This is a genomic window from Vibrio aquaticus (assembly GCF_003970385.1).
Lineage (GTDB): Bacteria > Pseudomonadota > Gammaproteobacteria > Enterobacterales > Vibrionaceae > Vibrio > Vibrio aquaticus.
This window is the reverse complement of sequence record NZ_RXZH01000002.1, coordinates 576,713-633,863: the sequence shown is the minus strand read 5'-3', so window position 1 is coordinate 633,863 and position 57,151 is coordinate 576,713. Positions and strand designations below refer to the sequence as shown.

Here is a 57,151-nt window from a genome sequence, read left to right as displayed (position 1 = left end):
GGTTGGCAGTATCTTGATGACAACTATGATGGCTTCCGTAGTTACTGTTATCGTTACTTAGGCTATACCGACACTTTATGTGAAAACTGGGCAACAGCTCAGTATACCAATGGCTACCAAAAAGAGCAGAGTGGTAACTACGCGGGTTCAATCGCTTACCTAGATGGTGTACAGCTTTCATTCAGTGAAAATACTGTCGTAAATGCTATCAATGGAGCTGGTGATCCGGTTGGTAATGCTCGAAATGGTGGTACTAATAGAAACCTTGGCTTCATTGATACAACCAGTGATACACCAAGTGGTGGCGATTTCTTATCTTCGCATTACTCAACGAGCAAGACGCTTGCAGCCGGTGGTACTAATACTATTTTTACTACTGGTAGTATTACTCGCAACAATGTTGATACTAGCAATACTCTTATATACACATCGAAGCCGACAATATGGGTTACAGGTATTTCAACTGAGTTGAACTGGCAAGGTAACAAATCTGCGAGTGGCGATAGCCGAGCTCAGGGAAGCATACAAGACATTATCCTTGATCCTTCAGTCAACACGACCCTGTATGCAGTAGGCTACACCTCAGACTCAGATGTTCGCTTAAAAGCAGCTGTGTTTAAATCTACAGATAGCGGCTCAACTTGGTCCAACGGGAGTCTTGTACAAAGCTTCCCTTATGGTTCTTCTGAATATGCTAACCAAACGTTAAAAGCAGTCAATGATAATAAGATTGCAATCGGTGAGGCAAAGCTAAACGAAGTCCTAAACGGTGCTTATGCCAATACGTTATTCTATGTAAACAATCTTGATTCACCGACATACAAAGCGTTTAGTGGTAGCATCTTCTTTAATGGTGCGAACGGCAAAGCTGGTAACATCAATAACAATAACGATGTTGTTGGAACAATTGACTTCGAAACTCACAAAGAAACAGATGGTAAACCTCGAGCTCAACGCGGCTTTATTGCCAACTTGGGAACTGTAACTGACTCTGCACCAATTGGCGGTTCTGCACGTTATTTAGATGATCTTACATACGGCTCAAATGCTTCTACAAATAACAATCTGTACCGCATTATAGAAGCTGCAGATATTAACGACGCTGGTGTGATTGCTGCAACGGCTTACTATTGTCCTAATGGTTACAACAGTGAAGCTATTGATGCATCATGCAGTGGTTCTTCATCATTGGTTGCCGTTAAGCTTGTACCAATAAATGGGGCTACGGCATCAAATATTGAAACTCGCCCTGTGGAAACCGCTAAAGTTGAACGCCAGGGTGGCACACTAGGTTTCTTTGCTCTGACATTGCTTGGTCTATTAGGGTTCCGTAGAAAGTAGACTAAATTTCGAACAAGGGCACAGGTTCACAATTTTGAATCTGTGCCTTTTTTTTATCTTGAATAAAGCCGCTTTTTGATCGAATCTTAATCTAGAAGCAATGAAAGCTTCATATCTATCGCATACTGCGCTGTTGATAGATAGTGCTGGTGGTAGATAAAGTAGTACGTTAAGAAACATTTTATGTATGAGGACGACACTATGAAGAGACAAAAGCGTGACCGCTTAGAAAGAGCTCAATCTCAAGGTTACAAAGCAGGCCTGAATGGTCGCTCAATGGAGGCATGTCCATACCAGCAGATGGATGCTCGATCTTATTGGCTTGGTGGTTGGCGCGATGCCAGGGAAGATAAACACTCTGGTCTCTACAAATAACTCTCAATCCACATACTTTAAAAGGAACTAGCCCCGAAAGGGGCTTTAAAATGCACATTAAGTGCACTATAACTAGTCAATCAGATAATAAAAAAGCGACTATAGTTAGTCGCTTTTTAAAAATCTTAGAAACTTCTTAGAATGCAGAAGTGTCTTGGAACAGACCTACTTTAAGATCTTTTGCTACGTAGATCTCTTTGCCATCGACAAGAACACGACCGTCTGCAAGACCCATTACCAATTTACGGTTTACAACACGTTTCATGTGGATTTCGTAAGTCACTTTTTTAGCCGTTGGTAAAATCTGACCTGTGAACTTAACTTCACCTACACCTAGCGCGCGGCCTTTACCTTTGCCACCAACCCAACCAAGGTAGAAGCCAACTAGCTGCCACATTGCATCAAGGCCAAGACAGCCTGGCATTACTGGGTCACCAGGGAAGTGGCAGTCAAAGAACCAAAGATCAGGAGTAATATCTAGCTCAGCTAGGATAAGACCTTTACCGTAATCACCTTCAGTTTCTGACATCTTAGTAATGCGATCCATCATCAGCATATTTGGTGCAGGCAGTTGAGGGTAACCCTCGCCAAAAAGCTCACCTTGGCTTGATGCTAGTAGGTCTTCACGGTTATAAGAATCACGTTTGTTTTGCATTATCAATTACTCCAAATTTTGATAGGGCCATGTTAGTGAACACGTGTACGCTAAACAACTCCGATCAGTCTTTTTTTGAGAGGAATCTCACTCAAACGAACCAGTTTCTGATTCGTTCAATAATTCCTGGTGGATGTTCGTGTCGTTCAAAGTTTTCAATACGTTGCGCTATTTTACTGATAACGCTTTCGTCGTCTTCACCTCTAAACGGCTTGCCCATAATGATCGGTACCGCTTCATCAACGGTAGAGACCGACCAAATATGAAATTCATTCTTCTTGATGCTTTCAACAACATCTTTATTCAGTGCTAAGTGCTTGAGATTTGTTTTTGGCAAAATCACACCTTGCTCACCAGTAAAACCCTGATGTTTACAGACGTGATAGAAGCCTTCAATTTTCTCATTAAGACCGCCAACCGCTTGGACTCGGCCAAACTGATCAACCGCACCGGTTACTGCGATTTGCTGATTAATAGGGTATTCAGATAGGGCACTGACGAATGAACAAAGCTCGGCAAGTGTTGCACTGTCTCCGTCAACTTCACTGTAAGACTGCTCGAACACAACCGAAGCCGAGTAAGGTAATGGCTCATCAAGTTGAAGGGCACTACTGACAAAAGCTTGCATGATCATCATACCTTTTGCGTGTAAGTTGCCGCCGAGTTCGGCTTTACGCTCAACATCTGAGATATCGCCGTCACCGAAGTGAATCACACAAGAAATACGTGCGGGTTCGCCGTATGACATTGGATGCCCAGGCACATCAATAACAGTTAACCCATTCACTTGGCCAACGCATTCACCCTGAGTTTCAATGATAACCTGACCATCAGTAATATCCGCTAATGCACGTTCAGGTAAGTAAGCTTCACGGAAATATCGATTCTCAAGCGCTTGGTCAAGATCGATTTCTGATAAGAATTGGCCCGAAGAGGTTAGACGTGCTTCCTCAAATAAGGCAATGTACCAAAGGATCTCGATAGGCATATAATGCTGATCTTCGGTATAACGAGCACCGGCATTCATTAAGCGGTGAATAGCGCCAAATGTTAGTTCCGGAAGGCGATACTTTTCGATAACCCACGCAACAAAGCCAAGGTATTGTTCGATCGTCTGTTTACTTAGAGCAAACTCAGTCTCGATTTCGCTAAATAGGGCAAGTCCACTGTAGAGCTCTGGTTCAAGATACTCGAGATCGGCAATCTGATGTCTGTCACCAACCAATACGACCTTAATATCGAATCGGTGAGTAGGTTCGCTCAAAGCGATTCTTTGGGGATTTGCATTAATTGGACTGACAGATTCTCCAAGTAGCACCGACTTTAATACTTGCCAGCTCGCTGGATTAGCCAACAGCAGCGTGACCGGTATAACAAGGAAGCCGCCATTTGCTTTCTCAAGTAGCCCTGAAGATTGTGTTACAATGTCACCTTTCTCATTGCATGTGTATGAGCCGAGCAGCGTAGAAACGTTGAGAGATTCAGTCGTCAAGCTAGGCTTTGATGAATCCAGCGTTTTAAGCTGATCTGTAATGAGGTTTCGATAAAATGAATTATCGATAGAATTAATCACCAATAAGCGGCTAAACCCAGATAATCGACAGAATGTTTCTAATGATTGCTTCAGGCGAGGCTGAATATCGAAAAAATTGACTACATCCAACTCAGAGAAACGTTGGATTTGAGCGTCATAGCGAGAATATTGCGGGGTAACAGCGTGCCAGCTTTCTTGATTCATTGAATGTGATCATGTACTTAAATCGGACGCAAAGTATATAAAAAAAGTGAGCTAGTATATATAGATAATTTTATCTAATGATCTTGATCGATTTTCGAATACAATAAGGATTGTAACTGACACCTGTTACAGTTACGCTGTCACTACAACGTTATCTTAATGGCCTCGGAATGAAATATCAGCAGCTTGAAAATCTAGAATGTGGTTGGAAATGGACTTACCTAGTAAACAAATGGAAAGCGGGAGAGGTTATCACTCGCCACATCGATACAAGTGAAGCTGACGCTGCGGTTTCAGACTTACGCGCCTTAGAGCATGATCCAACCCAAGTGCTTGATTGGATTGACTCTCACATGGCACCAGAATTAGAGAACAAGCTGAAGCAAGCTATTCGTGCTAAGCGCAAGCGCCATTTTAATGCTGAGCAGATCCATACCAAGAAGAAGTCTATCGACCTTGATTATCGTGTTTGGGAAAAGTTGTCTTATCGTGCTAACGAACTAGGCTGCACGTTGTCTGACGCGATCGAATACTTGCTGTCAGAAGCGTCACGCAGTGAAAAAGCAAGCAAAGCCGTAAACAGCTTGAAAGAAGATTTGAGCAAGTTACTCGATTAAGGAAAGAAACATGCTGTACGTCATTCTAGTTGCAACAGTTGTGGTGTTTTGGCTCGTCGCTATTGACAGACCAATCCTCAAAGTGAAGTTTGTCGATGGTAAAATCGTCAGCGAAAAAGGCCACTTCCCACCAAGCTTTCGTCATAACGTATTGGAAATAGCACATCGAACGCCATTTTCGGGTGAGTTGAAAGTCTATCAGCAACGCAGTGGTACAAAACTTGTGATGTCGAAAGAGATTTCGAAGTCCGTACAACAGCGCATCCGCAATGTTTTTCCGTTCCAAGGTTTTCGATCTAAAGGTCAGAAAAAATCTCGCTGATAACCATATCATTTACATCATTACTTTAAGTCTCTCTATCACTCAATCATTGCTCTAGAGCCCATTTACTCAAGTTTGTTAACCTGCCTGCAGAGGTAGAATAAATGAAACATAACTTATTTTTATGGGCTATGCTGATCAGTATGCCCACTTATGCCGATGATTCTGAACACAACCCTTTAGCACGCAAATTGAAGTCATCGATTCAAAAACAGATATCCGACAAAAAATTAGAAGGGTACTGTGATCTTTTCATTGAGCTCGATTACTCAAACACGAAGGCGGTTGTAAAACGCGTGTCTGGCATTGGTGATCATAAAGTATGCAAAGCCAGTAAGAAGCTCGTACATAAAGGGCGAGCCCATAAATACACCGTCACTGAGAAGTACATTCGACTGCATATTGAAAATTAGAGTACGTCATACTATAGTGCCGGCACGTTAACTATCGATTGGATTGTGCCAAGTTTGCTGACTACCAATAAAAACTACAATCAAGAAGCGATTACGCTTGCTAAAAAGATCTCCGTATTGACTAGGGAAAGGCACGCTAAGTGGCTCGTAAGCCTTAAGTATGTATTAGACCAGTCTAATGTTGACGGTGTCTTAAGCCGGCAGAGCGAGTTTTGTGAGTCAGTCATTCTCGAAGAGAAAGAGCGGATTACCGACAATCAACGTCTGCTACTTGCATGCGAAACCTCTCGAGTCAAAGAGCGTAGACAGGCGTTAGAAGAAAGACAGAAGATACATAAGTTTGTCGTGAATGACGTCTCTAAGCACGCCGAAAAGCTCATTGCAGACAAGCTGTTAACAAGTCCTATCAAAAAGATCTTCAATCGTTTTCCCGATTTTAGCTACTTTATTAGTGTCGCTTATTCTCCATCGCTTAATTTCTCAAAGCTCGCGGTGCTCACGACCAATGATTCACAGCTCAAGGCTGAAGTTCTTGGTTTAACGAGCAACCCGAAATTCTGCGCTAGGATAGGGAAGTCGACCCGCACATTGCAAGACCCTAAGGTTGCAATAGGAACACTCGGCGTAGATAACTCGTGCGTGCTGTTTCCGATCCTAATGGCGCGTCCATTGTTAAAATGGCAAGACAAACCCACTAAAAATATCGCCCCTAAACTGTGGCAACATCTCATTCTTACCGCGAATGTTACCCGTATTAGAATGGAACAAGCTGGACTTAGAAACCCTGAACAAGGCATGATCCTAGGCGTACTTCGAACGCTTAGCCACTTTGCGGTCGTCAACCATTTCACTCAATGCTATGAAGATGCGTTGGTTGAGAAAATGCGTATGTATCGGGAAGACAACATGCGAGATGAGTATTACGCCTGTGCAGATATCACACCTAATTTAAGTATTATTCCAAAGCTGATTACTAAACTCGAAAAACCATTATTACAGAACTTAATCAATGAGTTGGAATGGTCACCAAATACCATTCATTTAAAGAACGCGTTACAAGAAGATGTCGATGATATTCCAATCCTAGAACGTAGCCAAGCCGGTGTTGCATTGGCACAAGCTCAAGCTTACGCAATCTACGAGAGCCTAGAACGCAGCGATGTGTTTGTTGAGAAACACAAACCGTTTTGGTTTGCGAATGTTCAAATGCCAGGTGAAGTGATCAATGAACTGCGTAAAGGAACACCTGGGAAGATTGAGTTGAGTCAGTAGAAATACAAACCGAAAGAAAAGTCTTAGGTAAAGAGTTAAGAAGTCATAATTAGAATTACCACGGCAGCAATTTTACGTTGTAGCTTTTCGTTGATGTAAGTAAGAACCTTAAATCGATAAATATCTTTTTCACTCATCGTAATCAACGCCGTTTAAATCCTCAAAAGCAAACAATATTGTTAATCTTAGGAGGACATTTTAAAGTGGCTAAGACCGGACATTACTAAACTGCTTCAACATCATAAGTGCGCATTATGTATATGTGGGTAAGTCACTGATTATTCGATACTAATTTCGGATAAAACCTTGATAACTCGTTCATTTTTCTGCTTATTTGGCAGGAGACCTAGCACAACATTTTGATCGCTTTCTCCGAGCATATCCGCGATACGAAACGCGATATCCCAGTCCATCCCACATATACCTTTTCGCCACTTCCTCAGCCGGCTTTCATTAATTTCCAACTTCTTCGCTAGTTGATACTCAGAGGTCAGCCGATACTTTGCTTTCACTCTGTTCAAAAGTGCATTTGTATAGTTGAAAACAGGCATAAACTGACTCCTCTGAATCCATTCTAGCCATCGAGATTTCAATAAGGCAATCCCGGCAACGCATTGGCGGTATGAATTACTTTTCAATAAAGTGATACGCATTCAGTTCATGATCGTGTAGGAGCGGGAATGGCCAGCAAACAGCAAATTGTGTCTGTGTTGGATGAAGCGGATAAAGAAGCCAAGCGGTCTGCAAAAGAGCAAAACACTTTGTTCAGAGACGGGGCCAGTCAACTGGATGGGTACTCACGTATCAGCCGTCACCAAACTGGCCACGCGATTGATTATGTGGTGTATGACGAGAGCGGCAAAGTGACTTGGGGGTTCAGTTACTACGAGCAAGTGAGTTGGGCATTTAAACAAGCCGCGAGGGAACTCGGCGTACCGATAAAATGGGGCGGTGATTGGACGTCCTTTAAAGACGGGCCCCATATCGAACTTGATCGTCAGGTGTACTCATGATTGGCGCACTCTTTAGCTTGTTCAATGGCGGACTTGAGACCTATAGGCAGTATAACCGCAACAAAGCAGAAGCCTTGAAGCGAAAAGATGAACTCGACAAGGAGAAACATCAGGCGAGGGTACGCAGGCTACAAAAGGGCGAAGAGCAGGCCAGTAGCCTCGATGAAGTCAGTATCAGAGAACGCGGCTTAAAAGACGAGTTCCTCATGCTCGTCGTCTTTGTCCCGCTCATTCTATCCTTTATCCCTGGCTATGCACCCTATATTGAACAAGGCTTCGAGGCACTGCAGAACATTCCCGAACCCTATTGGTATGTGGTGAGCGCTATCGTAATCGATACCCTGGGCATGCGCGCGATGCTTCGTAATCTGCTTGACATATTCTCCAATAATGTTCGATCACGCCGTTAACAAGCTTTATCTAGATAGGTAGCCAAGCACTGCCGGAAACGACGCCTAATACAACCATGGCTCTAAAGAATGCTATTGCGTTACAAATGACTTTAGGAGAAATATAAACAATCATTATTTTTACCTCGATTTTTTAAAAATATTAAACAATAACAATGTCTTCAAAAGGAATTATCTCACCAAAGAGGCAGTGATAAGTATTGTTCTAGATCAATTTCAGAAATTAATTAGGGTGGACGAATATGGTGTTTGGAGAAGCGATGCTGATTTACTCAATCACCGGCTTGGTCTCAAGTGCTGGCACCACCGCAGCAATCACAACAGACATTAACTGGATCAAGAAAGTAATACGAAAATTGGAGGACAATCATGGCTAAACGATGCTGTAAGTGCAAAGGCCGAAAGCAAAATGGCCAACTTAAGAAAGGGTACACGCTAAGAGGTGGCCGAGTCGTTAAGGCCAGAATAAACCGAAAACGGCGCAAAAAAAGGCGCAGCCGATAAATAAAACCACCCCAAGCGGGTGGGTTTTTATACACACCCGAACACTATAAAACTAAATGCATTAAAAGTCTGATGTGAATCAAAGAACTCCAAATCATTCAGTAGCTTGATATGGTCAGAATAGTGGTTATCGATTAGCATTTGAAGAAATTGGAAGGCCTGATACCGGTCTAGTTGTTTTTAAAGCTCTCAGTGATTCATCATTGAAATTTTGGAGTGTATATATGCCCTATGAATTGGGTAAAAGGTTAGTAATTGGCGTTGCTTCAAGTGCAATGTTCGATTTAACTGAATCCGATAAAGTTTTTCGTACTAAAGGTGAAGAGGAATATCGTAAGTACCAATCAGAGAATATCGATAATCCTTTAGATAAAGGGGTATCATTTTCGTTTGTGAAGCGACTACTTTCTCTAAATGATTTGAGTGATAAGCCGGAATCAGACCCACTAGTAGAAGTTGTCTTGTTGTCACGAAATGACCCAGATACTGGACTTCGTGTTATGAAGTCGATCAAGCATCATAACTTACCGATTTCGCGTGCGATTTTTATGCAAGGTAAGTCTCCGTATGACTACATTCCAGCATTGAGTATTTCTTTGTTTTTATCAGGCAATTCGTCTGATGTAAAAGAAGCCATAAGGTTAGGTTATCCGGCTGGTCATGTAATGAAATCGACGATTGTCGATGAAGATGATGATGACTTGCGAATTGCATTCGACTTTGACGGTGTTCTTGCTGACGATGAATCAGAATCCGTCATGCACAACACCAACGACCTAAATCAGTTTCATGAGCATGAAACCAAGAACGTATTACAACCTCATAATCCTGGTCCGCTGAAAGAGTTTTTAGTTAAAGTCTCAGCAATTCAGAAGATTGAAGAATTGAAGAAGCAATCTGAACCTGATTATCGAAATCGACTAAGAGTTTCAATTGTTACAGCAAGGAATGCCCCTTCACATGAGAGAGCGTTAAATACACTGAAAGAATGGGGTGTAATGACAAACGATGCATTTTTCTTGGGTGGTGTTGATAAAGGTCTGATTTTGGGTGTTCTCAAACCTCATATTTTCTTTGATGACCAGTCTGGTCATTTGAGCTCAACTAGCACTGTTGCTCCGTCAGTTCATATACCATTCGGTGTTAAAAACACCGAAGAAATTGCAGAAAAGGAGCTCTGACACTGTTTAAGAATGATTCGCAACGCGTGGCATTCTACTATGCGTTGCGTTTAGGCTGAATATTTCATGCTTTTATCAATAATAGAATATTGTGTTGAAATTTACTATATATTTAATTTAATGGGGAGTTACGGTGTAAATGATTAAAGATGCTATTGATAGTGGAATTTGGCTAATTACAGGAGACAATGGAGCAGGCAAGACTAGGTACTTAAGCCAACTAGCTTCCGAAAGTCTTTTACACCTAAATTCTGCCCAAGAAAATCGAAGCAAACTAATATGCTTATCTGGGACAGTGTATGAGAAATTTCCCAAGCCAAATAAAGAACTGTTGACCAATATTGAAAAAGGATATTATTATTTTGGGTATAAAGCAAATAATAATATGTTTTCTGAAATAACACCATTTCGAATGATTATAAGTGTTTTGCTCAATGATGAAGTGTCTAAAAACCGGTTTGAATATTCCTCAGAACTTCTTAAAGACATTGGGTTCGGAGAAACCATTAAATTAGACTTCAGATGGGCAAGAAACTATAAAGAGTCAAAAAACCACACTTTGGAAACTGTGGTGGTCAATTTATCACAACCAGAAGAGCTAAATAACAGCTTAAGAAGATATAAAAGTCTAGTGAATGAAGGAAAAATTCATTTAAACAAGATATATTTTAGTAAGGGAGAGGAGTATTTTTCTGTAACGGAACTAAGTTCTGGAGAAAGACTTTTCGTTTTAATTATCTTATCTCTATGTCTATCAATTGATAGTAATTCAATAATACTATTTGATGAACCAGAAAACTCAATGCACCCCAAATGGCAAGAGAAAGTAACTAGGACTATTTGCAATATATTTGTCAAGTTTGGTGTTGGCTCTGAACTATTCATCGCAACTCACTCCCCATTAGTTGTTTCTAGCGTCCCGAATAATATTGGTAGTATTGGGGATCTCAATGTTGGCCAGTTAGATTGGCAAAAATCTAATTATAGTGGAAATAATGCTGATTCAATTTTGAAGACTCATTTTGGTATGATTTCAGCCCGTTCAAAGGAATTTGTATTGGCTTTTCAGAAATGTATATCATCGATGGTTAACCAAGAAGATGATTTCAATGATTGCTTCAGACAACTGCAAGAACTTAATGTTAGTCTTAGCGAGAATGACCCTTTATATGATGCATATGAATCTATGTTGGAATACTCTGAGGGCTTACAATGACTCTTCTTGGACCATCCTCATTAAATATACCACACCGTAAAGTTCTAAATAGAAAAGAGAACAAAAAGCTCATTAAAAAATATCTCCAAGGAGAAATTGGTTGGTCTGATAAGTCTCTTAAACTAATGAAGGATAACATCAGAACACTACTTAGAAATGAGCAAGAAGATAGATGTATTTATTGTAGAAGAATTATTAAGATTGATCGAAGAAATGTATCAGAAGACATAGAACATTACTTGGATAAATCTCGAGACTATTATAAGAAGTGGGCGTTTTCCCCTTTAAATCTTACACTCTCATGTCGACCTTGTAATTTTGTTAAAAACACAAAGGATCTTGGAGATCCCTCAATGAGAACTACAAATAACATTCTAAATGGGGTTGGTAGATTCAAATGGATTCATCCATATTTTGATGATTACCATGCTAATATAGAAATTAAGAAAGGTTGGTTATATTCAATAAAACAAGGTGCTCCAAATCCAACAGCATCAGCACAAATGATATCAAACTGCGAGCTTGATAAAATTGAAAGAATTGAAAGGATAGGAGAAGAAATCAAAGAAAGGCAAAGCAGAATCACAGATCTTATGTTGAAGTGTATGGCAAAACAGCAACACGCGAGATCGCAAAAATTAGGAATTTGGCTCAAGTTTGAACAAGATCGTAATTGGTTCGATTATTAGTCTAATTTGCTTAGTGTTTAGTTTTGCATGACTAATTGCGGTGCTTTCTATTCCAACAAACCAAGGTTATCGCCAACTCTCAAAAGTTCAAATGGCTCCTCAAACTTTCGCTGGAGTCGGACAACTTCCTCTTGTTCAAGCCCTTTGATGTAATCGTCATAGGGCTTTTCTTCGAGAAGAGATAACAATGGTTTCTTGGCTTGCATAGGGGCCGTTTCTGCGGCTTTAATTAGGTTTACTTTTTCAGTAGCAGAGCAACGTGAGCGATTATCTAAAGACAAGTACAACAGCACGTTTTTTTGGCTTTGTTTATCGAGTCCTGAAAACCATTTCGTTGTCGGAAACGCGTCATTGTTATTTTTGGCTATGGCATGGCATTCTTCCAGTTTATTGCCGTAATCCACCAATGCTTGCTCGAAAGTTGTGGCGGTTGCGCTGCCAGTCAGAAGCAATAGAAGTAGGGCGCTATAGTGTTGCACGAGATACACACCTCCAAAATTCACCTTCTTCTCCATGTGTTTGCCAACTTAACGGCTCCGCAATCCCATTGATCCGGCCTTTAACAATGGCGTTCACAGACGTGAGAACCTCCGAAAACTCCACCCAATCATACGCGGCGATATTGATGAGCGTTTCAGCCGGTTTCTGTTTACCTAAAAACAAATCGAACAGAGGCACGGCGCCGACAGAGTAGGCGAGCAGGTTACCGTTTTCCATCACTTGCTTGATCTCGCCAACGGCGTCTTGTGATTTAGGAGAAAGCTTCAGGTTGTTGATTGAGCAATAGCCGATCTCTTCCATGACGCTGTACTCGACTCTGTTTATCGTCACTTGATGGTATCGCAATGAGCAACTGATTGACTATTTCACATTGGCAAATATGAACAAAGATCAAGTAATCCACAGAGAGAGAACGCCACCTAAGGCTTGTTAAAAGGAAGGTAGACGACATTGTTCTCATAACGTTGAGAGGTTTTCGGTTGATAAGGAAAGGCGCGAGGTAACCCATCATATAACACGATGTAATGTTCCCCCCAAATGCGGACTCCAACCAAGTAGCAAGGCGTGTCAAACTGGATCCAGGTTAGGCCTTCATCCGTGCTGTACTCAAGAAACCCAACCAATTTAACGCGCTGGTGTTGATCACACTCGTCAGCATTGATGACCCCGCGAAATAAGGCTTCATTCATGTTGCCATTTTTTAGTAAACAGGGCACGTGTATTGACCGGCCTCGGTCATCTTGTCCTTTACTGTCCACCACGCATCCCACATGGCTCTTAACGTATCTAAACTGCATAATCAGAATGACTGTATAAGTATACAGCCATTCAAACAGTGAACCTCGGAATGGGAAACCCATTGAAATCGCATCGTCGCGTGATACTCATCGAGCCACAGGACGCGATCGAGATCGGTGTCCATTCGTTCCAGTATGGTTTCAGCGTAACCGCGGTATTCACAGCACATGACGTGGACAACAGAATTAAATGTGATGCTGTCACTTTTTAATAGTCGAAACTGACGACCATACTTAGCCTCAATAGCCGCATAAGGTGACGCGGCTTATCATGCCAATTCGACACGCAATAAAGACCATGCGGTTTACCCATAACAAAACACCTAAGTAGATGACGTGTTTAGATTACGCATTGGAGACAGCCATCGCAATTGAACCGGATCGAGATCTGCACAGAGAGCCCGTGTAACAAAGAACGTCACACTTTTTTAAACTTGGTTGGGACCCAAGGCTTAAGCTCGAGGCGACGACCGCCACGAAATGGTGGCAAGTTTGGTTTCGGTGGTGCGGGATTCGGATCTTTAATGCGTCCGTAGAGCTTGACCAATTGCTGGTATTCATCGCGCCAGTAGACAAAGTTAGCCAGCTCTTTGGGGCTGAATTCACGACGTTCGGGCGTCAGTAAGGTGGCACGTTGTTCGTGGATACAAAAACCGTCCCAACGTGGATCTAGGGGTAAATAACCACGCGCTTTGATATTGAGCAGTTTTTCGGCCAGTGGATTGACCGGTGTGGAGCCTAACAGCCAGCGTTTGACCGTCACAGGTTGGACATGAAAAAAGGCGGCGGCTTCGCGTAGATCCATAAATTCCTGATGAACGAGTTGACGAAAGTTGGGTGTGAGCATGGGATTTTTCTCCAGAAAGTCGTTGCGTAACGATGGTTAATTCCTTTTTTATTTTCGTTATTGATAGACAACGACAATCAATAACGGGCTGAGAGACAAAAATTGCTTTTTGTATTTATTAACTCAATAGCTCAGTAGACAATTCAACAGGCTCATTAATCGCATAAATTATGTTTAAAGTTGAAGAGAAACAGCAAGTTATCGAAAGGAAATTCCCAGAAAAGCCGGTAATTGGCAAGAGATGGAGATTGGTAGAAATAACGATACTCAAGTGCGCATTATGTATATTATGTTAAATAAGGCGTGCGTGAGCTTAAAATCTATTGTGTTTGACTGCCCTTTGTCTTCAAGACTGAGCCTGGAATTAAACATAATTGATTTACCATAAAATACCTAATAATCAGTATTAATAATCTTACGATTCTAATACTGATTATTAGTAAAGATTTAGACCAGTACTAATGAGTTTCCTTTTATCGCAAACGCATTGTTACTCAATACATCCGAATGATGACGATTAACGGCATTACTATACTGCTGTTGGATTCCCGGAAAATTAGAATGTGCAGCAATACGATTTGATGTTGTAGTGACGATCAAGTTTTTTGCTGTGTACACCTTGTTATGCATTTTGTTATACAGCGCTTTGTTCTTTGCCATCTTTCCATATAACTCTAAGATTTGCTCCTTAGACAAACACAGTGTCGATTTCTGCTTGAACTGTGTTCCCCAGCTAGCTAATACCTTTTCTGCAAAATCACGTGTAATAAACCCCGGGCCAAGTAACAAATGTTCTCCTTTACTGCCTCCACTGGTACGTGATGCCCCCACAAGCGTTCCATGCCTGCCTGGCATCAGCGTGGTATAAAACTTCGTATTTTTATGTAAGTTTGGCATGCGTGCTTTGAAAAACAGCGACCGTTCATCTTGGGCAAATACGCAGACGATTTGCTTCACATTTGGGCCCAGTGTTTTGTAATCCTTGAATGCATTCATCCCGCCCGGAACGGGATCCAAGGCAAATATATTGACGTTGATGTTCGCTAAAGATGGGACTTTAAGTAAAGCATTGGCAAGCTCAAAGCAAGTGACGCCTCCTCTACTCCAACCTATGAGGTTGAGCTGCGTGATAGGATTCTTTTGTCGTTCTAGGGCGATGGATTGCATCTGAAAATCGAGTCCGGACTTAAGATCTGACGCGAGTTCATCTCTCTCTGACTGCCATTTAGAAAATGCGGAGCTAAATCGATTAAAAGGCTTTTGCTTATCGAGCATATCGCTGGCTCGCTGTTTATAGTCCAAACCTGTTGATGCTTTGCCAACGAGCAGATTCATTACATGGAGAATGTTGCTATTCACACCACGTCCAGCGAGTTGGCCAACCACTTGCCAGTATGTATCGTCGGCTGTCTGCTTTTTCCACTCACTCAAATTGCCGCTGCCGACGCCATCTACTTGTATATAGTCGACATTATCTCGTCCCAATACATTTTTTGCTAAAACGGAGACAAGTTCACCGGCTGCGTAACTGCTGTTAATGTTATTTTCAGAAGTCGCACCCGTACCGCTAAAAAATACTGTGACTGTAGTCATTGCCCTTCCTGTCCTTGGGTTTCACTGATTTATAAACTTTAGTTTATCAACGGTGCAATGGGATAACAGAAACAGCCATCTTTAAGCCGAATTGTTAGATACTCTCCTCATTTCTTGGTCAGAGCAGTGTATAAGCACATCATTTGCTTACGTCAAAAGACAAGAAATCGTTACGCGGTAACCTATGTAAAGCACTAAATTCTAAATTTGACGCCCGCCAAATTAGCTTGCTCAAGATCTGAAATGGTGATTTCAAACTCGTTGTTTTCGCCAGGGCTAATTACCCAGTTAGAGTCATTTTCAGTAATATTAATGTCGCTATTTTGTGGGGTAAGAACCCACTTTTTTGATGGTTTTTTAACTAAAACGTTACCTTCCACGATTTCAGCACTGAAGGCTTCATTTTTAACACTAAATGTACAGTTTGGTTTCAAATTACACTCAATAATTGTTGTTTCTGTGAATGTCACTGTTCGCCAGATAAACACGGTAATTAGAAGGGTTAACATGATGATTATTTGAACAAAACGCCCTCGCGTAAGTTTTTCGGCAGCCATTCTGCGGTGTTCTCCGTGTAACAAACTTCAAAGTTTTAAAATAAAAGGCCAAAACCAGACCGACTGTAAGGTTACTACTCTGTCATTGAATTGTTAAATGCAGTATAGTTGGCGGCTGAAAATGCCACTTTTTCTTAAAATCGGCAAGAACAAATAACTGATTGTTTCAGATTGTTTTTCTTAATGGTTTGGGTGGCATTACGACATGTGTCGTGTTGGAAGTAAAGTGTAGTTAATTAGAAATTGGAAGCATGCAAATGAGCCAAGAAAAGCAGCTTGAACAAAACTACAACTATACAGTCGTTCGTCAGTTTACCTTAGTGACCATTCTCTGGGGTATTGTCGGCATGGCTGTTGGTGTTTTGATTGCCGCTCAATTAGTTTGGCCACAGCTAAACTTTGATACGCCGTGGTTGACGTATAGTCGCTTACGTCCTCTGCATACTAATGCGGTTATTTTCGCGTTTGGTACAAGTGCCCTATTCGCAACGTCTTATTACGTTGTTCAGCGTACCTGTCAACAACGTCTCTTTGGTGGCCCTCTTGTCGCCTTTACCTTCTGGGGTTGGCAAGCCATTATCCTAGCAGCAGCAATTACTCTACCGTTAGGTTTCACCTCTGGTAAAGAATACGCTGAACTAGAATGGCCAATCGATATTGCCATCGCAGTTGTCTGGGTCTCTTACGCGATTGTGTTCTTTGGAACATTGATCACTCGTAGAACCTCTCACATCTACGTAGCAAACTGGTTCTTCGGTGCCTTTATTATCACTGTCGCTGTATTACACATCGTAAACAGCATGGCGATTCCTGTGTCTATGGGTAAATCTTACTCGATTTATTCTGGTGCAGTAGACGCGATGGTGCAGTGGTGGTACGGACACAATGCAGTAGGTTTCCTACTGACAGCTGGTTTCCTAGGTATGATGTACTACTTTGTACCTAAGCAAGCTGAACGTCCTGTTTATTCATACCGTTTGTCTATCGTTCACTTCTGGGCACTTATCTCTCTATACATTTGGGCTGGCCCTCACCACCTACACTACACCGCGCTTCCTGATTGGACGCAGTCTCTAGGTATGGTGATGTCACTGGTACTGTTCGCGCCTTCTTGGGGTGGTATGATCAACGGTATCATGACGTTATCTGGTGCTTGGCACAAACTTCGTTATGACCCAATTCTTCGTTTCCTAATCGTATCTCTATCGTTCTACGGTATGTCTACGTTCGAAGGTCCTATGATGTCAATCAAGACAGTTAATGCACTGTCTCACTACACTGACTGGACAATCGGCCACGTACACTCGGGCGCATTAGGTTGGGTTGCTATGGTATCTATCGGTTCGGTATACCACTTGGTTCCTAAACTGTTCGGTCAAGAGCGTATGTATTCTGTGAGCATGATTAATACGCACTTCTGGCTAGCGACTATTGGTACGGTTCTTTACATCGTTGCAATGTGGATTTCAGGTGTTATGCAAGGCCTAATGTGGCGTGCAGTTAACTCTGACGGTACGTTGACTTACAGCTTCGTAGAATCTGTACAAGCGTCTTACCCATTCTACTTTGTACGTTTCCTAGGTGGCTTTATTTTCCTAGCAGGTATGTTCTTAATGGCATACAACACGTACAAAACGGTAACAGCGCCAAAAGATAGCCTAAAAGCTGTCCCACAGCCGGCATAAGGAGATTAAAGAATGAGTAACAATTCGAATAATCGCCACGAAATTGTTGAACGCAATGTCGGTTTGCTCGCGATTCTTATCGTTATTGCTATCAGTTTGGGTGCTCTTGTAGAGATCACTCCTCTGATTTTCCAAAAACAAACCACAGAGCCTGTTGAGAACTTGCGTCCTTATACAGCGCTTGAGATGGAAGGCCGTGACGTTTACATCCGTGAAGGTTGTAATGTATGTCATAGCCAGATGATTCGTCCATTCCGTTCAGAAACGGAACGCTACGGTCACTACTCTGTTGCTGGTGAAAGTGTATATGAGCACCCATTCCTTTGGGGTTCTAAGCGTACTGGTCCTGACCTAGCGCGCGTTGGCGGTCGTTACTCTGATGAGTGGCACCGAGTTCACCTAATTGATCCACGCGAGTTGGTTCCTGAGTCAAACATGCCTGGTTTCCCATGGCTTGAAGAAAATGTTCTTGATGGTAAGAACACTCAGAAGAAGCTAACTATCTTCCGTGATCAGTTTGGTGTTCCATACACTGATGAGCAAATCGCAAATGCGTCTAAAGATGTAGAAGGTAAAACGGAGATGGATGCCATCATCGCCTACCTTCAGTCTCTTGGTCACGCAATGAAGTAATTAAGAGGTGAAATTATGGATATCGGTACTATTCACAGTATTTGGACCATAGTGCTTTTCGTAAGTTTTGTCGGCGTTGTTTGGTGGGCTTTTGGTAAGAATCGTAAGTCTCGCTTTGAAGAAGACGCAAATCTGATATTTGCTGACGAAGAGAACGCACCTTCAAAAGAACAAGGAGTGACTAAGCAATGACTACATTTTGGAGTCTTTGGATAATCATCATTACAGTGGGCACGCTCGTTGGCTGTGCAGCTGTCCTTTATTGGTGCCTTAAAGATAAAATGGGCGTCGAAGAAGGTGCAGATATGGGCCACGAATACGATGGTATTCGTGAGCTAAACAACCCACTACCAAAATGGTGGACTTACCTATTCGTTAGTACGTTTATCTTTGCTGCGATTTACCTAACTCTTTACCCGGGCCTAGGTAATTTCAAAGGTGTACTAGGTTGGCAAAGTTCTGACCAAACTGTCCGTTCTATCGAAGAGTCAAAAGCATCGATTGCTGCAGCTCAACAGAACAAACAATTGGTTCAGTACGCTAAAGAGCTAGATGACGCGGATACCTATTTTGGTGAAGCATTCAAGAAGCTTGCATACGTAGACGGTTCTACTGAACTGCGTGCTATCCCTGAAATTGCAGCGGATAACGAAGCAGTAAAAGTTGGCCAACGTCTGTTCCTTCAGAACTGTTCTCAGTGTCACGGTTCAGATGCACGCGGACTTAAAGGCTTCCCTAACCTTACTGATGACGCTTGGTTATACGGCGGTGAGCCAGAAGCTATCGTTACAACAGTAATGCAGGGTCGTATCGGTCAAATGCCAGGCTGGAAAGATGCGCTGGGTGAGCAAGGAGTGAAAGAAGTTGTAAGCTACACGCTAAGCCTATCCGGTCGTTCTGTTAACGCCAAAGAAGCAGAAGCTGGTAAAGCTCGTTTCGTTGTGTGTGCAGCGTGTCACGGTACAGATGGTAAAGGTAACCCAGCAGTCGGTGCACCTGACCTAACTGACCAAGACTGGTTGTTTGGCGGTTCGCGCGCTGACGTAACTGAAACAGTAATGAACGGTCGTTCAGGCGTAATGCCAGCTTGGAAAGATATTCTAGGCGAAGACAAAGTTCAGCTTGTTTCGGCGTATGTTTGGAGCTTAAGCAACTCGGAACAATAAGTTACATTTCAATAACAGCCCCTTACTTTCAATAGATGGTAATGGGGCTGTCTTTCCTTTAGAGTTAACTTCCTGATTCTATTTTATTAATTGAGAACTTTTTTATGGAAAAGCCTTGGTATAAGCAGTTTTGGCCGTGGTTTATACTCTCCTTGACGGTCGGCGTATCTCTATTAACGTTGGTTCGAGTCGCAATACTTACAAACCATTCAGTCCACCTAGTGACTGAAGATTATTATAAGAAAGGCAAAGGGATAAATATTGACATTTCTAGAGTCAACGTAACGAAAGAACTCGGTCTCAGCGCCACAGTCCGTTCGGACGGTAACACCATTGTTATCCACTTTGAAAAAGGTCAACTCGACCATTACCCTGCTATTAGCGCAATGTTTGCTCACCGTACTCTCCCTGACCACGACTTTTCCAAACTCATCACCTCTGACGCCAGTGGTCAATACAGATTCACTCTTGATGATGAACTACAAGGCCCATGGTTTGTCGAGCTAACACCTCATGATGAAAAGTGGCTAATTCAAGGACGTGTTGAGTTCCCAACATCGTCAGCAGTACAACTATCTAATTAAGAATCGAATATGTGCAAATCCTGTTACCACTGCGGTGAAGATGTACCAGCCAACACGGATTTCAAAGTCGAAATATTGGGCGACATACGTGACATGTGTTGCCCTGGCTGTGAGACGGTTGCACAAACAATCGTCGACAGCGGTTTGGTCTCTTACTACCAATATCGAACAGCGCCTGCTGAAAAGGCAGATCTGGTTCCTGAGCAGCTTCAAGCCCTTATCCACTATGACAATGATGATGTCCAAGCTGAGTTTGTTAGAAACAGCGAGAACGCCTCAGAGGTTACATTGTCACTGGAGGGCGTATCATGTGCAGCTTGTGCTTGGCTGATTGAAAAGCAAGTTTCAGCGAAATCGGGCGTCGTTTCGATTAGAGTTAATACCACGACTAACCGCGCCCTGTTAGCTTGGGACAAATCACAAACCCGTTTAAGTGAACTGCTGTCGACTATTCATCAGCTTGGCTACAAAGCCGCGCCGTTCGAAGCAGATAAACAAGAAGCGGCGTATCATGAACAAATGAAGCAGTACCTCTATCGTTTGGGTATTGCTGGTTTAGCAACGATGCAGGTCATGATGCTTGCTGTTGCACTCTACCTTGAAGTGTTTGGCGATTTAGAGCCTGAATTTAAAAACTACTTCCGTTGGGTAAGCTTAATTTTTGCTACCCCAGTTATGCTCTACTCTGCACTTCCATTCTATATCAATGCATGGCGTAGTCTTCGCAGTCGAACGCTGGGTATGGATGTCCCCGTCTCTATTGCGATGATCTTTGCTTACTTCGCGAGTCTTGTTGCGACGGTAACGGAACAAGGCGAAGTCTTCTTTGAGTCTATCTCAATGTTTGCCTTCTTCTTATTGGTGGGTCGATTCTTGGAAATGCGCGCAAGACGTAAAGCTGCGGCCGCAAGTGGCAATTTGCTCAAGCTTATTCCTGCGATTGCCAACAAGCTAGATGGTGAACAAGTCCCAGTCAAAACACTTAAAGTGGGCGATCAAATCCGCGTACTTCCCGGAGAGCATATTCCAGCGGATGGTAAAATAATTCGTGGTCGAGTACACATCGATGAATCCATGCTCACGGGCGAGTCTCTACCTGTCGTTAAGCAAGTCGATGATTTTGTTTTCGCTGGGACATTGAATGGTGAAGAGTCTTTCGAGCTTGAAGTAACATCATCGAAAGCTGACTCGATGATCTCTAATATTGTTCGCCTTCAAGATGAAGCTCAGCTATCTAAACCAAAAATTGCAGAAATAGCAGACGTTGTCGCACGTTATTTCGTAGCGGTTATTCTTATTATTGCGGCAGCGACTTGGTATTTTTGGCATTCAAGCAAACCAGACGATGCGTTTTGGATCATGCTGTCCGTATTAGTGGCAACTTGCCCTTGCGCGCTTTCTCTTGCAACACCTACCGCGCTCACTTGTGCAACGTCGCGTATGGGTAACTTAGGTATTTTGCTACGTAAGAGTCATGTATTTGAAACCTTATGCAAAGTAAAACACCTTATCGTTGATAAAACAGGTACGCTGACACACGGCGATATCGAAATCGACAATGTAACTCTGTTTTCAGACAGATCTAAAGAAGACGTTCTTGCGATTGCCGCATCACTTGAATCTCACGCAAACCACCCTATCGCTCGAGCGTTTAAACCTTATCTAAGCTCAGACGTTGTAGTAGACCAAGTTGAAAACGTCATTGGGTCAGGTATCTATGGTCAGTTTGATGGCCAAGATGTGAAGATAGGCAGTGCTCAATACGTGCTTGGTGAGGGTAAGGAAGCAGCAGCGAACACGGTTTACCTTTCCATTGGCGGCACACACGTAGCAAACTTTAGCTATCGCGACCCAATCCGCTCTGAAACAAAAGAGTTTATCGAGAAATTCCAAAAGTCAGGCGTAAAAGTCACATTGTTAACCGGTGATACTAAAGCGAACGCTGATCTCGTCGCGGCTCAAATCGGAATTGATGACGTTGTTGCTGGCGCCAAGCCTCAAGACAAACTCGCCTACCTCAAAAATGTTGATGAAGGCGATGTTACAATGATGATTGGAGATGGTATTAATGATGCTCCAACTCTCGCCGGAGCGCACCTTTCTGTCGCTATGGGCGGCGGAGCGGATGTAGCCAAAGCGTCTGCCGATATGGTTTTGTTAGGCGATCGCTTAGATCGCATTCTGGAAGCGCGGGAACTTGCACTACAAACCCGCCGAATCATCAAAGAGAACTTAGCCTGGTCGTTAGGATATAACCTGTTGATACTTCCTTTGGCGGTTGCTGGGTTTGTTGCCCCATATTTTGCTGTTGTCGGTATGTCTGCTAGTTCAATTATTGTAATATCGAACTCTCTCAGATTGCTTAAAGAAAAAGGTCGCTAGATGGAAAGCCTTTATATCCTAATTCCCATTGCTATTGTTTTGGTTTGTGTCGCTGTCGCCATATTTCTTTGGGCGGTAAAGAGCGATCAGTTTGAAGATCTAGAGCGACAAGGTCATAACATTCTGCTAGATGAAGATGAGCCAAAAGAGAATCAAAAGAAATGACTCCTGACTGGCTTGGTGCCTTTCTTATCGGTTTGATTGGCGCCGGACACTGCATGGGTATGTGTGGAGGTATCGCCTCCATGCTTACCATTGGTCAAACTCAACCTTCTAAGCTAACCCCTCTTTTTTATAACTTTGGTCGACTCACCAGTTATGCCGTCTTTGGAGGCCTGGTTGGAGGCGCAGTCGCTTCAATCAGTGAAGTAAGCGAACTTAACAATGCACTCACTTGGCTTCGACTTGGTGCTGCTTTGTTCATGATCTTCCTGGCACTTTACATTGGCCGTTGGTGGCAAGGGCTTTTGTATATAGAGAAACTTGGTCAATCTATTTGGAAATGGATTTCTCCGGCCGGTAAATCTCTTTTACCTCTCAAATCCCCTATCCATGCGATTCCTTTCGGCTTTGTTTGGGGTTGGCTTCCATGTGGGTTGGTTTATTCAACATTAACTTGGTCAGCGGTATCCGGTAGCACACTTAATGGTGCGCTGATTATGGTTGCCTTTGGCCTTGGCACACTCCCAGCTATGCTATTAATGGCATTTGGTGCAACGTATTTACACAAATTGCAACAATCACAAATCTTCCGTAACTTTGGTGCATCCATTTTATTAACCTATGGCCTTTATACGGGTTATGGTGCGTTATCATTGTTGGCAATTAGTTGGTAGATTACTGTTTTTCGGCACATTTTTTATCTACCCATTACGGATGATGAGTGCTAAAATATTGATGTATATCAAATAGTGAAAGGTTGTTATGATTTCTGAAAAGCCTGCAACAAAGCGCATTCAATCTGGTGGCTGTGCGATTCATTGCCAAGATTGTAGTATTAGCCAGCTTTGTATCCCATTTACGCTTAATGAATCTGAGCTGGATCAGCTGGATCAAATTATCGAGCGTAAAAAGCCAATTCAAAAGGGACAAGAGCTGTTTAAGGCTGGCGATGAGCTAAAGTCACTTTACGCGATTCGTTCAGGAACAATCAAAAGTTATACAATCACAGAGCAAGGCGATGAGCAGATCACTGCTTTCCACCTCGCTGGTGACTTGGTTGGCTTTGATGCAATCACTGGTGACCTTCACCCTAGCTTCGCTCAAGCACTAGAAACCTCAATGGTTTGCGAGATCCCTTACGAAATCCTTGATGACCTATCAGGTAAAATGCCAAAACTTCGTCAGCAAATCATGCGTCTTATGAGTAATGAGATTAAAGGCGACCAAGAAATGATTCTTCTTCTGTCTAAGAAAAATGCAGAAGAACGTCTAGCGGCATTCTTATACAATCTATCTACTCGTTTTTCTCAGCGTGGTTTTAGCCCTCGTGAATTCCGTCTGACCATGACTCGTGGTGACATCGGTAACTACTTAGGCTTAACGGTTGAAACGATTTCTCGCCTACTTGGCCGTTTCCAAAAATCTGAGATTTTAAGTGTTAAAGGTAAGTACATCACTATCCTTGACCATGATTCATTGATGGAACTCGCTGGCGTTTCAAAAGAATCATAATATCTTTCAATGATGTAGCTCTGTTTTCCATACGAAAATGAGCTACATCATACTTCTTCTATATTCCTTCTAATATTTCTAAACCTCTCCTAAGAACTACGCTACATTAATCATATACCCCTCCTCGCCTTTAAGGAGTTTTATATGAGCATCTACAATAAAATCTTAGTTGTGGCCGACATTAATAAAGATGAACAGCCCGCACTCGCACGTGCGATGCAGCTTGCGGCTAAGAGTCGTTCTCCTAGTCGTGTTACCTTTTTCTTATCGATTTATGATTTCTCGTATGACATGACATCCATGTTGTCGGTTGACGAACGTGATGCGATGCGACGAGGTGTCATCCATCAACGTGAACAGTGGATGCAAAAGATTGCGAAAGAGTACGTAATCGAAGGTATCGAGTTTGATGTCCGTGTTGTCTGGCATAACCGCCCTTACGAGGCGATCATTGCAGAAGTTTTCTCAGGTGAACACGATATCGTGATCAAAGGGACGCGTAAGCATGACGTCCTAGAATCCGTTATTTTTACCCCCACAGACTGGCACTTATTGCGTAAATGTCCTTGTCCAGTTTTACTGATTAAGAATGCACAATGGCCAGAGAATGCGAGTATCCTCGCTTCGGTTCATGTTGGTTCAGAAAATGAAACCCATCTCGGCTTAAACAACTCAATGGTTGAACAGCTCAACGATTTGAGCTCTCGACTTGATGCGAAACCTTATCTCGTCAACGCTTACCCAGTCACTCCAGCTAACATTACGATTGAACTACCAGAGTTTGATCCAACAACGTACACCGATGCTGTTCGTGGCCACCACTTAACGGCGATGAAAGCATTGCGTCAGAAGCACAGCTACGATGAAGAACAGACGATTGTAGAGCAAGGCCTACCTGAAGATGTGATTCCTGACTCTGCAGAAAAGCTCAATGCGGCAATGGTTATTGTTGGAACGACAGGACGTACAGGGTTATCGGCGGTGTTTATTGGCAATACAGCTGAACACATCATTGATAAAATCAACTGTGACGTATTGGCGTTAAAGCCAGCAGGCTATATTAGTCCGTTAGATCCTAAGACCGCTATTTAGCGCAGATACAAAAAAGGCAGATACACCAAGTATCTGCCTTTTTCATTGTTAGGGTCGATTAGATGTTAGTTACATCAATGAACATCGACTCATCAATATTTGTCGAAGAAACCGTCGCTTCGCTGAATTCATATTCTTCGCGATCGCCTTCACGATCTAGTGGTAAGTTTTCAAAGTCGAATAAGTTTTTATCCGCAAGTTGGCTTGGGCTAACGTTTTGGATTGACTTAAAGATTGCTTCTACACGACCTGGCGTCTTCTTATCCCAATCGATAAGCATTGCTTTGATTGACTGACGCTGAAGGTTTTCCTGAGAGCCACATAGATTACATGGAATGATCGGGAACGCTTTGTGTTCAGCGTACTTAATCAGATCTTTCTCACGGCAGTATGTTAATGGGCGAATAACGACATTACGACCATCATCAGAACGCAGTTTTGGTGGCATCGCTTTCAAGCGCGAACCATGGAACATGTTCAAGAACATAGTTTCTACAATGTCATCAAGGTGGTGACCGAGTGCCAGTTTAGTTGCACCAATCTTCTCTGCGAATGAGTAGAGTGTGCCGCGGCGTAAACGTGAACACAAACCACAGGTTGTTTTACCTTCTGGTACTTTCTCTTTCACAACTGAGTACGTGTCTTTGTCTACGATGTAGTATGGAATATTCAGCGTTTCAAAGTAATCAGGCAGGATGTGCTCAGGGAAACCAGGTTGCTTCTGATCAAGGTTAACAGCAACCACTTCGAAGTTAATCGGTGCTGCTTTTTGTAGATTCAGTAGGATATCCAGCATCGCAAATGAATCTTTACCCCCACTGATACATGCCATTACTACATCACCTTCTTCGATCATGTTGTAATCAGTAATAGCATTTCCAACATTTCTTCTAAGACGTTTCTGAAGTTTGTTGAATTCTAGGGTTTCTTTTCTTGTATCTTTTTCAGTCATTGCGAGCTCTCACATCGTCAGCAAAGCCGACAGTAGGACATCCTAACGTGTTTATTTGGGGCGTGGATTATACGAGCTTTTTGGTTTGGATTAAATGTTTGCAATGGAATCATTCAGTAAAAAAGGCTGATTGATACCCATATGGACGCAATAGAGAGAGAAAGGTTAATCACGGCGTATAAAAAAGGCCGCAATTGCGACCCTTGGTATTAGTTAGCTTTCGGTAAATAAGGCAAGACCCTTGCTGTTTCAGCAGGAAGAGTCATGGTTCCACCCTTACCTATTTCATCCAGTGCGATTTGTATTTTCCCATCGACAATCGCTTTCGTTGAGCCATTAGAGAAAGTAACTTCACCGTTTAGATTATTTGGAAACTCAATCGTTACCCCTTCTACATCTGGGGTAAAGTAGCTTGCAAACATGCCGCCCAATTGTTCTAAAATCACCTGCATCTGCGGCAGTAACACTTCCACCTCTTCATAAGAGACTTCGCCGTTCATTGGCTCTTTCGTCATAACGACCATTGAAAAGTCACAGCGTGTATCCATCGGCGTATGAACAAAGACCAACGGGTTCGCCGAGCGCAGGTTATCATCGAGAGGAACCATCACCTCGTTATACGGTGAGATGGAAAGCTCTTCGTAATGTTCTTCTTTTTCCATCCAAGCTTTTTCAATGTTACACAGTTGCTTGGTGTCAGCATCAAGGAAGAAGAAGCCCACTTTAACGTCATCATGCCCTTCTTTAGCATTCTGCTTCATGTGAGAATAGAGCTTAGAGTAAGTGAACATATATTCTTGAGCGTAACTCGGCAAAGCAACCGCACTAGAGAGCGCAGCTGCCAAAATCGCTAACGATACTTTTTTCATTAATTTACTGTCTTATTGATTTGCAAGGGGTGATTGCCAGAATTTGGTATTGTGCCTGATCATACTCTGTAAATCGTTGACGTATGCCTCACCACGCTCAGAGTATTTCAATAACCCATTGCTTAGTGCTAAGGCAGCGTCTGTATCCGTCAGGCTCTGACCATTGATATGGCGTTGATAACGAATGTCACGCAGTGCTTCGTATGCTCGATTACGGTTTACATTCATAAAGTATCCATGAATGGACTGTTGAACAGAACTGAACTTTGCCACTTCATGAGTCATGCCGGCACCACGTTGAAGAGGGATAAGTCCACAACCTTGGCTGTAACACCACTGACCAAAATAGTTATTCGCTTCGGTCGCAAAGCGAGAGGTTCCCCAAGCCGATTCATTGGCACCTTGAACCAATACTAACGCTTCTGGGATCACATCCACACGATGTAACATCACGTCCAACCACCCCTTTTCAACACCATTTGCAGGTAGCTCAACGTTATACAGCTTCCCTAACCTTTTCGCGTAGCTTTGATCAGAGGTGCTAATGGATTGTTTTTCAAATCGTTGCTCAATTTGCTCTAATCGAACACGCTCCTCAGCGACACGTTTGTTCTCCAAAGCAATTCCCGGGCGCAGATAATCAAAAAATGCTTGTTTCTTCTGATTTACATCTTTATACGCAGAGAAATCCGGCGCTTTTCCAACTGACTTGCCATCAGAGATTGGTCGAGACTGGATCTGCTTACGCTTTTCTTCTTCAACTCGAGTTTCTACTGTGCGAGTTTGGTTCTGTTCATAGCTATAAAGACTGCACCCAGCAATCACGCTCGCGGCCGCAATCGCGACAAATTCACTCTTACGCATTGAACACTTGTGGATCATTGTCATTATCATCTTCGTCTTTAGGTTTCTCTGAGGCTATGACCTTGAGCTTGATACCAAACATATGTCGGTAGATAACGCCTTTCACATGGAAGAAGAACGGCAATACGAAAATCAAGCCTAAGCCATAGAACATCATTCCGACTACAAACATAATTGAAACAAACGAGTAAATAGCAGCAAGTGCCAAAAGCTTCTTATTTACTGCTCGTAGAGAAAGAAGTAAAGATTGCATTGGCGGGATTTGCTTTTCACAGATCAATAGAATTGAGTTACTAAATGCTAAAGAAAGGTATAAAGAAAGCAGTGGGAAGATCATTCCAGCGATACCTTGCAGCAATAAGCTAAACAAAGTCGCAAGAATCACCGGCACTGTGTACTGAAGCCCTTTACCGATATGACGTGGTTTGGTCGTTAAACCTGCCGCGTGGCTCATCGCCATTAAGCTGATGCCAGCAAAAATAGGAGCACTGATCACTTCATAGCTAAAGTTAGCGACCATAATTGCACTGAAAATACTTGGATCAAACGCTTCTGGGTTCAGGACAGCATCAAGAATAATCCCAGGGTTACCCAATTGAAGTTTCAGTGCCATATAAAAGATGGCAAGTTGTAAGATGATTAAAATGACAATCGCTGGTGAGAACGATAAGAAGTTTTTCACCGTAAGCTGCCAAGCTTCTTTAAATACATCCCCGGCTTTAAGCTCGTAATCTCCTGAGAGCGCCCGCTCTACATTGCCACCTAAATTAAAATCTTTCTCAATGTCATTATTCATTATTGAATCCAGTGCTTAAGCTAAACAACCCAAGCTAACGTGTTGATAGAAAATTGCATTTATTATACTGCAACGTTTGTCTGTCTAAAATCGGATCTCGCCTTATGGCTTGCATTCTTGAATATTTGATTGATAATTAACCACTAAACGTATCAAATTGTTACCAAAACTCGCTTAACGTGTCAGAAATTCACTCTCTTTAATACCCTTTCGTCGGTGTACAGAGAGTATGGTAAGAAATGTTTACTTTTACCTGTAAAATTTTTTCTGTTTCAAGGTAAGAAAATGCTTTGATTTCACATCTTTGGTGATTATGATGCGCGCCTCTAATTTGTGTAACTACAGGCCACTTTCTTAAATATCGAACTGATGGCCGATGTGGGAGAAAAACAGACGTTGAACGCTAAACAAAAAGCAGGACAACCAGTTATTCGTTTGACTGGTATCAGTAAAAGTTTCGATGGTAAGGAGATCATCGGTAATCTGAATTTGGATGTAAACCACGGTGAGTTTCTTACGATTCTTGGCCCATCGGGTTGCGGTAAAACAACCGTTCTAAGAATGATTGCTGGTTTCGAAACCGCTGATAATGGTGACATTATTCTTGATAACCAGAATGTGACATCTATCCCTGCTGAACAAAGGCATGTCAACACTGTATTCCAGAGTTACGCTTTATTCCCTCACATGACCGTGTTTGAAAACGTAGCATTTGGTCTGCGCATGCAAAAAACACCGGCAGCCGAGATTGAACCTCGCGTTATGGAAGCATTACGTATGGTTCGCCTTGAAAAAATGGCGCAACGTAAGCCGCATCAGCTTTCTGGTGGTCAGCAGCAGCGTATCGCGATTGCTCGTGCCGTTGTAAACAAGCCAAAGGTTCTTCTTCTTGACGAATCACTGTCTGCGCTTGATTACAAACTGCGTAAACAAATGCAGATCGAGCTTAAACAGCTTCAGCGCCAACTTGGCATTACTTTCATTTTCGTTACTCACGATCAAGAAGAAGCCTTGTCGATGTCAGACCGTATTATTGTTATGCGAGACGGTGTTATTGAACAAGATGGGTCACCTCGTGAAATTTACGAAGAGCCTAAGAACCTGTTCGTTGCTCGCTTCATTGGCGAAATCAACGTATTCAATGCAACCATGCTTGAGCGTATCGACGAAAAGCGGATTCGTGCCGAAATTGAAGGCGTTGAGTCAGTGGTTTACTACGACAAAGAGGCGGCAGCTGGCGAAAAGCTTCAAGTTCTGCTTCGTCCAGAAGATCTACGTATCGAAGAGATTAAAGAGTCTGAGCAAAAAGGCATTGTCGGTCACGTTACCGAACGTACTTATAAAGGCATGACCCTAGATTCCGTGATTGAACTAGAATCTGGCATGCGTGTCATGGTAAGTGAGTTCTTCAACGAAGATGATCCTGACGTTGACCACTCTCTTGGACAAAAAGTTGCTATCACTTGGGTAGAGAGCTGGGAGGTGGTGTTAAATGATAAGCAAGAAGCTTAATCTTCAAAACGCGATCATCACGCTTATCGTAGGTTGGCTAACGCTTTTCGTTTTGGTGCCAAACCTTATGATTATTGGTACCAGCTTCCTGACTCGTGATGAAGCAAACTTAATTGAGATGACCTTCACGCTGGATAACTACATCCGCTTGATGGATCCTCTTTACGCTAAGGTACTCCTTCACTCTTTCTATATGGCAATTGTGGCGACATTGCTGTGTTTGGTGATTGGTTATCCATTCGCGTATATCGTGGCGAAGATGCCTGAAAAATGGCGTCCAATCATGCTGTTCTTGGTGATTGTCCCGTTTTGGACTAACTCTTTGATCCGTACTTACGGGCTAAAGATTGTTCTAGGTACTCAAGGGGTTTTGAATAAATCTCTCATGGCGATGGAAATCATCGATAAGCCGATTCGACTGATGTATAGCGAAACCGCGGTTATGATTGGCCTTGTTTACATCTTGCTGCCATTTATGATTCTTCCGCTTTATTCTGCGATTGAGAAATTGGACAACACATATTTTGAAGCTGCTAAAGACCTAGGTGCAAATAAGTTCCAGATCTTTACTAAGGTAACATTACCTCTAACCATGCCAGGCATTATTGGCGGCTGTTTATTGGTGCTATTGCCGGCATTAGGTATGTTCTATATCTCCGACCTTCTAGGTGGAGCGAAGAACCTACTGATCGGTAACGTGATTAAGAGCCAAGTACTTAATGCACGCGACTGGCCGTTTGGCGCGGCAACCAGTATTGCTTTAACGGTTGCAATGGCAATCATGCTTTATGCTTATTATCGAGCGGGTAAGTTATTGAATAAGAAAGTGGAGCTAGACTAATGGGACGTACAGTTAGATTTAGCTTTATGGCATTAGTGTACGCCTTTTTGTACCTGCCTATCGTTGTGCTTATCGTCAACTCATTTAATGCCAATAAATTCGGTATGAAATGGGGTGGATTTACGACTAAGTGGTACGAGACCTTAGTCAGCAACGACAGTTTAATGCAAGCAGCGTGGCACTCTCTGAACGTTGCTGTGTTTTCTGCAACCGCGGCAACCATTATTGGTAGCTTAACTGCGGTTGCCCTATTCCGTTATTCGTTTAAAGGAAAAGGCGCCGTTAACGGTATGCTCTTTGTGGTAATGATGTCACCGGATATCGTTATGGCGATTTCCCTATTGGCATTGTTCCTAGTATTAGGTGCACAGCTTGGTTTCTTTACTCTGCTTATTGCACACATCACGTTCTGTCTGCCTTTCGTGGTAGTCACGGTATACAGCCGATTAAACGGGTTTGATGTGAAGATGTTAGAAGCCGCAAAAGACCTGGGTGCAAGTGAATGGGTGATCTTAAAACAGATTATTCTTCCGCTAGCGAAACCCGCTGTTGCAGCAGGCTGGTTATTAAGTTTTACCCTATCACTGGATGACGTGATTATTAGTTCATTCGTGACAGGTCCAACGTATGAAATATTACCATTGAAGATATATTCAATGGTGAAAGTGGGCATTTCACCTGAGGTGAATGCTCTTGCAACAGTCATGCTGATTGTTTCTTTGGTCCTTGTAATCACTTCGCAGTTGCTTGCAAGGGAGAAAGTGAAGTAGAATCGCTTTCAATTTCACGAAACAGAATGGCATTTTGTCATTCTGTTTTTCTATCTACTGCCGTAAATACATCAACTTACGATGTTGGCAACGTTTGGTTTGGAGCTAACGTAAATGAAAAAATGGGCTACTCTATTAGCTGGTAGTGCATGTGCGCTTTCCCTGTTCTCTGGTTCAGTGGCAGCGGACGACAACAAAGAATTGGTTTTCATGAACTGGGGACCTTACATCAACAGTAATATCCTTGAACAGTTCACGGAAGAAACTGGCATTAAAGTGATTTACTCGACTTACGAGTCGAACGAAACTTTATATGCAAAGCTAAAAACACATAACCAAGGTTATGACTTAGTTGTTCCTTCAACCTACTTCGTAGCGAAGATGCGCGATGAAGGGATGTTGCAGAAAATTGATAAATCTAAGCTATCAAACTTCGACAACCTAGATAAGAACTATCTAGACAAACCGTACGACCTGAATAACGACTACTCTATTCCGCACGTAGTTGCTATCACTGGTCTTGCAGTAAATGCTGATATGTACGATCCAAATGACTTCACAAGCTGGGCTGATCTCTGGAACCCTGAACTTGAAGGTCAACTGATGCTGATGGACGACACTCGTGAAGTGTTCCACATTGCACTGCGTAAGCTAGGTTACTCTGGTAACTCAACGGATCCTAAGCAAATTGATGAAGCGTATGCCGAGCTGCAAAAGCTAATGCCAAACGTACTTGTATTCAACTCTGACAACCCGGGCGCGCCTTATATGTCAGGTGAAGTTGGCGTTGGTATGCTTTGGAATGGCAGCGCAGCAGCAGCACAAAACGAAGGCATGAACCTTAAACTGGTCTTCCCTAAAGAAGGCGGTATTGGCTGGGTTGATAACTTCGCAATTTCTTCAGGTGCTAAGAACGTAGAAGCGGCACATAAGATGATCGACTTCCTACTGCGTCCTGAAATCGCTGAGCAAATCTCTCGTGATACGGGTTACTTAACGGCAGTTGCTGAGTCAAACGCTAAGTTCAAAGACGTCGCGCCTCTGTTCCCTTCTCAAGAAGATCTCGATCGCGTTGAGTGGCAAGACTCTGTGGGTAACATGACAGTGAAATACGAAGAGTACTTCTTGAAGCTAAAAGCGGGTCAGTAAGACTCCATTTATAAAAAATAGGCAGCCTTGGCTGCCTATTTTCGTTTAGGCTGATATAATTACTGATTGCTAAACTTGTCATGACGATAAGTAAGTTTGAAACGATGGCTACGGCTACCAACTCGGATAACCAATAGTCACCACTAGAACAACTAAAACGGATAAAGAATGAAAAGTAAATTCTACGCAAGCGCACTTTGCGCCGCGACTTTAATCGCTTCGCCAGCAATGGCTGCTGATCAAGAGCTTTATTTCTACAACTGGTCTGAATACATTCCAAACGAAGTTCTTGAAGACTTTACAAAAGAGACAGGCATTAAGGTTATTTACTCCACCTATGAATCTAACGAAAGCATGTACGCTAAGTTAAAGACTCAAGGTTCTGGTTACGACTTAGTAGTACCGTCTACTTACTTCGTATCCAAAATGCGCAAAGAAGGCATGCTTCAGCAAATCGATAAAGAAAAGCTAACGCACTTCGCTGACTTGGATACAAACTTCCTAAACAAACCTTTCGATCCAAGCAACAACTACTCTATCCCATACATTTGGGGCGCGACGGGTATCGGTATCAACTCTGATATGCTTGATGACTCTTCTGTGACGAAGTGGGATGACTTCTGGGATAGCAAATGGGAAGGACAACTCATGCTTATGGATGACTCACGTGAAGTCTTCCACATCGCATTAACTAAGCTGGGTTACTCACCAAACACAACCAACCCAGACGAAATCAAAGCCGCATATGAAGAGCTTAAAAAGCTAATGCCAAACGTATTGGTATTTAACTCTGACTTCCCTGCAAACCCATACTTAGCGGGTGAAGTTTCACTTGGCATGCTTTGGAACGGTAGTGCATACATGGCTCGCCAAGAAGGTGCATCGATCAATATCATTTGGCCAGAAAAAGGCACGGTATTTTGGATGGATAGCTTAGCTATTCCGGCAGGCGCAAAAAATACAGAAGCTGCTCATAAGATGATTGACTTCCTTCTTCGTCCAGAAAATGCAGCGAAAATTGCGCTAGAAATTGGCTACCCGACTCCAGTTGCAACGGCACATGAGCTACTTCCTAAAGAGTTTGCTAACGACACCAGTATCTTCCCTCCTCAAGAAGTGATGGACAGCGGAACGTGGCAAGATGAAGTAGGCGAAGCAAGCGTACTTTATGACGAGTATTTCCAAAAATTGAAAGTAGATAACTAATTATTTTGGATTACACTTACTAAAGCGGCATTAGCCGCTTTAATTTTATCTGAGAATTATGTAAGTTAACGGAACGATATATGTCAAAAAAGAGTTAACATTGAAACACAAGGCCGCACTCTCTGTTATTTTTACCATACTTGCATTGTCTGTCCTGGTAATGCTTCTTCAGTACGTGGTAGAAATCGACTCCAATTACGATTTGCTGTTCGAGAGTAACACCCTGTTTATCATCGTTTATATCTATATCGTCGCAAGAGAGGCGATACTGAGTAATACGAAGCTAAAGATAGGGATGTGGATTCTAATCTTTAATAAGTTTTATGATGTAGCGACTGAAGTACAATATTTCGACCATATTTCTGACCAACATGAGTTCATCGATACTTTTCTAGAAGATGGACTGTTGCAGCTCTCCTTCCTCATTATCGCAGTCGGGCTAACCGAGATAATACGTAAGGTCACCGACAATGCGGCCAAGGATGAACTGACCGGCCTTTATAATCGAAAAAAGCTCGATGAAATCGACTTAGACGAGTTTGATTTGATATACCTCGATCTTGATGGGCTAAAGGTTGTTAACGATTCTAAAGGACACCATGTTGGCGATCTGATGATCATCCGTTTTGCTCAAGCCTTAAGTTCTGCTCTACCAAAATCGGCTCAAGCGTACCGAGTCGGTGGTGACGAATTTATTGCCATTGTTCCTGTGTCACAAGGAAAGAGCTACATCGAGAAGTTAGAGCAGACCTTAGAAGGTGAACAAATTGGTTTCAGCTATGGCTTAGAAGCTGCGACAACCAGAGCAACATTCCGACAAGCGCTGATTAAAACCGATCAGGCCATGTACAAAATGAAAAATGCCCAACGCGAAGAGAGTTGAGCATTTTCTACAAGTCCAGTTGGTTTAGCTTAGATTAAAAAGTTAAGCTTGTTTCGCATCAGGGTTTTGAAGCGCTAAGATTTCTGCGACTAGCCTCGGCACTTCGACACTCGCATTTCCGTAGCGTTTTTCCTCAAACTCACTGTCTACTGCACTTGGTTCTAGGTTGATTTCAATCGTATGAGCGCCGTGCATCTTCGCATCATGAACAAAACCTGCAGCTGGATAAACCACCCCTGACGTACCGATTGAAACAAACAAATCCGCCGCTTCTAGAGCCGAATAGATGTCACCCATTCGTAGAGGCATTTCTCCGAACCAAACCACATGAGGGCGCATTTGAGAAGGTATTTGACAGCAATGGCAAAGATCACCCGTTTTGATCTCGCCTTTTTCTTCAATAACTTGATTAGACTCACTACAACGAGATTTCAATAACTCGCCATGCATGTGGATGATATTCTCACTTCCTCCACGCTCATGTAAGTTATCAATGTTCTGAGTAATGACAGTAACCGTTCCATCAAGTTGCTTCTCGAGGTCACCTAAAGCAATGTGTGCAGCATTAGGTTCTATTGATGGGTCTTGGAGCCCTAACCTACGCTGGTTATAGAAGTCTTGGACCAAATCAGGATTGCGCTCAAAACCCTCAGGCGTTGCGACGTCTTCAATTCGGTGATTTTCCCAAAGACCATCTTGAGCTCTAAAGGTTTGAATCCCCGACTCTGCTGAGATCCCTGCACCGGTTAAAATCACGACATTACGATATGGGAAGTTCATACTACGTCCTTGTTTTTCTTTATAGTCTCAGCTTAGCATCGACCGCACCTCTACTACAGCCATTAACCTTAGACCATAGTCGAAAACCGAGAGAATTAACCTCCAAATTGTGAGGTTAAACCAAACAGCACAAACAAAAAAATAGCCTCGAACTCTTCGAGGCTATTTACTATCAGCGAAAGCTACAGGTTTGGCCCTTTAGTGAGACTAAATGGCTCATTCGCTTGTAACTTTTTCATACCTTGGACCATACGTACAAACCATATGGCGATAGCAATTAAGCCAAACACCATTCCCACATACGGGATGTAATAAGCGATCTCATCAATGATATGGCTCTTATACCAGTAGTCGTTTAAGCCGACCAGTACGCCATTAGACGTTGCTACTGTGATGATCAAAACAACAAAGTACGTTAGGTTAAGGAAGAAAGTACGAATCAGACCGTAATAGTGTGAATCGACAACTTCTCCATCTTCACCTTTATCGAGTCGGTACCCGGCATAAATGATAGCAATCACGCCAGAAATCAAACACGTGAACGGTGTAAAGAAGCTAAGAATGTACGCTATCCAAATACCTTTATTAGGCTTGCTCATTGGCTTTCGCTCCTTTTACTTCTTGAACTGGTGTTGAACTACCCTGCTCTTCACGCTCTTTTGCCATCACTTCTTGGTACCACAAGTCATGGTGTTCTTTGGCCCAAGTTTCGTCTACTTCGCCAGTCACCATGCCTTCTAGTGCGCCTTCCATGCCAAATAAACCAATATAGATATGGAACACGAAGCCACAAATCAAGATCAGTGCGGCCACCATATGGACAAGGTTTGAGAGTTCCATATCGCGACGAGTTTGATCAAAGATCGGGAAATCCAATACAAGACCACTTAACGCAACGACAATACCAACCACAATCAGTAGCCAGAATAACGCTTTCTCACCCGCATTCGAAAACTCCGCCGATGGGTGTGAGCCTTTGTGTTTGCCTACCATACCGCCAAGTTTCATAAACCAAGCGATATCGACTTTCTTGAAGATGGACTTACGCCACCATTTCACAAGAACACACATCAACAATACAAAGAAAATTGGCCCTATGTAGTTATGGTATTGCTTCGCCAACATAATGATGAAGCCCCATAAATCCGTTGGAATGTAAGGTTTTAGGAAGTGCTTTCCGTAAACCAACATCAACCCACTAAACGCAAGCGTTAAGAAGGTAAATGCCATACTCCAGTGCAACGCACGATCAAGGCGAGACCAACGTTTGATCTTCTTGCCCGTTCGAGGTGCACTCAACATCAATGGGCCAATCACTATGTACATTAAGGTAACAAAAGCGATACTACCGAAAATAGCCACAGCCCCGGCCGGTGACATCCATTTTTCTTTTAAAATGTACCAAGTTTGACCTGGGGTACTAATAAGCATTCCGTGCTCTGGGGACTGAGATGTCGTGTAGCCCACTTCACCATCACGAACTTGACGCCAAAAGTCGGCACCAGCCAACTGGGTCATTTCACGTTGTGCAACTTCAGACTCTTTTTGCTCAGCATGCGCAGGCAGCGATAAAGCAAACAGTAATGCTGCCATCATTGACAGCATTACAAGAGATGCACGTTTAAACATAGAAAACATGTATCTCTCCAGTATTAGCTTTTCGTTGCATCGTAAGACAGATCGTTTCCGTCAGTCCAACCTGCACCTTTCGCACCGCGCTCAACAACACGTTGACGGAAGATATCAGAAACTTTCTCTGCATCACCCGCTAACAGTGCTTTTGTCGAACATAGAGATGCACACATAGGTAGCTTGCCTTCAGCAATACGGTTCGCACCGTACTTCTGGCGCTCTTCCACAGAACCAGGCTCTGTTTCTGGGCCGCCCGCACAGAACGTACATTTGTCCATTTTGCCACGCTCACCGAACGCTTCCTGTTTAGGAAATTGAGGCGCACCAAACGGACAAGCAAACAGACAGTAACCACAACCGATACAAAGATCTTTATTGTGAAGTACGATGCCGTCTTCTGTGTGCTCAAAACAGTCTGCAGGACAAACTGCCATGCATGGCGCGTCCGTACAGTGCATACAAGCAACAGAAATCGAGTTCTCACCCGGTTCACCATCGTTCAATGTCACTACGCGGCGACGTTGAATACCCCACTCTAGCGCATCATCGTTTTCGTTCTTACATGCAGTGACACAGCCGTTACATTCGATGCAGCGCTTAGTGTCACAAAGGAATTTCATTCTAGCCATCTGTTGACTCCTTAAGCTTTGCGAATGTTACATAGGGTGACTTTGGTTTCCTGCATTTGTGTCACAGGGTCATAACCGTAAGTCGTTGCGATGTTAGCGGACTCACCCACTACGTATGGGTCTGTGCCCTCTGGGTATTTACCACGTAGGTCTTCACCTTGGAACTTACCGCCAAAGTGGAACGGGATAAACGCCAAGCCTGGCTTCACACGTCGCGTCACCATCGCTTTAACGTGGATGCGGCCTTTCTCTGCACCTTCAACCCAAACCATATCGCCATCTTTGAAGCCAAGATCGTTGGCATCTTTAGGGTTTACTTCAACAAACATCTCTTGTTGAAGTTCTGCTAGCCATGGGTTAGAACGAGTTTCTTCACCACCACCTTCGTACTCAACTAAACGACCAGACGTTAAGATAATTGGGTATTCGCCCGACACATCTCTGTCTTGAATCGATTTGTACATGGTTGGTAGACGGTAGATGGATTCACTGTCATCCCACGTTGGGTAATCAGCAACAAGATCACGACGAGGTGTGTATAGAGGCTCACGGTGAAGTGGCACACGGTCTGGGAATGTCCAAACAACTGCACGTGCTTTCGCATTACCAAAAGGAATACAACCATGTTTGATTGCTACGCGCTGGATACCACCAGACAGGTCAGTTTTCCAGTTCTTACCTTCCGCCGCGGCTTTCTCTTCCGCAGTAAGATCATCCCACCAACCAAGAGATTTCAGCAGTTTGTCACTGAACTCTGGGTAGCCGTCTTCAATCTCACAGTCTTTCGAATAGCTGTCTTCTGCCAGTAAGCTCTCGCCTTCAAATTCCACACCGAAACGGGCACGGAAGTTACCACCGCCAAGCGCAATAGGCTTAGACGTATCGTAAAGGATATGTGTACCTGGGTGCTTCATCTCTGGCGTACCCCAACATGGCCAAGGTAGACCGTAGGTTTCACCATGAGCTACGCCACCTTCTGCTTCCAGCGTTGTTTTGTGGAAAATATGCCAGTTTTGTTGGTGTGCTTTTAGACGCTCTGGACTTTGCCCCGTGTAACCAATAGTCCACATGCCTTTGTTGAATTCACGTGTAATGTCTTCAATTAGAGGTTGGTTGTTCTCAACTTTCACGTTTTTGAACAGCTGATCAGCAAAACCAAGTTTCTTAGTTAACAGGTACATGATTTCGTGGTCAGGCTTAGATTCGAATAGCGGATCAACTACCTTGTCGCGCCACTGAATCGAACGGTTTGATGCGGTTACACTGCCGTAAGTTTCGAACTGTGTAGTCGCTGGCAGAAGGTAAACGCCGTCAGTGCGATCGTTCATAACCGCTGCAACTGTTGGGTATGGGTCAACGATAACCATCATATCCAGCTTTTGCATCGCCTTCTTCATTTCAACGCCACGAGTCTGAGAGTTCACCGCGTGACCCCAGTAGAACATCGCGCGAATGTTGTCGTTCTGTTCGATATTGTCTTTGTTTTCTAAAACACCATCAATCCAACGAGAAACAGGGATACCCATGTTGTTCATTGGCTTTTTGCCACGGTATTCGTTTTGGTCAAATCGATTCTGAACCCACTCGTGCTCCAAATTCCATACTTTAGACCAGTGCTTCCACGCGCCGTCAGATAGGCCGTAGTAACCAGGAAGCGTATGAGAAAGAACACCAAGGTCAGTTGCGCCCTGAACGTTGTCGTGGCCACGGAAGATGTTCGCACCGCCGCCTGATTTACCCATATTACCGAGTGCTAGCTCAAGCACACAGTATGCACGTGTATTGTTGTTACCAGTGGTGTGCTGAGTACCACCCATACACCAAACCACACAACCAGGACGGTTTTCTGATAGAAGCTTCGCAGTTTGGTAAACCTCTTGTTCAGAAACGCCGGTCACACGTTCAACTTCCGCTGGGTTCCATTTCGCAACTTCTTCACGAATTTCGTCCATGCCGAATACACGCTGACGAATGAACTCTTTGTCTTCCCACTGGTTAGCAAATACATGCCATAGAATACCCCAGATGAAAGCAACGTCAGAACCTGGGCGAAGCGATACATAGTGATCAGATTTTGCAGCTGTACGCGTGCGACGAGGGTCAGCAACAACGATCTTACAGTTGTTCTTCTCCTTGGCGATAAGAATGTGCTGCATCGCGACTGGGTGAGCTTCAGCAGGGTTCGAACCAATGAACAGCATCGACTTACAGTTGTGCATGTCATTGAACGAGTTTGTCATCGCACCGTAACCCCAAGTGTTTGCTACACCCGCTACCGTTGTTGAGTGACAGATACGCGCTTGGTGGTCAACGTTGTTCGTCCCCCAAAGAGACGCCATTTTACGGAACATGTACGCTTGTTCGTTATTGTGCTTAGCACTGCCTAGCCAATAAACAGAATCAGGACCAGACTCTTTGCGAATATCGAGGACCTTGTTGCCAATCTCTTCGATCGCTTGATCCCACGATAGCTTCTTCCACTTTCCGCCTTCCAATTTCATTGGGTATTTTAGGCGGCGTTCACCATGACCGTGCTCACGCAGTGCCGCACCTTTTGCACAGTGGCCACCAGCATTGAATGGGTGGTCAAAAGCTGGCTCTTGGCCTGTCCAAACACCATTTTGAACTTCAGCATAGATACCACAACCAACTGAACAGTGTGAACAGATCGTGCGTTTGATCTCTGTTTTCGCATCGGTATCAACCGATTTCGCTTCGGCTTTTTTGATCATGCCCGGCGCAAACAAACTTGCACCAACGACCGCACCACCAGCAGCAAGCGAGCTGTTTTTCATGAATGAACGGCGTGATAGTCCCAATTGGTTCTGTTCTTTGCTCACGTTATCGGAGCGTTTGACTAGTTTCATCGGTTAGCTCCTATAGCGTCTCGTAATAGTCACGAATATGTTGAGTTTCGCGATAGCCAGATTTCTTCTCATCTTGCTTCGGCACGACAGTTTCTGAAGCACTAGCCACTTGCGTTGTGCCAGCGACTACCGCTCCAGCAACTGCTGCTGTCGTCAGACCTTTGAGAAGCTCCCTACGGCCTTGGTTTAACTCTTTGTTATCTTTCATTATTGCTTCCTTACCCTTTTAGTAGGTATTTTTATCGATGTGACGTATTAACCCTGAGATTGCTCGTACTCAGTGACGTTTTTCACATCAATTTTTAATTGGGTTTTATTGCTTTGAACATTTGCGCTGAAATGCACTTGCTCTAGAGTCATAAATGCTTGCGTCAGCTCAGCCACGGCCAAATAGAAATTTGCATGCTTCGCTTCTGATAGTTGCTTGGTCAATGATGGGAACCAAGTACCAATGTGCTTATTGAAAAACAGTTGCTGCAACTCCGCATCGTCCGTTGTCAGTACTGACATCACTTCACACAAAGCTGAAAAATGATCTTCAGGTTCTTTAACATTGGTTTCACGCTCAAGCCCAAGTAACTCAAGATCATGACGGATTGAAGCCAATGGTTTTTCCATCAATGAGCCTGTTAGGTGCCAAGAGGCAAAAGGAACCACTTCTCCACGTCCAATACCAATAAACAGCTCTTGGTACTCATCGGCCAACGCTTCTGGGTTGCTCTCTAATGCGGCTTGCTTTAGTTTGTGCCAAGCGATCTGCATCGCGCTCTCGTTACGCTCAATCTCTAGACGAGAAAGAAATTCGATCAGCTCACTCGATGGTTGTTGACGAAACAGCGCAGACAGAATGAGATAAATGTCACCGCGTAGAGTTTGTTGTTCGTTTTCCATAATACGGCTTACCTTAATAATCCAATTGTTTCGTTGGGTCTGACGCCATTGACTCAAACATATCGACCACACGACAGTCTTCGCACATAGCAATACGATTCAGAGCTGAAGGATCAGAGAAATGAGAGTGACCGCGTAACTTATTCTGTAGCATGTCGATCATTGATTGCGGTGCGAATGGCTTATGACAACGAATACATTCGGCCGCTTTTTCTTGATGAATGACTTGAGCCTCTTGACGGCTGGCTTTATCCCAATTCATTCGAGTACTCATTGTCAGAACGTTCTCAGGACACGCCTTAGTACACAGTCCACATTGAATACAATCTTGCTCAATGAATTTCAGTGAAGGTGATGCACCATCGGTATGAAGTGCACGTGTAGGACATACCGCGACACAGCTCATACACAGAGTACAGTCTTTGCTTTCACAACTTACGCTGCCGTATGGCGCATTCGCAGGAAGCTCAACAATGTTTTCAACTGGAATACGGGATTGAGCTAATGCATCAAGCGATGTAAACAAACGCTGGCGCTTATTCCCTTCAAGATCACCGAGAGCGAGATCAAAAGACTCTTCACACAAGGTTGGTTTGCCTTCACGTAGCGACTCTAGGTAAAGAATATCGATGGTTTCTTTCACAATACCCAGTTGGCTCAATAACTCTTGCGCTGTCCCGACTTCATTGTTCAAAACACGTAGAATCGTTTCTGGCATAAAACGACTTGCAGCAAACAATACTTGAGTTGCGCCATTAACCAGTGCAGCAAACCAAGAATCGATTCCGACAGAAGGCAGTTCTTCAACCACAATTGGAATGACGTTATCTGGAAGTGCCTTAAGTGCCATGACATTGTAAGATTCATGGCGAGAACTACAGATAAGAACGATTGGATTAACGCCACCCTCAGCTTCATAGTTAGCCAACGTACGTTCTACAAACTTTTGTGTTTCTTGAGGGTTTGGCAACGCGTAATGAATGGCTTCTGTAGGGCAAGCGGTAGCACACGTGCCTACGCCCTGACAAAGATATGGGTTGATCTCAATTCGATGCCCAGTTTTGTCACTGCCTTCACTTGATAGTGCACCAGCAGGACAAGCATCTACACAACGGTCACACCCTTTTACGCCACGAGAACTGTGCGCACATAAGTCTGTATCAAGTCGGAAAAACTTAGGCTTATCGAAGGTTCCCATTAAGGTAGGGATCTCTTCTAACGCTTCTGCAAGCTTTGGATAGCCGCGCCCTACTGGGTAATAACCAGGGACAGGCACTTCTTCTGTCATACAGCTGCTTAAACACAGATCAAGAACCACATCGAAACAGTCGTTATTGATCGCGACTTTCGCTAGGTTACTCTCGATACCATTGTTTTCAGTCGTGACTGTGAACGTACCTAAAAACCCTGACACTTGAACCGAACTTGCATAGTAAAGATTAGGATGCGCACCGCTCTCTCCGTCAGTAGAAAGAAGCGTTAAGCTATTCATTGAAGTGAGCTGATTTGCGGCGCTTTCAATAATTGAAGTCGGTCCGACAATCAGAGTATTACCGCCACTCTCATAGCTGACAGTTGGTGGAATAAGATTGGTCAATTCAACCGTATTCTCAAATGCATAAAGTCGAGCTTTACCATTTACCGATGTAGATTGTTGTAATAGTTGTTTTAGCATTGCTCTTGTTCCCGTTAGAACGGAATATTCACCTGCATGAGTATTAGCAAATGCTGTACCAACTTTTTATTAATTATAATTCAGTAATTTATCGTATTTTTCATACTAGGATAGGTACAAAAAAGCGGACTGAGACAAATTGTCCCACCCCGCTTATTCTTAATTTAGTCAAAATGTACCTATTCTTTGTGTGGTATATTTTGTCCCAACTCCGACTCCTCTTCTGTTTGTTCAGTATTAGCTTCACCAATAATAAGGTTTTCCTCTAGCCTATCTTCCGTTGGCTCTTTCGCAGCTAATTTAACGGTTTCATCGTCGGCCTTTTCTTCTTCAGTATCGTTCATCCAATCACGAAGTTTGCTGGCGACATCGGAACTTAAACTTTTCGCGGCTTTGTAGTCATGGTCATAGTCATTCAGGCCATCGACAGCGTTAAATTCCCCTGAAAGGAATAACTTACGCAGCGCCGCTTTCTTTACGGCAGATTCAGCCTCTGAAGCAAGTAATGCGGCGATAGTCGGTTCTGACTCTTCGGTTGAAGACGCTGCTTGATTCGAGTCTGTATCACTTGACGACTCTAGCTCTTGAGCTAACTCAGACGTTTGATTATCCAACTCGGCTTGAGTTTCTTCAACATACCCTGACTCGACCGTTTCTTCGGCTTCATCGCGTTCGAGCTTACGTTGAGACCATCGGCTTAAAAAATTAGTTGCCACTTGCTCGCCCTGCACCTTTACGCTTCTTGCGTCTTTGTTCTAATAACTCCCCGTGGCGGCCTATATACGCTTCCATCCAAGCTTGAATAGGTAGCGGCATATCATTGGAAAGTACCAAGTAATCGCCATCCATATATTGACCAGCAACACTTTGGGACGCCGTTAAAGTCACTATATTGAGATTCTCATCTGACTCGACATTATCTAGCACTAAAAACAGCTTAGGTTGGGCCGAGCTTAAGTTAAACCGGTAATCTGTTCGTTCATCACGGTGTAACTGCAGTACACTAACGAAGTCATTGATTTCAACAGGTTGTAAATTAAAGTCTTTGAGCTGCCACTGAGTTGTAGTCCACAACCCCGTTGCAATCTCATGAGCAACAAGCTTACATTCAATCGACCAGAGATCTTCTGACTTATGTAATTGAGCTGTCATCGTTTCTTGTTTTGACATTGTTCACCAACTTTATATTGTGCCGTTAAATCGTTTTAATGATTCTTAGCCTAAGTGGAAGGCATAGAAGCAATATTTATACCTAGATGGATTAATCTCTCTCAACTCAAGTTAGTGCATATCGTCTATCGTTGCGTCTTGGGTATGTTAAAGTTTGATGCTCCGCTAACTAGGAACGGTACTTGCTAGCAATCTGTAGCAAAAATAATACTGAAAGATCGAATAGGATACGTCTGTGGTTAAACCAAACATAATTAAAACCAGTGAAAACCCTTTGCAAACATTAGAAGTTGAGGTGTTTGACGAATACGGTGAACGTTTAACGAAGCAAATTGCTTGCGAACGCCCACTAACCGTTATGTTGAACTGGAAAGAAGTGGTCACCTTAATGACTTTGGGTTCACGTCCTGAATCTTTGGTATTAGGCTACTTAAAAAATCAAAGCTTCCTAAGTGACCCAGAAGCGCTCGAATCTGTGATTATTGATTGGGAAACTCACACAGCTGCCGTCATTACCAAAGAGAGCACCGAGCAAGTGGAAGGCGCGCTCAAGAAAAAGACCGTCACATCAGGCTGTGGTCAAGGTACTATGTATGGCAATGTCATGAAGCAACTAGAGCACTATCAAGTTCCTCAAACTTCCATTAAGCAGTCGGAAATCTACTCTGCTCTAGAAGCGTTAACTCACTATAATGATACCTACAAAAAAGCCGGTGCGGTGCATGGCTGTGCGGTGTGTACTGCCAATGAGGTTCTTTCATTTGTCGAAGATGTTGGCCGCCATAATGCCGTAGACACACTAGCGGGTGAAATGTGGCTCAATCAGCAAAGCGGTGACGATAAGATCTTTTATACCACTGGCCGTTTAACCTCTGAAATGGTGATTAAAGTCGCGCAAATGGGGATCCCTGTTCTACTGTCTCGCTCAGGCGTAACCCAAATGGGTTTAGAGCTTGCTCAAAAGTTTGGTATCACCACTATTGCTCGCGCAAAGGGTTTGAGGTTCCAAGTCTTTACTGGTGCCGAGAAAATCAATTTCGACGTAAAAGGCAACACAGACAAATAATTACTCCTTGCAAAACACCCCCTATAGGCTATTAGTTGTATATCTATGTAATAAAAACGACACATAACTGTCATAAATAATTTTAAGCATAGAACTCAACTTCATTTGGCTAAATTACGGGGGTGTCCATGACAGGTTCACCAAAGCAACAGCGTTTCTCTTTATCGATCAGAATGAAACTTATTCTGATCAATCTCACCCTGCTATTTGGGGTTGTTCTCTACGCGTTCTATGAACAAAACAGCCTCAACAAGTTGGCAACGCTTGAGCAAGCAGCCAATGAGAACCTAAGCAGCTCTATCGATCTTCTTATGCTCAGACGTCATGAGAAAGACTTTTTGGCACGTCTTGATAACAAGTATGTGAGTCGCTTTGATGCCACCTTTACTGAGCTATCAGAACGCTTGTCTTCACTCCAACAAATTTTGGCGAGCAATCAACTTAATCTTGATAAAGAGAGTGAGTATATTGTTCGCACACTCGAGCAATACCAAAGTCAATTTCATCAACTTGCTCAACAACTCAATTTAATCCGAGGGATTGAGTCGAAGTCGAGCTTAACCGCTCAATTAGCGCAGTCACGCGATAAGCTCAAATCAATTGCGACAGGTAAAGAAAACTTCTTGCTTAAAGTTGCCTTGCTTGAGTTGGTCGAAGCTGAGCTCCTATACCTTGCCTCCCTAAATAACGAATCCATTGAACATTATTTGGTGTCGATTGAACGTTTTGCTCAGTTCGAACCTATGTCTTCAGCCTTAACTAGAGCACTCGAACAGTATCAAGTCAGTGCCCAAGACCATATAGACAGTATCCAGACTCTCGGGTTAACGGCTTCGCAAGGTTTAAGAGGTGAATTGCGTAAGAATGTCCACGAAACCGAGTCAGCCATCGCCGATCTTCAACTGCAAATCAAAGAGGCTATCGCGATCAAAAGCGCGTCGATCAAAACACAGCTGCATGTTATTGGTCTCGCTATCGTTGGGCTTATTTCTGCGCTTTTGTTCTTGATTGGTCGCAGTATTCTAAGTCGTATTCAAGCGATTAACCGTCTAATGAGTGAAATTGCGAGTGGGAACGGTGACCTTACCGTTCGTATGAATGCTAAGGGGAATGATGAACTTGCTTCCCTAGCCCACTCGTTTGATTCCTTTATCTCGTCATTACATGGCCACATTAAAGAACTCGCCCAAGTGATGACAGTATTGAGTGAAAGCTCGTGTAGCTCAGAGAAAGCCGCAACACAAAGCATGACAAACGCCGAGCAGCAAAAACTGGAATCTGAGTCAGTGGCAACCGCGGTCAATGAATTAGTGATGACGACCAATGAGATCACCGCCAATATTGAATCCGCTGCGCACAATGCAGAGCGAGTAAAATCTGAGGCGCAGAGAGCCTTAGATAAAACTCATGCCACGGGTGATCGTATTGATGAACTGGCAGTGAGCATTGAAGAGTCGCAAGAACAAATCATGGCTCTAGAAGCGCAGAGTCGCGAGATACATCAAGTTGTCTCAACCATTCAAGGCATTGCAGAACAAACTAATTTACTCGCGTTAAATGCCGCGATCGAGGCTGCCCGAGCAGGCGAAAGCGGCCGTGGGTTTGCGGTGGTTGCCGATGAAGTTCGTCAATTGTCTCTCTTGACGAATGACTCTACACATCAAATTGAAGCGACGATACAAGGGTTAACGAACGGCATTACGCAGACGGTCAGCAAGATGTCTTCAAGTGCGGCACAAGCACGTACGACTAATGAGCACACTCATGAGGTGGTCCATGCGATAGAAGGTATTAGCGCGCAAATCAGTGAGATGTTTGATATGAATACGCAGATAGCGACCGCTTCGGAAGAGCAATCCGCCGTATCGAGCGAAATTGACCGTAACATTACCGAGATCGCTCACTTAGCGGGGAACACTTACCATGTCGTGTCTGGGTCTGTTAAGTGCAGTGAACAAGTGTCAGGCGTTAGCCACAAATTGGAGCATATCGTGGCGCAGTTTAAATATTAGTGAAATCACCATAATACTGACGAATACAAAAACGCCTCCGAACTGGAGGCGTTTCTAGTATCAAAGCGTTGGCTAATTGGTTTTAAACGCCACGTGCTTTTAGGAATTCAGCGTAGGTACCGCGGAAATCATGAATCTGACCATCTTTGATCTCTAGGATACGTGTTGCAAGAGAGTCTACGAATACACGGTCGTGAGAAACGAAGAACAGTGTACCTTTGTATTGCTCAAGTGCGTTGTTCAGTGATTCGATCGATTCCATATCCATGTGGTTAGTTGGCTCGTCCATCAACAGCATGTTTGGTTTGTGCATCTGGATCTTACCTAGAAGCATACGGCCTTGCTCACCACCAGATAGAACTTTCACTGACTTCTTGATGTCGTCTTGCGAGAACAGCATACGACCAAGGAAGCTACGCAGTACTTGCTCGTCGTCGCCTTCTTGACGCCATTGGCTCATCCAGTCCATTAAGTTCATGTCTTCTTCAAAGTCATGAGCATGGTCTTGCGCGTAGTAGCCAATGTTTGAGTTTTCTGACCACTTGTACTCACCTGTACGAGGTTCTAGCGCACCTGAAAGTGTGTTAAGCAGCGTTGTTTTACCCACACCGTTTTCACCGATGATCGCAACGCGCTCACCCACTTCGAAAATTGCATCAAAGTTGCTGAACAGGTCGTTTTCAAAACCTTGGCTTAGGTTTTCAACGATAAGTGCGTTACGGAATAGCTCTTTAGACTGTTCAAAACGGATAAATGGGTTTTGACGGCTTGATGCTTTCACTTCATCAAGCTGAATCTTATCGATCTGTTTTGCGCGAGACGTCGCCTGCTTTGCTTTCGATGCGTTTGCAGAGAAACGCGCTACGAATGTTTGTAGCTCAGCGATTTGTGCTTTCTTCTTGGCATTGTCAGACAGTAGACGATCGCGGACTTGAGACGCCGCCGTCATGTACTCATCGTAGTTACCGTGATAAACGCGAAGCTCACCATAATCTAAGTCAGCCATGTGGGTACATACTGAGTTTAGGAAGTGACGGTCGTGCGAGATAATGATCATCGTACAGTTACGTTGGTTAAGCGTATCTTCCAACCAACGAATCGTATCCATGTCCAAGTTGTTGGTTGGTTCGTCAAGAAGCATGATGTGCGGGTCAGCGAAAAGAACCTGTGCCAATAGAACACGCAGTTTCCAACCAGGTGCGACTTCACTCATTAGACCGTAGTGCTGCTCTTCTGGAATACCTACAGCAAGAAGAAGCTCGCCCGCTTTCGCGTCAGCCATGTAACCGTCCATTTCCGCGAATTGAACTTCAAGGTCCGCAACCAGCATACCTTCTTCTTCGCTCATTTCTGGTAGAGAGTAAATGCGATCACGCTCTTTCTTTACTTCCCACAGCTCTTTGTAACCCATGATAACCGTATCGATTACCGTGAACTCTTCGTATGCGAACTGATCCTGATTCAGTTTAGCAACGCGTTCATTTGGGTCGTAGCTAACATTACCGCCTGTTGGGTCCAGCTCACCACTTAGGATTTTCATGAATGTCGATTTACCACAACCATTCGCACCGATCAGGCCGTAACGGTTACCTTCACCAAACTTAACTGAAATGTTTTCAAACAGCGGCTTAGCGCCAAATTGTTGTGTGATGTTATTCGTGGAAATCAATGTCATTACCTATTTAATATGAAAATCGGCGCCACACTACTGTTTAGTGAGACTAACTTCAAGCTTTGTTTTTACTTTGCTCGATGTTGAATTCATGACATCCATATGACACTCGACGCAAAGTTAAGAATATAGTCGTCCGCCTAAAATTAGCCCCTGAGACATTCGCTTTCATAATGAAAACGGCTAAACTAACTCTAACCTTATAAGTTATAAGAGATTTCTATGCGTTCAATTATACGCTTACTCCTGCTGTCTATTGCGTTGATGTCGTCCTTTTCCTACGCGAGTTGGGAATATGATTTCCAACCCATGCCAGAAGCAAAGCAAGTAGCCAGTGATATTGCTGAGGAAGTCAGCCATCTACCTGAACCTTTGTTCATGACAGCCAAAGAGAGCCGAAAAGTAACGATGCTGTTAACCGCTGTCATTCAAGAGCAGAATAAGCAGCGTCTTATGTTCAGTGACCAACTGCGAGCCTACCGTAGCGAAGGCGGAGAAGAAGCCTGGTTTGAGGTTGAAAGCAGCTACTTAACACTGAATAGCTTGGCTCTGAGTAAGCAGCATTTACTTGAGCTTACCGATACAACAACCCGAGATCACTTAACAGGCTTTGGCCCATATGGTGTCACTCAGTTTAAACATGAGTTGCTGCTAACACAGTTAAATGCACAATATTTGTTGCACTTCCAACTGCGCAGTTTTAAAGCCTTACTGGGTGATGTCTTAATCTCGCCCATTCCGGTTATTTGGGCAGGCTTTAAAGTGCTGTTCATTTACTTTGGTCTAGTTTGGTGGCTAGCGAACAATCGTAGGTTAATCGCGCTGTTTAAAGAGGCGTTTATCGATAGCACCAACAAACCCCCTTTCTGGGTTCGTATCATTTGGTACTTGAGCAGTGCCAACCGTGCGATTGCTTGGCTAATTGCGATTACGCTATCGCTAAGAGTGCTCTCGGCGATTCCAAGCTTGCAACACCTTATCTTCCTAGAGATCTTTACTTGGTGGATATTGGGCGGCTCTATCGCCATCAGTTTTATCTTGGAACTCACCTATCGTCATAGCCGCAGTACAAGCCCTGAGGTGGTTGCACTTCGCCTATCGACCATACGCCGTTATGTGTGGAGCATTATTGTCGCAGGCGTAATCCTACAGATATCCATGCGCACATTAGGAAAAGGAACCATCTATTACTGGATCTACAGTGCACTGTTCTTCTGGTTTGTATTGGTGACTATCTCTGTGCTTAGGCTATGGAGAGAAAAAGTCTTCAATACCGTTGAACACATTTCCGAGCGACCAGTCTGGGTTCAATGGGCCGTGGCACGTAAAGATAGCTTGTTACTGAGTATTGTTGCGACTGCGACTGCGATAGCGTGGCTTATTACTCATGTGCTTAAACATAAATTGGTCGCGGCGCTGTCAAGTTTCAGCTTCTTTAGCCAAGCGTTGGCCTATCTATTCCGTATTGAAGTGGCCAAGCAGACCAACGGCAACAATCAACAAAGTCAGTTAGTGCGTGTTCGCGGCGGTGCAACCTTTAACTACGTTCAACCAGGAAACTTCGACAGTACCTTGATTGAGTATGCTAATGATGAAATCAAACAACTGTCACAATACCTTCTATCAGATAGCCCGGCCGTGTGCGTGTTATCAGGAGAGCGTGGTGTCGGCACCACTACAGCATTACGCACTCTCCTAAACAAAGTGAAAAATGCAGAGCCAATTTACTTGAGCTGTCCATATGCTGGTTATAAAGAGTTGCTAGCCCATTTGGCAGTCAGTATTGGGCTTGATGAAGAGTCGTCTGAAATTCAAGTGTTGGCGCATCTTCGTAAGAGTGACACAACCTATTTGATCGCGATAGATAATGCTCAGCGTTTGGTCAAACCTATGGTGGGTGGCCTTGCCGAACTGATTCGTATCACTAACCTACTTCGCCGTTCACGTAAGAATCACCGCGTCGTGTTTGGTATTGAAAAAGCGAGTTGGCGATTTGTCGATCGTGCTCGTGGCGAGCGTTTATTATTTGATTTAGTGAGCTTCTTACCACGTTGGTCAGAAAAACAAATTGGCCAACTGCTTGATACGCGTATCAACCAAACGGAAGCGTTCCCACTTTCTTTTGATGGACTTATGGTGCCGAAACAATGGGATCAAGATGAGTGCACTGAAGAAGAGCGGGCCAAACAAGGCTTCTACCGCATTTTATGGCACTACTCTGACGGCAATCCTACGGTCGCGTTGCGTTTCTTCCGTTTTTCATTGCAGAAAGACAAAGAGACTCAGCAGGTTTATGTCCGCTTGTTTAAAGCACCAGAATCTCAAGAACTCGAAAAAATGCCGAAACCGATGTTAGCCGTGCTTCGCTCGATTGTGCAACTTGAAATTGCCTCTCCGGAAGTCCTATCTGACTGTACGCAGCTCACCATCGCTGAAATCACCGGTACGCTAAGATATTTCCAAAGCCGTGGCTATATCGAATGGACAGAAGATCAGGCACGTATCTCTGATCACTGGTTCCGCCACATTACCAATGTACTCGACCGCCAACACTTACTGGTGAAATAATATGATTCGTATTCTATTCGTCATTTTGTCATCGTTTATCGCCCTTCCTGCACTTGCAACGGAAGAAATGGCCAATGTCGATAACATTACTCAAATCGCCAGCTTAATCCGCTGGAGTGGCGTTTTCTTCTCTTTCCTCGTCATTGCTGCTACTTGGTTGCTACTCAAGTTCATCAATTCATTAGTTGAAAGCGTCGGTAGCCAGTTTGCTCAATATCGAATGCTGCTGCAAAAGCTGCAATCTTTTATGCAGTTCTTCATTTACATGAGTGCCGGTATTCTGGTGTTTATGATGAGTTTTCGCATCAATGATCAAATCCTTGCCCTCATTGGCGGTACGCTCGCGGTATCAGTCGGTTTCGCTTTGAAAGACCTCGCGGCGTCATTCATTGCCGGTATGACCGTTATGGTTGATAGACCGTTTCAAGTTGGTGACCGCGTCACGTTTGAAGGAAACTATGGCGACATTATTACCATCGGTTTACGCTCGGTCAGAATGAGAACGTTAAATGATGACATCATTACCATCCCAAATAACAAGTTCTTAAACGAAGTCACCGTGAGTGGAAACTATGGTGCGCTTGATATGCAAGTGGTGATTCCTTTTTATATTGGCATGGATGAAGACATCACCCTTGCGCGCGATTTAATTCAGGAAGCGGCGTCATCGAGTCGTTATATTCATCTGCCTAAGCCCGTCACGGTGTTAGTGAAACAAACGATTACAGATAATTACCTAGCGATCCAGCTAACCTGTAAAGCGTATGTTGTTGATACCGCCTATGAAAAGCTGTTCGAGACCGATATTACCCTACGCGTGATGAAAGAGTTTAAGAAACACAACATCAGTCCGCCGAAGATTGCGGTTAACGCCTCTTAATAAATTCGGTTCGTTTGACCAAAGCCCTGCCCTAAACCGGTGGGGCTTTCTCGTTCTAGCGTGTCTAACTGTTATTTTTAATGTCGAAAAACTGTGAACCACGCTTCTTTCACAACAAGGGAGGTATTGTGGCGGCGTGAAATAACAATAAGGATCACTCATGAAAAAATTCATTGCTTTAAGTATTGCTGCCGCTTGTTCTTCTACTGCTGCTGTTGCCCAAACGCCAGAAACCGGTTTTGGTGGTGAAATCGGCCTAGGAATGAGCTACTTCTCAAATGACGGCAACTTCAATACAGCCAATGAAAACAACCTGACTTCTACTCAAGAAACATTAGGTGCAGAAGCGGAAATCAACCCTGAGCTACTCGGTGAGCTAAACTACACATTCGGTGAAGAAGCGAATCATCAAGTCTTTGTCGGCACAAACAATGAAGAAGTTATTCAGGGCGATATTGCACTAGAGTTTGGCTACCGCACTCAATTTGCTGATGAATCTAGCCTTTCTGTTAGCTACCTAACGTCGATGATCAATGAAGAGACGTGGAAAGACCCTTACTTAGTTAACTCAAAGCGCGAGATTACTGAAATCTCTGAATCTGGCTTTGCGGTTGAATACGCGAACATTGCCGGTTCTGCTTTTACTGTCGATACCCTTTACTACACCTCTGACGTAGAAGACGAGCAATCAGGCCAAGGACAAGTGCCAGGTGATATCAACACACTTAAACGTAGCGGCTCTGGTTTTGATCTCGGCCTTGCGTATGAAGTCGCGCTAACCACAGACTCGGTACTGATCCCTCGCCTGACTTACGGCAGCTATTCTGCGGATGGCGATGCATTCAGCAACACCAGTATCGGCGGTGAGTTAACGTACATGAAGATGGTCGACAACCACGCGTTCGGTCTGCAGGCGTACTACAATTCCGTGTCATTTGATGGTGCGAACGTAGCTTTTGATGATGTGACTCGTAGTGACGGTGAATACGGCGTTGCGGCTCTTTACGAATACGAAGGTTTCATGGGCTGGGAAGATGTCAAATTCATCGGTCTAGCTGGCTATGACGCGGTGACGTCAAACATCAACTTCTATGAAGAGACAGAGTACCAAATTGGTGCTGCATTAAGTTACAGCTTCTAAAGCGCTCTAGATTAAATAAAAAACCTCTGTACTAAAAAAGCGGCCCATTCTGTAGCCGCTTTTTATTTTCTCTATTGTTCACTTAAAGGTTCATTATCTTTAGCTCGTTTTCAGTACGTTCCGGCAAGTAAATACTAAATACACTTCCTTTACCCCACTCTGACGAGGCCTTCAATTCTCCGCCAGATTGGCTCAAAATACTCTGAGAAACCGACAAACCCAGCCCTGTACCTTCACGTTTGGTGGTATAGAAAGGCGAGAAAATACGCTTTAAGTTTTCCTCTTTGATCCCACAGCCTTCATCTTTCACGTGTATCACTGCACCCAAGGTTTTGCCGTTTTCAATCCAATCTTCACTGCTGATGATTAAGCGCCCTTTCCCTTGCATAGCATGGATCGCATTCATCTGCAGGTTAACTAAGATTTGTAGCAATTGATGCCGGTTGACCTCCACACAAGCATGGGCGGAAAACTCGGTTTCAAATACAATATCGCGTTTCTTAGCGCCGGTCTTAACAAGTGTAATACTCTCATCAATAATTGGATTGACGTGCTGCCAGGTAATCTCATCTTGCACCCCGCCTTGTCGACTGTACTGGAGCAAACTACGGGTAATATTTCGGATGCGGTCTATTTGAGCATGAATCGCTTCAATCTCTTCTTTGACTCGGTTCGACTCATCACCTAATTCAAACTGCATTAGCTCGACGTTGCCGAGGATTACCGCTGTCGGGTTGTTAATCTCATGGGCAATACCCGCGGTCAATTCTCCGAGCGCAGCGAGCTTTTCACTCACCACGAGTTTGTCTCTAGTCTGGTTCAACAGTTGGATATGCAGCTCAAGCTCTTCTGTTTTCTCTTTTAGACTCGCAGTACGATCTTGGACTTTGCACTCTAGCTGATTCGCCGCTTTCTGCAGTTCATTCTTACGTTGCTTGAGCAAATCGAGCATATTGTCGAATTGCTTAGCTAGCATGGCGAGTTCATGGTTCTCGTCCAATCCTAATGGACCAATTCGAGTATCTTTGCCTATTTGAATCATCTTCACGACTCGGTGAATGTGTTCAATTGGAATGAAAAGATCTTTTGAACCTCGATACACCAGTAAGCTTGATAGCAACAACAAGATAATCGTTGTAATGGAAATCTCAGCAATATTCGTCATATAAGTAGTGACAAACGGCCACAGAAGATAACCGGTATAGAGCATACCGATAACGTTGTCGTACTGGTCATACAATGGCTTGTAAGCGGTGATGTACCAAGCATCATAAACAAAGGCTAAGTTGACCCATTCATCTCCGCCTTTAAGCACTGACTGTTTGACTTCATCAGACACACGCGTGCCAATCGCTCGGCCCAGTCGGTCGCTGCTGTCCAACGGCACATTGGTACTGACGCGAAGATCATCAAGAAATACGGTTAGCGTTCCTACTGGGCGCAAGCTATCTTGCTTTGAAGGGTAGATTAGATCGCGGATTGTATCGACCAGTGATGTACTGTTATTAAGCAGTAAACCGCCGTCTAAAAAACCGATCAGATCGTTACTCTGATTATAAATAGGAATAACTGTGCGGCTTACCAAACCGCGCCCTTCGATCTTCTCACTGCTCAGTATCGGAGTTTGTGCCCTCGTCACCAAGTCATCGCTTAACTCTTGCAGCTCCTCTACGCTCAGTACATCAAAAAACGACTCCTTTCGCGTCAAGTCGAGGAAACGGAATTTGTTTTCGATTGTATCGACCCGATGAAATCGGAGAAAATCGAGCTTGTATGCTTGACGTTGCTCCGAAACCCATTGCTTGAACTCAGGTTCAGCCATCTTGTTTTGACGCACAAGAGTGACAAATTGGTACGAATCAGCAAACGCTTTAACGTGGTTGGCCTGTTTTTCTTGAATAAGCTCGATGCTATTTTCTGCCACGCCAAGACGCTCCGATACGTCCACTAATGCGCTTTGCCAGGTGTAATGGATCGACCAGTAAACCGTAATACCGATCAGTGCGATTAAGGTAAGAAAAATCGGCGCAGAGGTGAGGATCATTAAGCGATAACGCACCATGGTCTTAAAACGATAGCGCCATTTCCCCCAAAATGAGGTGCTATTCGGCATCGCAGCAACCCTCACCATCCCACTCTTTGTACTTCCGCTCTAATGTTTTTCTCGCGACACCTAAGTCACGCGCAGCCGCAGACTTATTCCCATCATGAAAATCCACCAGCTGTTGAATGTGCGCTTTCTCCACCTCTTTAAGCGCCCAATTGTTTGGATAACCCACACCACTCTGGTTATCGTGATCCATTTCAATCAGCTCTGCACCACTCGACACCGTCATGGTGACAGAAGGTTTGAGGTGTTCCCCATTGACCTCTCGCCAGTAATGCGCAGGCGGTTTGCCCAGTAGGATGCAACGTTCTATGAGGTTTTTGAGCTCACGGATATTGCCCGGCCAATCGTAGTCGTTCATTGCATGAATATCTTCATGGGCCCATTTTGGATCGGGCATTCCGAGCTCAGCGGTAAGGCTTTTGGTAAAGAATGGGACAAGTTCAATCAAATCTGCCTTACGTTCTTTCAAAGGCGCAACGTCGATTTTCAATACATTCAAACGGTAGAAAAGATCCGAGCGGAAGTTGCCTTTATTGACTTCTTCTTGCAGGTTTCGGTTAGTTGCAGCGACCACACGTACATCAATTGAGACTTCTTTTTCGCTGCCGACAGGACGAATCGTACGTTGTTCTAGCACTCGAAGTAACGCCGATTGCATGGTTAACGGCATTTCACCAATCTCATCTAAGAAAAGCGTGCCTCCGTTTGCCACTCTAAATAGACCTTCACGGCTTTTCTTGGCACCAGTAAACGCACCGGCAGTATGACCAAACAACTCACTTTCAAGGAGCTCTGGCGCGATCGCCCCACAGTTGATAGGAACAAAAGGCCCGGTTCGTTGGCTAGCTTCATGAACACCGCGTGCAACAAGCTCTTTGCCCGTTCCAGACTCACCTTCAATCAGTACAGACGCTCTCGATGGCGCGAATTGACTGATGAGCTGTTTTAGCTGCTTGGTT

59 protein-coding genes (2 of these 59 cut by a window edge) are annotated in these 57,151 nt (G+C 43.8%); 33 read left to right on the top strand and 26 right to left on the bottom strand.

Going from position 1 to position 57,151, the window contains the following annotated elements; translation table 11 throughout:
• On the top strand, positions 1-1,341 hold the 3' portion of the coding sequence (locus tag EJ063_RS08830) for a DUF3466 family protein (protein ID WP_126573902.1). 267 nt of this gene lie to the left of the window's left edge; the window shows 1,341 of its 1,608 coding nt (coding positions 268-1,608); the start codon falls outside the window, past its left edge; its stop codon occupies positions 1,339-1,341.
• 201 nt (positions 1,342-1,542) lie between these two features.
• Positions 1,543-1,716 carry a ribosome modulation factor gene (rmf, locus tag EJ063_RS08825; RefSeq protein WP_004414030.1) on the top strand — a complete coding sequence of 58 codons (174 nt, stop codon included), beginning with the start codon at positions 1,543-1,545 and terminating at the stop codon, positions 1,714-1,716.
• A gap of 136 nt (positions 1,717-1,852) precedes the next feature.
• Here the strand turns inward: rmf and fabA are convergent, their stop codons facing one another.
• The gene (gene fabA / locus EJ063_RS08820) at positions 1,853-2,371 is read right to left on the bottom strand and encodes a bifunctional 3-hydroxydecanoyl-ACP dehydratase/trans-2-decenoyl-ACP isomerase (protein WP_126573901.1); all 519 of its coding nucleotides are present in this window, start codon (positions 2,369-2,371) and stop codon (positions 1,853-1,855) included.
• A gap of 91 nt (positions 2,372-2,462) precedes the next feature.
• A complete protein-coding gene (locus EJ063_RS08815; protein ID WP_126573900.1) occupies positions 2,463-4,109 on the bottom strand; it encodes an AAA family ATPase in 1,647 nt (548 codons plus the stop codon).
• Positions 4,110-4,279: 170 nt separating this feature from the next.
• Here EJ063_RS08815 and matP point away from each other — a divergent pair, with 170 nt between their 5' ends.
• The 4 genes from matP (at position 4,280) to EJ063_RS08795 (ending at position 6,733) form a co-directional block, all read left to right on the top strand.
• A complete protein-coding gene (gene matP / locus EJ063_RS08810; RefSeq protein WP_126573899.1) occupies positions 4,280-4,726 on the top strand; it encodes a macrodomain Ter protein MatP in 447 nt (148 codons plus the stop codon).
• Between the two features lie 10 nt (positions 4,727-4,736).
• The gene (locus EJ063_RS08805; protein WP_126573898.1) at positions 4,737-5,048 is read left to right on the top strand and encodes a DUF3634 family protein; all 312 of its coding nucleotides are present in this window, start codon (positions 4,737-4,739) and stop codon (positions 5,046-5,048) included.
• A gap of 104 nt (positions 5,049-5,152) precedes the next feature.
• Positions 5,153-5,461: a hypothetical protein gene (locus tag EJ063_RS08800; protein WP_126573897.1), complete on the top strand. Its 309-nt coding sequence runs from the start codon at positions 5,153-5,155 to the stop codon at positions 5,459-5,461.
• 54 nt (positions 5,462-5,515) lie between these two features.
• The gene (locus tag EJ063_RS08795; protein WP_208640368.1) at positions 5,516-6,733 is read left to right on the top strand and encodes an HDOD domain-containing protein; all 1,218 of its coding nucleotides are present in this window, start codon (positions 5,516-5,518) and stop codon (positions 6,731-6,733) included.
• Between the two features lie 278 nt (positions 6,734-7,011).
• Here EJ063_RS08795 and EJ063_RS08790 read toward each other — a convergent pair whose 3' ends face one another.
• Positions 7,012-7,284, bottom strand: a complete 273-nt coding sequence (locus EJ063_RS08790; protein WP_126573895.1) for a transcriptional regulator — start codon at positions 7,282-7,284, stop codon at positions 7,012-7,014.
• Between the two features lie 129 nt (positions 7,285-7,413).
• Between EJ063_RS08790 and EJ063_RS08785 the strand changes: the two genes are divergently transcribed.
• The 6 genes from EJ063_RS08785 (at position 7,414) to EJ063_RS08765 (ending at position 11,746) form a co-directional block, all read left to right on the top strand.
• Entirely contained in the window at positions 7,414-7,746 is a 333-nt protein-coding gene (locus EJ063_RS08785; RefSeq protein WP_126573894.1) for a M15 family metallopeptidase, read from the top strand.
• Positions 7,743-8,156 carry a hypothetical protein gene (locus EJ063_RS08780; protein ID WP_126573893.1) on the top strand — a complete coding sequence of 138 codons (414 nt, stop codon included), beginning with the start codon at positions 7,743-7,745 and terminating at the stop codon, positions 8,154-8,156. The genes EJ063_RS08785 and EJ063_RS08780 overlap by 4 nt, the downstream gene beginning before the upstream one ends.
• Positions 8,157-8,398: 242 nt before the next feature.
• Positions 8,399-8,533, top strand: coding sequence for a hypothetical protein (locus EJ063_RS21325; protein ID WP_279630377.1), 135 nt, complete (start codon positions 8,399-8,401; stop codon positions 8,531-8,533).
• Positions 8,534-8,884: 351 nt separating this feature from the next.
• On the top strand, positions 8,885-9,841 hold the full coding sequence (locus EJ063_RS08775; protein WP_126573892.1) for a 5'-nucleotidase: 957 nt from the start codon (positions 8,885-8,887) through the stop codon (positions 9,839-9,841).
• Between the two features lie 139 nt (positions 9,842-9,980).
• Positions 9,981-11,057 (top strand): AAA family ATPase, encoded by a 1,077-nt coding sequence (locus EJ063_RS08770; protein ID WP_126573891.1) that lies wholly within the window; start codon positions 9,981-9,983, stop codon positions 11,055-11,057.
• Complete coding sequence (locus tag EJ063_RS08765; protein WP_126573890.1) at positions 11,054-11,746, top strand: HNH endonuclease family protein; 693 nt, start codon at positions 11,054-11,056, stop codon at positions 11,744-11,746. Before EJ063_RS08770 ends, EJ063_RS08765 begins: the two co-directional genes overlap by 4 nt.
• Positions 11,747-11,793: 47 nt before the next feature.
• Here EJ063_RS08765 and EJ063_RS08760 read toward each other — a convergent pair whose 3' ends face one another.
• The 6 genes from EJ063_RS08760 to EJ063_RS08730 all read right to left on the bottom strand — a co-directional run bounded on the left by EJ063_RS08760 (position 11,794) and on the right by EJ063_RS08730 (position 16,041).
• Complete coding sequence (locus tag EJ063_RS08760; RefSeq protein ID WP_126573889.1) at positions 11,794-12,261, bottom strand: hypothetical protein; 468 nt, start codon at positions 12,259-12,261, stop codon at positions 11,794-11,796.
• Positions 12,212-12,577 (bottom strand): hypothetical protein, encoded by a 366-nt coding sequence (locus EJ063_RS08755; RefSeq protein ID WP_244225170.1) that lies wholly within the window; start codon positions 12,575-12,577, stop codon positions 12,212-12,214. Before EJ063_RS08755 ends, EJ063_RS08760 begins: the two co-directional genes overlap by 50 nt.
• Positions 12,578-12,666: 89 nt before the next feature.
• Positions 12,667-12,936, bottom strand: a complete 270-nt coding sequence (locus EJ063_RS08750; protein WP_244225169.1) for a hypothetical protein — start codon at positions 12,934-12,936, stop codon at positions 12,667-12,669.
• A 526-nt stretch (positions 12,937-13,462) separates the two neighbouring features.
• Positions 13,463-13,891, bottom strand: coding sequence for a DUF3653 domain-containing protein (locus EJ063_RS08740; RefSeq protein WP_126573887.1), 429 nt, complete (start codon positions 13,889-13,891; stop codon positions 13,463-13,465).
• Between the two features lie 447 nt (positions 13,892-14,338).
• Positions 14,339-15,484: a hypothetical protein gene (locus EJ063_RS08735; RefSeq protein ID WP_126573886.1), complete on the bottom strand. Its 1,146-nt coding sequence runs from the start codon at positions 15,482-15,484 to the stop codon at positions 14,339-14,341.
• A 194-nt stretch (positions 15,485-15,678) separates the two neighbouring features.
• Positions 15,679-16,041 carry a hypothetical protein gene (locus EJ063_RS08730; RefSeq protein WP_126573885.1) on the bottom strand — a complete coding sequence of 121 codons (363 nt, stop codon included), beginning with the start codon at positions 16,039-16,041 and terminating at the stop codon, positions 15,679-15,681.
• 257 nt (positions 16,042-16,298) lie between these two features.
• Here EJ063_RS08730 and ccoN point away from each other — a divergent pair, with 257 nt between their 5' ends.
• The 10 genes from ccoN (at position 16,299) to uspE (ending at position 25,257) form a co-directional block, all read left to right on the top strand.
• Entirely contained in the window at positions 16,299-17,726 is a 1,428-nt protein-coding gene (gene ccoN, locus EJ063_RS08725; RefSeq protein ID WP_167469890.1) for a cytochrome-c oxidase, cbb3-type subunit I, read from the top strand.
• Between the two features lie 12 nt (positions 17,727-17,738).
• The gene (ccoO, locus tag EJ063_RS08720) at positions 17,739-18,359 is read left to right on the top strand and encodes a cytochrome-c oxidase, cbb3-type subunit II (RefSeq protein ID WP_126573883.1); all 621 of its coding nucleotides are present in this window, start codon (positions 17,739-17,741) and stop codon (positions 18,357-18,359) included.
• A gap of 15 nt (positions 18,360-18,374) precedes the next feature.
• Positions 18,375-18,551: a cbb3-type cytochrome oxidase subunit 3 gene (locus EJ063_RS08715; RefSeq protein ID WP_126573882.1), complete on the top strand. Its 177-nt coding sequence runs from the start codon at positions 18,375-18,377 to the stop codon at positions 18,549-18,551.
• A complete protein-coding gene (ccoP, locus tag EJ063_RS08710) occupies positions 18,548-19,525 on the top strand; it encodes a cytochrome-c oxidase, cbb3-type subunit III (RefSeq protein ID WP_126573881.1) in 978 nt (325 codons plus the stop codon). The genes EJ063_RS08715 and ccoP overlap by 4 nt, the downstream gene beginning before the upstream one ends.
• 104 nt (positions 19,526-19,629) lie before the next feature.
• Positions 19,630-20,109 (top strand): FixH family protein, encoded by a 480-nt coding sequence (locus EJ063_RS08705; RefSeq protein WP_126573880.1) that lies wholly within the window; start codon positions 19,630-19,632, stop codon positions 20,107-20,109.
• Positions 20,110-20,118: 9 nt separating this feature from the next.
• Positions 20,119-22,491: a heavy metal translocating P-type ATPase gene (locus EJ063_RS08700; RefSeq protein ID WP_126573879.1), complete on the top strand. Its 2,373-nt coding sequence runs from the start codon at positions 20,119-20,121 to the stop codon at positions 22,489-22,491.
• On the top strand, positions 22,492-22,656 hold the full coding sequence (gene ccoS / locus EJ063_RS08695; protein WP_126573878.1) for a cbb3-type cytochrome oxidase assembly protein CcoS: 165 nt from the start codon (positions 22,492-22,494) through the stop codon (positions 22,654-22,656).
• Positions 22,653-23,327 (top strand): sulfite exporter TauE/SafE family protein, encoded by a 675-nt coding sequence (locus EJ063_RS08690; RefSeq protein ID WP_126573877.1) that lies wholly within the window; start codon positions 22,653-22,655, stop codon positions 23,325-23,327. Before ccoS ends, EJ063_RS08690 begins: the two co-directional genes overlap by 4 nt.
• An 88-nt stretch (positions 23,328-23,415) precedes the next feature.
• Positions 23,416-24,165, top strand: coding sequence for a fumarate/nitrate reduction transcriptional regulator Fnr (fnr, locus tag EJ063_RS08685; RefSeq protein ID WP_126573876.1), 750 nt, complete (start codon positions 23,416-23,418; stop codon positions 24,163-24,165).
• Positions 24,166-24,309: 144 nt separating this feature from the next.
• Positions 24,310-25,257, top strand: a complete 948-nt coding sequence (gene uspE / locus EJ063_RS08680; RefSeq protein ID WP_126573875.1) for a universal stress protein UspE — start codon at positions 24,310-24,312, stop codon at positions 25,255-25,257.
• A 58-nt stretch (positions 25,258-25,315) separates the two neighbouring features.
• On the opposite strand, the gene ttcA is transcribed toward uspE, so the two are convergent.
• The 4 genes from ttcA to EJ063_RS08660 form a co-directional block, all read right to left on the bottom strand.
• Entirely contained in the window at positions 25,316-26,209 is an 894-nt protein-coding gene (ttcA, locus tag EJ063_RS08675) for a tRNA 2-thiocytidine(32) synthetase TtcA (protein ID WP_126573874.1), read from the bottom strand.
• 209 nt (positions 26,210-26,418) lie between these two features.
• The gene (locus EJ063_RS08670) at positions 26,419-27,078 is read right to left on the bottom strand and encodes a DUF2987 domain-containing protein (protein ID WP_126573873.1); all 660 of its coding nucleotides are present in this window, start codon (positions 27,076-27,078) and stop codon (positions 26,419-26,421) included.
• Between the two features lie 12 nt (positions 27,079-27,090).
• Positions 27,091-27,942 (bottom strand): glucosaminidase domain-containing protein, encoded by an 852-nt coding sequence (locus EJ063_RS08665; protein ID WP_126573964.1) that lies wholly within the window; start codon positions 27,940-27,942, stop codon positions 27,091-27,093.
• On the bottom strand, positions 27,935-28,738 hold the full coding sequence (locus EJ063_RS08660) for a DUF2189 domain-containing protein (protein WP_126573872.1): 804 nt from the start codon (positions 28,736-28,738) through the stop codon (positions 27,935-27,937). The genes EJ063_RS08665 and EJ063_RS08660 overlap by 8 nt, the downstream gene beginning before the upstream one ends.
• Before the next feature lie 378 nt (positions 28,739-29,116).
• Between EJ063_RS08660 and potA the strand changes: the two genes are divergently transcribed.
• The 6 genes from potA (at position 29,117) to EJ063_RS08630 (ending at position 35,099) form a co-directional block, all read left to right on the top strand.
• On the top strand, positions 29,117-30,250 hold the full coding sequence (potA, locus tag EJ063_RS08655; RefSeq protein ID WP_126573963.1) for a spermidine/putrescine ABC transporter ATP-binding protein PotA: 1,134 nt from the start codon (positions 29,117-29,119) through the stop codon (positions 30,248-30,250).
• Positions 30,231-31,091 carry a spermidine/putrescine ABC transporter permease PotB gene (potB, locus tag EJ063_RS08650; protein ID WP_126573871.1) on the top strand — a complete coding sequence of 287 codons (861 nt, stop codon included), beginning with the start codon at positions 30,231-30,233 and terminating at the stop codon, positions 31,089-31,091. The genes potA and potB overlap by 20 nt, the downstream gene beginning before the upstream one ends.
• A complete protein-coding gene (gene potC, locus EJ063_RS08645; RefSeq protein WP_126573870.1) occupies positions 31,091-31,861 on the top strand; it encodes a spermidine/putrescine ABC transporter permease PotC in 771 nt (256 codons plus the stop codon). The genes potB and potC overlap by 1 nt, the downstream gene beginning before the upstream one ends.
• A gap of 114 nt (positions 31,862-31,975) precedes the next feature.
• A complete protein-coding gene (locus EJ063_RS08640) occupies positions 31,976-33,010 on the top strand; it encodes an extracellular solute-binding protein (protein ID WP_126573869.1) in 1,035 nt (344 codons plus the stop codon).
• Positions 33,011-33,178: 168 nt separating this feature from the next.
• Positions 33,179-34,216: an extracellular solute-binding protein gene (locus EJ063_RS08635; protein ID WP_126573868.1), complete on the top strand. Its 1,038-nt coding sequence runs from the start codon at positions 33,179-33,181 to the stop codon at positions 34,214-34,216.
• A gap of 100 nt (positions 34,217-34,316) precedes the next feature.
• The gene (locus EJ063_RS08630) at positions 34,317-35,099 is read left to right on the top strand and encodes a GGDEF domain-containing protein (RefSeq protein WP_244225167.1); all 783 of its coding nucleotides are present in this window, start codon (positions 34,317-34,319) and stop codon (positions 35,097-35,099) included.
• Between the two features lie 42 nt (positions 35,100-35,141).
• Here the strand turns inward: EJ063_RS08630 and cobB are convergent, their stop codons facing one another.
• The 10 genes from cobB to EJ063_RS08580 form a co-directional block, all read right to left on the bottom strand.
• Entirely contained in the window at positions 35,142-35,879 is a 738-nt protein-coding gene (cobB, locus tag EJ063_RS08625; RefSeq protein WP_126573867.1) for a Sir2 family NAD+-dependent deacetylase, read from the bottom strand.
• Positions 35,880-36,061: 182 nt separating this feature from the next.
• Entirely contained in the window at positions 36,062-36,478 is a 417-nt protein-coding gene (locus EJ063_RS08620) for a hypothetical protein (RefSeq protein ID WP_126573866.1), read from the bottom strand.
• Positions 36,465-37,517: a formate dehydrogenase subunit gamma gene (locus EJ063_RS08615; RefSeq protein ID WP_126573865.1), complete on the bottom strand. Its 1,053-nt coding sequence runs from the start codon at positions 37,515-37,517 to the stop codon at positions 36,465-36,467. Before EJ063_RS08615 ends, EJ063_RS08620 begins: the two co-directional genes overlap by 14 nt.
• Before the next feature lie 14 nt (positions 37,518-37,531).
• On the bottom strand, positions 37,532-38,140 hold the full coding sequence (gene fdh3B / locus EJ063_RS08610; protein ID WP_004414075.1) for a formate dehydrogenase FDH3 subunit beta: 609 nt from the start codon (positions 38,138-38,140) through the stop codon (positions 37,532-37,534).
• An 11-nt stretch (positions 38,141-38,151) separates the two neighbouring features.
• Entirely contained in the window at positions 38,152-41,007 is a 2,856-nt protein-coding gene (locus tag EJ063_RS08605) for a formate dehydrogenase subunit alpha (RefSeq protein WP_126573864.1), read from the bottom strand.
• A 10-nt stretch (positions 41,008-41,017) separates the two neighbouring features.
• The gene (locus EJ063_RS08600) at positions 41,018-41,215 is read right to left on the bottom strand and encodes a twin-arginine translocation signal domain-containing protein (RefSeq protein WP_167469889.1); all 198 of its coding nucleotides are present in this window, start codon (positions 41,213-41,215) and stop codon (positions 41,018-41,020) included.
• Positions 41,216-41,262: 47 nt separating this feature from the next.
• Positions 41,263-41,898, bottom strand: coding sequence for a TorD/DmsD family molecular chaperone (locus EJ063_RS08595; RefSeq protein ID WP_126573862.1), 636 nt, complete (start codon positions 41,896-41,898; stop codon positions 41,263-41,265).
• Positions 41,899-41,911: 13 nt separating this feature from the next.
• The gene (locus EJ063_RS08590; RefSeq protein WP_126573861.1) at positions 41,912-43,573 is read right to left on the bottom strand and encodes a 4Fe-4S dicluster domain-containing protein; all 1,662 of its coding nucleotides are present in this window, start codon (positions 43,571-43,573) and stop codon (positions 41,912-41,914) included.
• Between the two features lie 179 nt (positions 43,574-43,752).
• Entirely contained in the window at positions 43,753-44,289 is a 537-nt protein-coding gene (locus tag EJ063_RS08585; protein WP_126573860.1) for a DUF3306 domain-containing protein, read from the bottom strand.
• A complete protein-coding gene (locus EJ063_RS08580; protein WP_126573859.1) occupies positions 44,279-44,743 on the bottom strand; it encodes a DUF3305 domain-containing protein in 465 nt (154 codons plus the stop codon). Before EJ063_RS08580 ends, EJ063_RS08585 begins: the two co-directional genes overlap by 11 nt.
• Before the next feature lie 235 nt (positions 44,744-44,978).
• On the opposite strand from EJ063_RS08580, the gene fdhD reads away from it, so the two are divergent.
• Positions 44,979-45,809 (top strand): formate dehydrogenase accessory sulfurtransferase FdhD, encoded by an 831-nt coding sequence (fdhD, locus tag EJ063_RS08575; protein WP_126573858.1) that lies wholly within the window; start codon positions 44,979-44,981, stop codon positions 45,807-45,809.
• 128 nt (positions 45,810-45,937) lie between these two features.
• Positions 45,938-47,821 (top strand): methyl-accepting chemotaxis protein, encoded by a 1,884-nt coding sequence (locus EJ063_RS08570; protein WP_126573857.1) that lies wholly within the window; start codon positions 45,938-45,940, stop codon positions 47,819-47,821.
• An 82-nt stretch (positions 47,822-47,903) separates the two neighbouring features.
• Here EJ063_RS08570 and EJ063_RS08565 read toward each other — a convergent pair whose 3' ends face one another.
• The gene (locus tag EJ063_RS08565; protein WP_126573856.1) at positions 47,904-49,490 is read right to left on the bottom strand and encodes an ABC-F family ATPase; all 1,587 of its coding nucleotides are present in this window, start codon (positions 49,488-49,490) and stop codon (positions 47,904-47,906) included.
• A 225-nt stretch (positions 49,491-49,715) separates the two neighbouring features.
• Here EJ063_RS08565 and EJ063_RS08560 point away from each other — a divergent pair, with 225 nt between their 5' ends.
• From EJ063_RS08560 to EJ063_RS08550, 3 genes are all read left to right on the top strand, one after another.
• Positions 49,716-52,061, top strand: coding sequence for an ATP-binding protein (locus EJ063_RS08560; protein ID WP_126573855.1), 2,346 nt, complete (start codon positions 49,716-49,718; stop codon positions 52,059-52,061).
• Position 52,062: 1 nt separating this feature from the next.
• Positions 52,063-52,941 (top strand): mechanosensitive ion channel family protein, encoded by an 879-nt coding sequence (locus EJ063_RS08555; protein WP_126573854.1) that lies wholly within the window; start codon positions 52,063-52,065, stop codon positions 52,939-52,941.
• 160 nt (positions 52,942-53,101) lie between these two features.
• Positions 53,102-54,082, top strand: coding sequence for a DUF2860 family protein (locus EJ063_RS08550; RefSeq protein WP_126573853.1), 981 nt, complete (start codon positions 53,102-53,104; stop codon positions 54,080-54,082).
• Between the two features lie 82 nt (positions 54,083-54,164).
• On the opposite strand, the gene EJ063_RS08545 is transcribed toward EJ063_RS08550, so the two are convergent.
• Together EJ063_RS08545 and EJ063_RS08540 are read right to left on the bottom strand one after the other, a co-directional pair.
• Positions 54,165-56,195 carry a sensor histidine kinase gene (locus EJ063_RS08545; RefSeq protein WP_126573852.1) on the bottom strand — a complete coding sequence of 677 codons (2,031 nt, stop codon included), beginning with the start codon at positions 56,193-56,195 and terminating at the stop codon, positions 54,165-54,167.
• Positions 56,185-57,151: the 3' portion of a sigma-54-dependent transcriptional regulator gene (locus EJ063_RS08540; protein ID WP_126573851.1), read on the bottom strand. It continues 482 nt past the right edge of the window; only the last 967 of its 1,449 coding nucleotides appear in the window; its start codon lies off the right edge, out of view; the stop codon is at positions 56,185-56,187. The genes EJ063_RS08545 and EJ063_RS08540 overlap by 11 nt, the downstream gene beginning before the upstream one ends.

Excerpts from the sequence above, each read along its gene's own strand:
- EJ063_RS08700 (WP_126573879.1), top strand. The coding sequence starts at position 20,119 with ATGTGCAAATCCTGTTACCACTGCGGTGAAGATGTACCAGCCAACACG.
- EJ063_RS08785 (WP_126573894.1), top strand. The coding sequence starts at position 7,414 with ATGGCCAGCAAACAGCAAATTGTGTCTGTGTTGGATGAAGCGGATAAA.
- EJ063_RS08570 (WP_126573857.1), top strand. The coding sequence starts at position 45,938 with ATGACAGGTTCACCAAAGCAACAGCGTTTCTCTTTATCGATCAGAATG.
- EJ063_RS08560 (WP_126573855.1), top strand. The coding sequence starts at position 49,716 with ATGCGTTCAATTATACGCTTACTCCTGCTGTCTATTGCGTTGATGTCG.
- ccoS (WP_126573878.1), top strand. The coding sequence starts at position 22,492 with ATGGAAAGCCTTTATATCCTAATTCCCATTGCTATTGTTTTGGTTTGT.
- EJ063_RS08800 (WP_126573897.1), top strand. The coding sequence starts at position 5,153 with ATGAAACATAACTTATTTTTATGGGCTATGCTGATCAGTATGCCCACT.
- EJ063_RS08620 (WP_126573866.1), bottom strand. The coding sequence starts at position 36,478 with ATGAGCAAGCCTAATAAAGGTATTTGGATAGCGTACATTCTTAGCTTC.
- EJ063_RS08805 (WP_126573898.1), top strand. The coding sequence starts at position 4,737 with ATGCTGTACGTCATTCTAGTTGCAACAGTTGTGGTGTTTTGGCTCGTC.
- fnr (WP_126573876.1), top strand. The coding sequence starts at position 23,416 with ATGATTTCTGAAAAGCCTGCAACAAAGCGCATTCAATCTGGTGGCTGT.
- EJ063_RS08545 (WP_126573852.1), bottom strand. The coding sequence starts at position 56,195 with ATGCCGAATAGCACCTCATTTTGGGGGAAATGGCGCTATCGTTTTAAG.
- EJ063_RS08635 (WP_126573868.1), top strand. The coding sequence starts at position 33,179 with ATGAAAAGTAAATTCTACGCAAGCGCACTTTGCGCCGCGACTTTAATC.
- EJ063_RS08690 (WP_126573877.1), top strand. The coding sequence starts at position 22,653 with ATGACTCCTGACTGGCTTGGTGCCTTTCTTATCGGTTTGATTGGCGCC.
- ccoN (WP_167469890.1), top strand. The coding sequence starts at position 16,299 with ATGAGCCAAGAAAAGCAGCTTGAACAAAACTACAACTATACAGTCGTT.
- EJ063_RS08765 (WP_126573890.1), top strand. The coding sequence starts at position 11,054 with ATGACTCTTCTTGGACCATCCTCATTAAATATACCACACCGTAAAGTT.
- EJ063_RS08760 (WP_126573889.1), bottom strand. The coding sequence starts at position 12,261 with ATGGAGAAGAAGGTGAATTTTGGAGGTGTGTATCTCGTGCAACACTAT.
- ccoP (WP_126573881.1), top strand. The coding sequence starts at position 18,548 with ATGACTACATTTTGGAGTCTTTGGATAATCATCATTACAGTGGGCACG.
- potB (WP_126573871.1), top strand. The coding sequence starts at position 30,231 with ATGATAAGCAAGAAGCTTAATCTTCAAAACGCGATCATCACGCTTATC.
- EJ063_RS08670 (WP_126573873.1), bottom strand. The coding sequence starts at position 27,078 with ATGAAAAAAGTATCGTTAGCGATTTTGGCAGCTGCGCTCTCTAGTGCG.
- EJ063_RS08595 (WP_126573862.1), bottom strand. The coding sequence starts at position 41,898 with ATGGAAAACGAACAACAAACTCTACGCGGTGACATTTATCTCATTCTG.
- EJ063_RS08740 (WP_126573887.1), bottom strand. The coding sequence starts at position 13,891 with ATGCTCACACCCAACTTTCGTCAACTCGTTCATCAGGAATTTATGGAT.
- EJ063_RS08770 (WP_126573891.1), top strand. The coding sequence starts at position 9,981 with ATGATTAAAGATGCTATTGATAGTGGAATTTGGCTAATTACAGGAGAC.
- EJ063_RS08815 (WP_126573900.1), bottom strand. The coding sequence starts at position 4,109 with ATGAATCAAGAAAGCTGGCACGCTGTTACCCCGCAATATTCTCGCTAT.
- EJ063_RS08730 (WP_126573885.1), bottom strand. The coding sequence starts at position 16,041 with ATGGCTGCCGAAAAACTTACGCGAGGGCGTTTTGTTCAAATAATCATC.
- fabA (WP_126573901.1), bottom strand. The coding sequence starts at position 2,371 with ATGCAAAACAAACGTGATTCTTATAACCGTGAAGACCTACTAGCATCA.
- EJ063_RS08780 (WP_126573893.1), top strand. The coding sequence starts at position 7,743 with ATGATTGGCGCACTCTTTAGCTTGTTCAATGGCGGACTTGAGACCTAT.
- EJ063_RS08550 (WP_126573853.1), top strand. The coding sequence starts at position 53,102 with ATGAAAAAATTCATTGCTTTAAGTATTGCTGCCGCTTGTTCTTCTACT.
- uspE (WP_126573875.1), top strand. The coding sequence starts at position 24,310 with ATGAGCATCTACAATAAAATCTTAGTTGTGGCCGACATTAATAAAGAT.
- ccoO (WP_126573883.1), top strand. The coding sequence starts at position 17,739 with ATGAGTAACAATTCGAATAATCGCCACGAAATTGTTGAACGCAATGTC.
- EJ063_RS08600 (WP_167469889.1), bottom strand. The coding sequence starts at position 41,215 with ATGAAAGATAACAAAGAGTTAAACCAAGGCCGTAGGGAGCTTCTCAAA.
- rmf (WP_004414030.1), top strand. The coding sequence starts at position 1,543 with ATGAAGAGACAAAAGCGTGACCGCTTAGAAAGAGCTCAATCTCAAGGT.
- fdh3B (WP_004414075.1), bottom strand. The coding sequence starts at position 38,140 with ATGGCTAGAATGAAATTCCTTTGTGACACTAAGCGCTGCATCGAATGT.
- EJ063_RS08705 (WP_126573880.1), top strand. The coding sequence starts at position 19,630 with ATGGAAAAGCCTTGGTATAAGCAGTTTTGGCCGTGGTTTATACTCTCC.
- EJ063_RS08590 (WP_126573861.1), bottom strand. The coding sequence starts at position 43,573 with ATGCTAAAACAACTATTACAACAATCTACATCGGTAAATGGTAAAGCT.
- EJ063_RS08660 (WP_126573872.1), bottom strand. The coding sequence starts at position 28,738 with ATGAATAATGACATTGAGAAAGATTTTAATTTAGGTGGCAATGTAGAG.
- EJ063_RS08715 (WP_126573882.1), top strand. The coding sequence starts at position 18,375 with ATGGATATCGGTACTATTCACAGTATTTGGACCATAGTGCTTTTCGTA.
- EJ063_RS08665 (WP_126573964.1), bottom strand. The coding sequence starts at position 27,942 with ATGCGTAAGAGTGAATTTGTCGCGATTGCGGCCGCGAGCGTGATTGCT.
- ttcA (WP_126573874.1), bottom strand. The coding sequence starts at position 26,209 with ATGACTGAAAAAGATACAAGAAAAGAAACCCTAGAATTCAACAAACTT.
- potC (WP_126573870.1), top strand. The coding sequence starts at position 31,091 with ATGGGACGTACAGTTAGATTTAGCTTTATGGCATTAGTGTACGCCTTT.
- matP (WP_126573899.1), top strand. The coding sequence starts at position 4,280 with ATGAAATATCAGCAGCTTGAAAATCTAGAATGTGGTTGGAAATGGACT.
- EJ063_RS08580 (WP_126573859.1), bottom strand. The coding sequence starts at position 44,743 with ATGTCAAAACAAGAAACGATGACAGCTCAATTACATAAGTCAGAAGAT.
- EJ063_RS08735 (WP_126573886.1), bottom strand. The coding sequence starts at position 15,484 with ATGACTACAGTCACAGTATTTTTTAGCGGTACGGGTGCGACTTCTGAA.
- EJ063_RS08605 (WP_126573864.1), bottom strand. The coding sequence starts at position 41,007 with ATGAAACTAGTCAAACGCTCCGATAACGTGAGCAAAGAACAGAACCAA.
- EJ063_RS08775 (WP_126573892.1), top strand. The coding sequence starts at position 8,885 with ATGCCCTATGAATTGGGTAAAAGGTTAGTAATTGGCGTTGCTTCAAGT.
- cobB (WP_126573867.1), bottom strand. The coding sequence starts at position 35,879 with ATGAACTTCCCATATCGTAATGTCGTGATTTTAACCGGTGCAGGGATC.
- EJ063_RS08555 (WP_126573854.1), top strand. The coding sequence starts at position 52,063 with ATGATTCGTATTCTATTCGTCATTTTGTCATCGTTTATCGCCCTTCCT.
- EJ063_RS08790 (WP_126573895.1), bottom strand. The coding sequence starts at position 7,284 with ATGCCTGTTTTCAACTATACAAATGCACTTTTGAACAGAGTGAAAGCA.
- EJ063_RS08640 (WP_126573869.1), top strand. The coding sequence starts at position 31,976 with ATGAAAAAATGGGCTACTCTATTAGCTGGTAGTGCATGTGCGCTTTCC.
- EJ063_RS08615 (WP_126573865.1), bottom strand. The coding sequence starts at position 37,517 with ATGTTTTCTATGTTTAAACGTGCATCTCTTGTAATGCTGTCAATGATG.
- EJ063_RS21325 (WP_279630377.1), top strand. The coding sequence starts at position 8,399 with ATGGTGTTTGGAGAAGCGATGCTGATTTACTCAATCACCGGCTTGGTC.
- EJ063_RS08750 (WP_244225169.1), bottom strand. The coding sequence starts at position 12,936 with ATGAATGAAGCCTTATTTCGCGGGGTCATCAATGCTGACGAGTGTGAT.